This is a genomic window from Gluconobacter albidus (assembly GCF_002723915.1).
Taxonomy (GTDB): domain Bacteria; phylum Pseudomonadota; class Alphaproteobacteria; order Acetobacterales; family Acetobacteraceae; genus Gluconobacter; species Gluconobacter albidus.
Map to the genome: position 1 here is coordinate 1 of NZ_BEWL01000013.1, position 57,671 is coordinate 57,671.

Annotated in this window: 42 protein-coding genes and 1 riboswitch (1 of these 43 running past the window's edge); of the genes, 25 read left to right on the forward strand and 17 right to left on the reverse strand. The window is 57.8% G+C overall.

Translation table 11 applies throughout. The features are described 5' to 3' along the window. Positions 1 to 76 precede the first annotated feature (76 nt). The gene (locus tag GAL01_RS15760; RefSeq protein ID WP_165919968.1) at positions 77 to 244 is read right to left on the reverse strand and encodes a hypothetical protein; all 168 of its coding nucleotides are present in this window, start codon (positions 242 to 244) and stop codon (positions 77 to 79) included. A 354-nt stretch (positions 245 to 598) separates the two neighbouring features. Between GAL01_RS15760 and GAL01_RS13160 the strand changes: the two genes are divergently transcribed. Continuing rightward, positions 599 to 2,224 (forward strand): inorganic phosphate transporter, encoded by a 1,626-nt coding sequence (locus tag GAL01_RS13160; RefSeq protein ID WP_062027517.1) that lies wholly within the window; start codon positions 599 to 601, stop codon positions 2,222 to 2,224. A gap of 50 nt (positions 2,225 to 2,274) precedes the next feature. Here the strand turns inward: GAL01_RS13160 and GAL01_RS13165 are convergent, their stop codons facing one another. Continuing rightward, complete coding sequence (locus GAL01_RS13165) at positions 2,275 to 3,540, reverse strand: glycerate kinase type-2 family protein (protein WP_062027515.1); 1,266 nt, start codon at positions 3,538 to 3,540, stop codon at positions 2,275 to 2,277. 375 nt (positions 3,541 to 3,915) lie between these two features. Between GAL01_RS13165 and GAL01_RS13170 the strand changes: the two genes are divergently transcribed. Beyond that, the gene (locus GAL01_RS13170; RefSeq protein WP_062027513.1) at positions 3,916 to 4,122 is read left to right on the forward strand and encodes a cold-shock protein; all 207 of its coding nucleotides are present in this window, start codon (positions 3,916 to 3,918) and stop codon (positions 4,120 to 4,122) included. 54 nt (positions 4,123 to 4,176) lie between these two features. Here the strand turns inward: GAL01_RS13170 and GAL01_RS13175 are convergent, their stop codons facing one another. Next, positions 4,177 to 5,073 carry a LysR substrate-binding domain-containing protein gene (locus GAL01_RS13175; RefSeq protein WP_062027512.1) on the reverse strand — a complete coding sequence of 299 codons (897 nt, stop codon included), beginning with the start codon at positions 5,071 to 5,073 and terminating at the stop codon, positions 4,177 to 4,179. Positions 5,074 to 5,182: 109 nt separating this feature from the next. Here GAL01_RS13175 and GAL01_RS13180 point away from each other — a divergent pair, with 109 nt between their 5' ends. After that, positions 5,183 to 6,229, forward strand: a complete 1,047-nt coding sequence (locus GAL01_RS13180) for a YeiH family protein (protein ID WP_062027510.1) — start codon at positions 5,183 to 5,185, stop codon at positions 6,227 to 6,229. A 7-nt stretch (positions 6,230 to 6,236) separates the two neighbouring features. Here GAL01_RS13180 and GAL01_RS13185 read toward each other — a convergent pair whose 3' ends face one another. Continuing rightward, positions 6,237 to 7,304, reverse strand: coding sequence for a saccharopine dehydrogenase family protein (locus GAL01_RS13185; protein ID WP_062027524.1), 1,068 nt, complete (start codon positions 7,302 to 7,304; stop codon positions 6,237 to 6,239). A 120-nt stretch (positions 7,305 to 7,424) separates the two neighbouring features. On the opposite strand from GAL01_RS13185, the gene GAL01_RS13190 reads away from it, so the two are divergent. Beyond that, positions 7,425 to 7,853 (forward strand): Lrp/AsnC family transcriptional regulator, encoded by a 429-nt coding sequence (locus tag GAL01_RS13190; protein WP_062027508.1) that lies wholly within the window; start codon positions 7,425 to 7,427, stop codon positions 7,851 to 7,853. 4 nt (positions 7,854 to 7,857) lie between these two features. Here the strand turns inward: GAL01_RS13190 and GAL01_RS13195 are convergent, their stop codons facing one another. Next, positions 7,858 to 9,213, reverse strand: coding sequence for a carbohydrate porin (locus GAL01_RS13195; RefSeq protein WP_249208412.1), 1,356 nt, complete (start codon positions 9,211 to 9,213; stop codon positions 7,858 to 7,860). 379 nt (positions 9,214 to 9,592) lie between these two features. On the opposite strand from GAL01_RS13195, the gene GAL01_RS13200 reads away from it, so the two are divergent. From GAL01_RS13200 to GAL01_RS13210, 3 genes are read left to right on the forward strand one after another with little or no spacing between them, the layout of a single operon-like run. Next, positions 9,593 to 10,573, forward strand: a complete 981-nt coding sequence (locus GAL01_RS13200) for an ABC transporter ATP-binding protein (RefSeq protein ID WP_062027506.1) — start codon at positions 9,593 to 9,595, stop codon at positions 10,571 to 10,573. Next, positions 10,570 to 11,394 carry an ABC transporter permease gene (locus tag GAL01_RS13205; protein ID WP_062027504.1) on the forward strand — a complete coding sequence of 275 codons (825 nt, stop codon included), beginning with the start codon at positions 10,570 to 10,572 and terminating at the stop codon, positions 11,392 to 11,394. The genes GAL01_RS13200 and GAL01_RS13205 overlap by 4 nt, the downstream gene beginning before the upstream one ends. A 4-nt stretch (positions 11,395 to 11,398) precedes the next feature. After that, entirely contained in the window at positions 11,399 to 12,220 is an 822-nt protein-coding gene (locus GAL01_RS13210) for an ABC transporter permease (protein ID WP_062027521.1), read from the forward strand. 9 nt (positions 12,221 to 12,229) lie between these two features. On the opposite strand, the gene hpxZ is transcribed toward GAL01_RS13210, so the two are convergent. After that, a complete protein-coding gene (gene hpxZ / locus GAL01_RS13215; protein ID WP_062027519.1) occupies positions 12,230 to 12,631 on the reverse strand; it encodes an oxalurate catabolism protein HpxZ in 402 nt (133 codons plus the stop codon). Positions 12,632 to 12,908: 277 nt separating this feature from the next. Here hpxZ and GAL01_RS13220 point away from each other — a divergent pair, with 277 nt between their 5' ends. From GAL01_RS13220 to GAL01_RS13250, 7 genes are all read left to right on the forward strand, one after another. Then, entirely contained in the window at positions 12,909 to 16,133 is a 3,225-nt protein-coding gene (locus GAL01_RS13220; RefSeq protein ID WP_099253336.1) for an efflux RND transporter permease subunit, read from the forward strand. Beyond that, positions 16,133 to 17,317, forward strand: a complete 1,185-nt coding sequence (locus GAL01_RS13225) for an efflux RND transporter periplasmic adaptor subunit (RefSeq protein ID WP_062028920.1) — start codon at positions 16,133 to 16,135, stop codon at positions 17,315 to 17,317. Before GAL01_RS13220 ends, GAL01_RS13225 begins: the two co-directional genes overlap by 1 nt. A 1-nt stretch (position 17,318) precedes the next feature. Then, the gene (locus GAL01_RS13230; RefSeq protein ID WP_062028918.1) at positions 17,319 to 18,893 is read left to right on the forward strand and encodes an efflux transporter outer membrane subunit; all 1,575 of its coding nucleotides are present in this window, start codon (positions 17,319 to 17,321) and stop codon (positions 18,891 to 18,893) included. A 144-nt stretch (positions 18,894 to 19,037) separates the two neighbouring features. Next, positions 19,038 to 19,370: a hypothetical protein gene (locus GAL01_RS13235; RefSeq protein WP_062028915.1), complete on the forward strand. Its 333-nt coding sequence runs from the start codon at positions 19,038 to 19,040 to the stop codon at positions 19,368 to 19,370. A gap of 56 nt (positions 19,371 to 19,426) precedes the next feature. Further along, a complete protein-coding gene (locus GAL01_RS13240) occupies positions 19,427 to 19,807 on the forward strand; it encodes a VOC family protein (protein ID WP_062028910.1) in 381 nt (126 codons plus the stop codon). A gap of 93 nt (positions 19,808 to 19,900) precedes the next feature. Beyond that, positions 19,901 to 20,911 carry an MYG1 family protein gene (locus GAL01_RS13245; RefSeq protein WP_062028908.1) on the forward strand — a complete coding sequence of 337 codons (1,011 nt, stop codon included), beginning with the start codon at positions 19,901 to 19,903 and terminating at the stop codon, positions 20,909 to 20,911. A gap of 166 nt (positions 20,912 to 21,077) precedes the next feature. Then, positions 21,078 to 22,670, forward strand: coding sequence for a phospholipase C (locus tag GAL01_RS13250; protein WP_231865276.1), 1,593 nt, complete (start codon positions 21,078 to 21,080; stop codon positions 22,668 to 22,670). Between the two features lie 84 nt (positions 22,671 to 22,754). Here the strand turns inward: GAL01_RS13250 and GAL01_RS13255 are convergent, their stop codons facing one another. The 4 genes from GAL01_RS13255 to GAL01_RS16080 form a co-directional block, all read right to left on the reverse strand. Then, positions 22,755 to 24,107: an inorganic phosphate transporter gene (locus GAL01_RS13255; protein WP_062028903.1), complete on the reverse strand. Its 1,353-nt coding sequence runs from the start codon at positions 24,105 to 24,107 to the stop codon at positions 22,755 to 22,757. Positions 24,108 to 24,264: 157 nt separating this feature from the next. Then, positions 24,265 to 25,131, reverse strand: a complete 867-nt coding sequence (locus GAL01_RS13260; protein ID WP_062028901.1) for a DNA/RNA non-specific endonuclease — start codon at positions 25,129 to 25,131, stop codon at positions 24,265 to 24,267. Positions 25,132 to 25,220: 89 nt separating this feature from the next. Next, a complete protein-coding gene (locus tag GAL01_RS13265) occupies positions 25,221 to 32,291 on the reverse strand; it encodes a GH36-type glycosyl hydrolase domain-containing protein (RefSeq protein WP_231865274.1) in 7,071 nt (2,356 codons plus the stop codon). Positions 32,292 to 32,357: 66 nt separating this feature from the next. Continuing rightward, the gene (locus tag GAL01_RS16080; protein WP_231865272.1) at positions 32,358 to 33,656 is read right to left on the reverse strand and encodes a hypothetical protein; all 1,299 of its coding nucleotides are present in this window, start codon (positions 33,654 to 33,656) and stop codon (positions 32,358 to 32,360) included. A 390-nt stretch (positions 33,657 to 34,046) separates the two neighbouring features. On the opposite strand from GAL01_RS16080, the gene GAL01_RS13270 reads away from it, so the two are divergent. After that, positions 34,047 to 35,387 (forward strand): superinfection immunity protein, encoded by a 1,341-nt coding sequence (locus GAL01_RS13270; protein WP_062028899.1) that lies wholly within the window; start codon positions 34,047 to 34,049, stop codon positions 35,385 to 35,387. A 15-nt stretch (positions 35,388 to 35,402) separates the two neighbouring features. Here GAL01_RS13270 and GAL01_RS13275 read toward each other — a convergent pair whose 3' ends face one another. Further along, positions 35,403 to 36,701 (reverse strand): voltage-gated chloride channel family protein, encoded by a 1,299-nt coding sequence (locus tag GAL01_RS13275; protein ID WP_062028897.1) that lies wholly within the window; start codon positions 36,699 to 36,701, stop codon positions 35,403 to 35,405. 36 nt (positions 36,702 to 36,737) lie between these two features. Next, positions 36,738 to 36,816, reverse strand: a riboswitch (Fluoride riboswitch). A gap of 173 nt (positions 36,817 to 36,989) precedes the next feature. Between GAL01_RS13275 and GAL01_RS13280 the strand changes: the two genes are divergently transcribed. The 6 genes from GAL01_RS13280 (at position 36,990) to GAL01_RS13305 (ending at position 47,279) form a co-directional block, all read left to right on the forward strand. Further along, the gene (locus GAL01_RS13280) at positions 36,990 to 39,626 is read left to right on the forward strand and encodes a M1 family metallopeptidase (protein ID WP_231865271.1); all 2,637 of its coding nucleotides are present in this window, start codon (positions 36,990 to 36,992) and stop codon (positions 39,624 to 39,626) included. 105 nt (positions 39,627 to 39,731) lie between these two features. Next, positions 39,732 to 41,372, forward strand: coding sequence for an ABC-F family ATP-binding cassette domain-containing protein (locus GAL01_RS13285; RefSeq protein ID WP_062028892.1), 1,641 nt, complete (start codon positions 39,732 to 39,734; stop codon positions 41,370 to 41,372). A gap of 330 nt (positions 41,373 to 41,702) precedes the next feature. Beyond that, positions 41,703 to 42,443: a YoaK family protein gene (locus GAL01_RS13290; RefSeq protein WP_062028890.1), complete on the forward strand. Its 741-nt coding sequence runs from the start codon at positions 41,703 to 41,705 to the stop codon at positions 42,441 to 42,443. 48 nt (positions 42,444 to 42,491) lie between these two features. Next, positions 42,492 to 43,625, forward strand: coding sequence for a cupin domain-containing protein (locus tag GAL01_RS13295; RefSeq protein WP_062028887.1), 1,134 nt, complete (start codon positions 42,492 to 42,494; stop codon positions 43,623 to 43,625). A gap of 399 nt (positions 43,626 to 44,024) precedes the next feature. After that, positions 44,025 to 45,866, forward strand: coding sequence for a hypothetical protein (locus GAL01_RS13300; protein ID WP_062028932.1), 1,842 nt, complete (start codon positions 44,025 to 44,027; stop codon positions 45,864 to 45,866). Between the two features lie 120 nt (positions 45,867 to 45,986). Further along, complete coding sequence (locus GAL01_RS13305) at positions 45,987 to 47,279, forward strand: MFS transporter (protein WP_062028930.1); 1,293 nt, start codon at positions 45,987 to 45,989, stop codon at positions 47,277 to 47,279. Between the two features lie 64 nt (positions 47,280 to 47,343). On the opposite strand, the gene GAL01_RS13310 is transcribed toward GAL01_RS13305, so the two are convergent. Together GAL01_RS13310 and GAL01_RS13315 are read right to left on the reverse strand one after the other, a co-directional pair. Next, positions 47,344 to 47,955, reverse strand: a complete 612-nt coding sequence (locus tag GAL01_RS13310) for a YceI family protein (protein ID WP_062028885.1) — start codon at positions 47,953 to 47,955, stop codon at positions 47,344 to 47,346. A 37-nt stretch (positions 47,956 to 47,992) separates the two neighbouring features. Next, the gene (locus tag GAL01_RS13315; RefSeq protein ID WP_062028928.1) at positions 47,993 to 48,805 is read right to left on the reverse strand and encodes a DODA-type extradiol aromatic ring-opening family dioxygenase; all 813 of its coding nucleotides are present in this window, start codon (positions 48,803 to 48,805) and stop codon (positions 47,993 to 47,995) included. 106 nt (positions 48,806 to 48,911) lie between these two features. On the opposite strand from GAL01_RS13315, the gene GAL01_RS13320 reads away from it, so the two are divergent. After that, a complete protein-coding gene (locus GAL01_RS13320; RefSeq protein ID WP_062028882.1) occupies positions 48,912 to 49,823 on the forward strand; it encodes a LysR family transcriptional regulator in 912 nt (303 codons plus the stop codon). Between the two features lie 19 nt (positions 49,824 to 49,842). On the opposite strand, the gene GAL01_RS13325 is transcribed toward GAL01_RS13320, so the two are convergent. From GAL01_RS13325 to GAL01_RS13335, 3 genes are all read right to left on the reverse strand, one after another. Next, the gene (locus GAL01_RS13325) at positions 49,843 to 51,531 is read right to left on the reverse strand and encodes a M28 family metallopeptidase (protein ID WP_062028926.1); all 1,689 of its coding nucleotides are present in this window, start codon (positions 51,529 to 51,531) and stop codon (positions 49,843 to 49,845) included. 14 nt (positions 51,532 to 51,545) lie between these two features. Further along, entirely contained in the window at positions 51,546 to 53,105 is a 1,560-nt protein-coding gene (locus GAL01_RS16085) for a hypothetical protein (protein ID WP_231865270.1), read from the reverse strand. A 69-nt stretch (positions 53,106 to 53,174) separates the two neighbouring features. Next, positions 53,175 to 55,301: a M3 family metallopeptidase gene (locus GAL01_RS13335; RefSeq protein WP_062028922.1), complete on the reverse strand. Its 2,127-nt coding sequence runs from the start codon at positions 55,299 to 55,301 to the stop codon at positions 53,175 to 53,177. 214 nt (positions 55,302 to 55,515) lie between these two features. Here GAL01_RS13335 and GAL01_RS13340 point away from each other — a divergent pair, with 214 nt between their 5' ends. The 3 genes from GAL01_RS13340 to GAL01_RS13350 all read left to right on the forward strand — a co-directional run bounded on the left by GAL01_RS13340 (position 55,516) and on the right by GAL01_RS13350 (position 57,266). After that, the gene (locus GAL01_RS13340; RefSeq protein WP_062028881.1) at positions 55,516 to 55,851 is read left to right on the forward strand and encodes a hypothetical protein; all 336 of its coding nucleotides are present in this window, start codon (positions 55,516 to 55,518) and stop codon (positions 55,849 to 55,851) included. A gap of 77 nt (positions 55,852 to 55,928) precedes the next feature. Then, on the forward strand, positions 55,929 to 56,432 hold the full coding sequence (locus GAL01_RS13345) for a hypothetical protein (RefSeq protein ID WP_062028879.1): 504 nt from the start codon (positions 55,929 to 55,931) through the stop codon (positions 56,430 to 56,432). Positions 56,433 to 56,516: 84 nt separating this feature from the next. After that, positions 56,517 to 57,266: a C1 family peptidase gene (locus GAL01_RS13350; protein WP_062028877.1), complete on the forward strand. Its 750-nt coding sequence runs from the start codon at positions 56,517 to 56,519 to the stop codon at positions 57,264 to 57,266. Positions 57,267 to 57,292: 26 nt separating this feature from the next. Here the strand turns inward: GAL01_RS13350 and GAL01_RS13355 are convergent, their stop codons facing one another. Continuing rightward, on the reverse strand, positions 57,293 to 57,671 hold the final stretch of the coding sequence (locus GAL01_RS13355) for a serine hydrolase domain-containing protein (protein ID WP_062028875.1). 806 nt of this gene lie beyond the right edge of the window; only the last 379 of its 1,185 coding nucleotides appear in the window; its start codon lies off the right edge, out of view — the gene reads right to left on this strand; its stop codon occupies positions 57,293 to 57,295.

Consider the following 57,671-nt stretch of genomic DNA (forward strand, 5'->3'; position numbering starts at 1 on the left):
GACACTTCGCAGAACCGGTTCACCCCCCGTTTTTACAATTTAATAAAGGTTTCACCACGCGCACCCGTGGCGAGGATCAGTTCCCAAGCGAGCGGTCAACAGAGCGTCCTGCGCGCTCGACCGGCCCCTTCGGCGGATCAACAGTATCGCGAACCTTCTCGCCAAACGTCCGATGATGCTCGCAAGCCGTCAGCGTAACGCACGACACAGAAAGAGCAAGAAGAAGCAGGATTGATTTTCGCATGGGAGTGTTCCTTCAAAAAACGTTTCGACACGGTAAAACGCCGCAGGCTTTCTCCGGTTTCTTTCAGAAATCCGAAACGATTTTCAGTCTGTACCCGGACAGGCCTGCCCTTTCATCATGCCGCCCACCAAAAAAAATACAGTCATTCCCGAAATAAAATTCCCATCCACTCCAATCGGAGCCAGTAAATTAAAAATCACTATGTTCACAATATGAAACTATATTTTCCGAATTAAAATAACCCCGCAGATTTTGAAGGCATATCGACTGTCGCAAAACAGTCATGTTTCAATGGTCGCATCCCTTTGCGGGCTGCCATAAATTGAAAAAAGGTAAACAACCCATGGATCGGTGATGTCTGAAACGACGATAGGTTCCCGCGCGGAAATCCAGTCCTCTTCGCGCCCCGACATGAGCGGAGGCAACAAGCCTCTTCATGTTATCCTCTTTTTCGCAGTCCTGATCGGCGCACTGGGCTTCGCCGCATTCAGTATCCTTCGGGACATGCATTCGGTCGGCGAAGGGGCCCTCGCAACGGGAACCTTCGTGATGCTCGGCATCGCGCTGATCATTGCTCTGGCTTTCGAGTTCGTTAACGGCTTCCACGACACGGCCAACGCCGTCGCAACCGTCATCTATACCCGCAGCCTGCCACCGCTGATTGCCGTCATCTGGTCCGGATTCTGGAATTTTCTTGGGGTTGCGCTCTCAACTGGCGCAGTCGCCTACAGCATCGTCACACTTCTGCCGGTGGAACTGATCCTGCAGGCCGGAAGTGGCGCGGGCTACGCCATGATTTTCGCCCTTCTGATCGCTGCCATCGTGTGGAACCTCGTGACATGGGCATTCGGCATCCCCAATAGTTCGTCCCATGCCCTCGTGGGGTCGATCATGGGCGTCGGCCTGGCCAACCAGCTGATGTCGCCGACCGGAGCTGCGACCCAGGGTGTTGACTGGAGCCAGGTCGGAAAGGTGTTCTCCGCCCTGCTGTTCAGCCCCATCTGCGGGTTCGTCATGGCCGGACTTCTGCTGCTCGTCATGAAGCTGCTGATCCGCAACAAGGCACTCTATCAGGCCCCCAAGGGCGATACCCCGCCGCCTCTGTGGATCCGCGCGCTGCTGATCTTTACCTGCACCGGCGTGTCGTTCTCGCACGGCGGCAATGACGGGCAGAAAGGCATGGGCCTGATCATGCTGATCCTGATCGGCGCCGCTCCCACCGCCTATGCCCTGAACCGCGCCATGCCGGAAAGCGCCATGCCGGCCTTTTTCCAGACCTCCGCGGAAGCCGAAAAGATCTTCCTGAGCCATACTCCGGACCCTTCCACCACCCTGACGGCAGAAAACGCCCGCGAAATCGTGGGCGCCGGCCTGCGCGCCAAGTCCGTGGCCTCTCCGCAGACTTATGATGCGCTGGCCGTTCTCAGCAACGACATCTCCACCTCGGTCAAAACCTATGGTTCTATGAAGGCCGTCCCTGCCGCGGCCGCGCCAAACGTCCGTACGGACATGTATCTGGTCGCAGACGCCATCCGCGTCATGGGAGAAGCAAAGGACTTCACACCGGTGGAAAAGGATGCGCTGAAATCCTTCCAGTCAGAACTCTATCACGGCACACGTTTCATTCCGCTTTGGGTCAAGATTTCCGTCGCCATTGCGCTGGGTCTTGGAACAATGGTCGGATGGAAGCGCATTGTGGTGACGGTCGGTGAAAAGATCGGCAAGACCCACATGACCTATGCCGAAGGAGCCTCGGCTGAACTCGTGGCGATGACGACCATTGGTCTGGCCGAAAGATACGGCCTCCCCGTCTCGACGACGCACATCCTGTCGAGCGGCGTGGCTAGAACAATGGCGGCCAACGGATCAGGTATTCAGATCTCAACCCTCCTCTCCATGGCTCTGGCATGGGTCACCACCCTGCCCGCCGCCATGGCAATCGCAGGCATCCTGTATGTCCTGTTCCGCCAGATTTTCTGAAGAAACCCTGACGCCCTGTACGGAAACCAGATCCGTACAGGGCTTCCGTCCTATTCCTGACGTATCAGGATCGCCCTGAAATCATTGACGTTCGTCCCGGTCGGACCGGGCACAAACAGGTCACCCAAAGCCTCGAACGCGGTATAGGCGTCATTTTCCATCAGAAGATCAATGGGACGGATCCCTCTCTCCCGCAAACGCTCCATGCTGGCCCCATCGGCGAACGCTCCCGCATTGTCTTCTGACCCGTCAATGCCATCGGTATCCGCCGCCAGAGCCACAAACGGGAAGCCCTCCGCCGCAAGCGCAAAAGCCAGGAGAAACTCTGTGTTCCGGCCGCCCCGCCCCTGCCCGCGCATCGTTACCGTGGTTTCACCGCCCGACAGGAGCACGACCGGCCGCCGGAAAGGCCGATCTCTCAGAACGATTTCCCGAACCAGAGCGGCATGAACCTTTCCGACATCTCTGGCTTCCCCTTCAATCGCATCGGACAGGATCACAGGCTGAATTCCAGCCTGCCGCGCCTTTTCCGCCGCAGCTTCCAGAGACAGATGCGCGGAGGCGATCACGCGGACAGTGTTCCCGCTGAACACCGGATCAGTTGCCAGTGGTGCCTGGCCTTCCTCCCCATCGAGCCATAAGCGGACCTTCGCCGGAAGCTGTATTTTCCAGCTTTTCACAAGGCGCCGGGCGTCTTCGCGGGTTCCCATGTCCGGCACGGTAGGCCCTGAAGCCACCTGTGCCGGATCATCGAACGGAACGTCGGACACCACGAGAGACACCACCTTCGCCGGACTGGCCGCCGCTGCAAGACGGCCGCCCTTGATACCGGATACCTGCTTGCGGATGCTGTTCATAACCGAAATCGGCGCCCCTGATGCCAGCAGCACACGATTGAGTTCAGCCTCATCCGCAAGTGTCAGTTCCGCTGACGGAGAGGGCAAGAGGGCAGATCCGCCGCCACAGATCAGCGCCACCACAAGATCATCCGGCCCAAGTCCTCTCACGGCGTCAAACAGTGCGTCTGTTGCCCTCAGGCCAGCCTCGTCTGGCACGGGGTGCGACGCCTCCAGCACACGAATGAACTGCGTTGGACACACATTGCCGTAACGGGTGACCACCACACCGCTCAGAGGCCCCGTCCAGACACGCTCAAAAGCCGCCGCAAGCTGGGCAGCCCCTTTTCCCGCACCGATAACGACCGTTCGTCCTTTAGGGGGATCGGGAAGATACGCCCCCAGAATGCGATCGGGTTCTGCGGCTCCAACGGCGGCCTCGAAAAGTCCCGTCAGAAACGTGCGATCCTGAAACATCATTGTCAGTTCCTGTCTGTCCTCTTGCACGTGAGGTTTCGCCCACTGGCCTGGTCACACTCAATTTCCATGATTCCAGTAAAACTTCGGTGGAATCCGTAATTTTCAGAGGGGCTCATATTTCACACCGAGAATGAAATCACGATTATCTGAAAATAAATTCACAGGAGAACCATCTTCGATATTACCCGACGTCACAGTTTGAATTTCTTTCCAGAGATTTTTTTCTTGCATTATGACGAAATATGCCGTCTACATTGATCCGGCAGGTGCTCTTAAGCGAGTTTTCGGCGCGTGTTGCGCCATTCGTTCTCCTTAAGTGTTATGATTTCGTGTGTATCTTGTACACGACTGCTATTGTTAAAAAGGAGCCTCGTTATGGCAACAGGCACCGTAAAATGGTTTAACTCCACCAAGGGCTTTGGCTTCATCCAGCCTGACAACGGTGGACAGGACGCGTTCGTTCATATCTCTGAACTCGAGCGCGCCGGAATGCACACCCTCAACGAAGGTCAGCACGTCTCTTACGAGCTCGAAGCTGGTCGCAACGGCAAAACCTCAGCAGTGAGCATCAAGGCAATCTGATTGCCCCGATGTACATTCTGATGTGCAGAAAGCCGCCTTTACGGGCGGCTTTTTTCATGTCTGCACACCTCGGGAAACTGCGGTAAATTCGCTCATACCAAGCAGGGCCGTGGCAGCCGGGCTCTGATAACGCTCCTTGTGACGCAGACCATAGAAAAAACGACTTTCAGGGACCTGAAGTACGGCATGCAACGTGCCTGCGCGCAACGCCGGACCAACAACCAGAGACGACAATGCGCCGATTCCGGCCCCCGCTTCTACGGCCGTCCGCACACCCTCATTTGAAGGCAGAACCAGACTGATATTCAGATCTTCGATGCCGATATCATATTTTCCCAGATAGTGCTCCAGCGCTGAGCGTGTCCCGGAGCCCGCCTCTCGCATGACCCAATCCTGTTGACGTAACCAGACGGCGTCGATCCGGGGTGGAATCAGGGAACTTGCCTGCACGAGAATCATATGGTCCTTGCCGACCGGCCATTGCGCCAATGCGGTGTCATCGACAACGGCTTCCACAATCCCGACCTCGGCCTCGCCCTCCCTGACCATTCGGGCCGCTTCTTCCGTATTGCTGATCGCCAGCTCGACCTCGATGTCTGGATACCTCTTCCGGAAGGCGACAAGGATCGCGGGCAACCAGTATGCGGCAATGGTCTGACTGGCGACCGCCTTCAGCGTCCCCCGCCTCAAACCGCTGATATCCTTCAGAATATTCTCAGCTGCCGTTGCCTGCGCCACCACCGCCCGTGCCTCCGGCAGAAACAGCCGTCCGGCATCCGTCAGACCGATCCCCCGCCCAACCCGATGGAAAAGCTTGATCCCATAACGCGCTTCCAGCGCCGCAATAGCGGCCGAAACTGCGGACTGGGTCACGTTCATCGCCCGGCTTGCGGCTGTGACGTGCTCCCGTTCTGCAACGGCGATGAAGAGACGAAGCTGGTCGAGTGTCATGCCGTCTTTCTAACAGAATCCATCTAATTTTCCGATTGGAATCAAAAAAGTTATTCGTTGGAATGATATATCGGCCTCAGCCTAGATATCTCCGGCAAGGGAGATCATCATGCACATATCCTGCTTCAGAAACCGGCCTGCTTTCAGATTGCCCGAAATTTTGGTCACAAAATTTCCCGGCATCGCTCTTTGCGCGAGCACGGCCCTGCTGGCTTTTGAAGCAGAAAAAATCGAACGCGCATTCCTTCAGAAATCATGGCTTGAAATGCTTAATCTGGCCCTTGTCATCGGGATCTGCCTCCGAATGGTCTCCAGTCGAAGCCGCGTTTTCGATCCAGGGATCAGGTTCTGCTCAAAATCCCTTCTGGATGTGGCAATCGTTCTTCTTGGAACCGGATTTAGCATGACTGGAATTGTCTCGGCAGGCCCCGGAATTCTCGTCTGTGTTTTCGGAATAGTCGCTTTCAGCCTTGCCCTGACCATACTGATCGGACGCCTCACCGGCCTGTCCCACTCACAGACCCTCCTCGTGGCCTGCGGCAATTCGATCTGCGGAAACTCCGCCATCATGGCCGTCGCACCCGTCATTCATGCCCGTGAAGAAGATATTGGCGCCGCTCTTGCCTTCACCGCCACAGGCGGTCTTGCCATTGTTCTGGGCCTGCCACTTCTTCTGCCATTCCTGCATCTGTCCGATATCGCGGAAGGCAGCGTTGCCGGACTGACCGTCTATGCCGTCCCACAGGTCATGGCGGCAGCGTCACCATTCGGGACCGCTGCCCTGCATACCGGAACACTGGTCAAGCTCATGCGTGTCCTGACGCTGGGACCCGTGTGCATTGTCCTGTCGCTTCTGTACCCCCGCAAAAACCGTCAGACAGAAACGCATCAAACGTCACGTCGGCTTATCCCGTGGTACATCACGGGATTTATGCTGATGATAACTTGCCGGTCTTTCAACATAATCCCTGAAGCGCTTCTTCCCGTCCTCAACACCCTCGCCACGACCCTGACCGTCATGGCGATGGCCGCATTGGGAATGAGCATTGATATCCGCTCCGTCTTCAAGGCCAGCGGGCCATTGATGCTCACGGTCGCCCTGTCTCTGGCCGGCCTCGTCAGCGCCAGTCTGGCGCTGATGAAGATCGTGACCTGACACAATCCTACTGGTAGATTTTCCCGTACCGGTTGGCCAGATAATCAGCCAAGGGAATATCTTCCTGCCGGACAAAACCCTGAGTCGGAATTTTTCCTTCCGCCAGCAGATCTAGAACGGCACAGATGGACCCGGCCGTCGTAAGCTGGATCGCCGTGCGGAACCCTCCCATGAAATCCTGCGCCTCAATGGAACGGGCCACAGTTTCCTGCTGGAGCTTTCCGTTCTTCAGACCTGTCACGATGACGGAAAGCACAACCAGATCCTGTGCAGTCCCCGGAATGGCATGCGTGAAAATATCCTGAAGGATATGCCGCCGCTCCGACAGACGCAGATCCGACAGCAGAACCTTCATGATATCCCGATGGCCCGGATAGCGCATGGTGCGATAATTGAGTTCCCGAACCTTGCCCTCATAGGTCTCGCACAGAGACCCGAGCCCGCCTGACGTGTTGAAGGCTTCATAGGTCACGCCATCAACACCCAGCGTCTCGACCCCGTCCATAGCAGGAACCACAACCCGCCGCCCGTCTACGATCGCCTCGCACGGCTCGATATATTCGTTGATCAGACCTTCCGTGCTCCAGGTCAGGTTATAACCCAGCGCGTTGGACGGAAACCGCGGCAGCGCCCCGACCCGCAACCGGATTGTCTCCACCTCATCGAAATGCTGCGCCAGATCATGTGCAGCAATGGAAACAAAGCCCGGCGCCAGACCACATTGCGGAATGAATGCGCTGGACGCCCCTTCGGCCAGCGCCCGCACATCTTTCGTGGAGGCCACGTCCTCCGTCAGATCGAGGTAATGCGTGCCGGCCGCCGCAGCTGCTTTTGCAATATTCCGCGTCAGATGAAAGGGGAGTGCCGACAGTACGGCGAACTGACCGTCCAGCAGCGCCGGATCCAGCCCTTTTGCGATGTCCACTGTCCTGCGCCTGATGCCTTCCGGCAAACTCAGTCCCTGAAGATGATCAGCATGGCAGTCCAGCAGCGTGACGCCATAGCCTCCGTGATGGAGGAGTTCCGCAATGGCTGAACCGATCTTTCCCGCGCCTGCAACCGTAACCTGCTTCATAATCATATCCTGTTCCGGAAGTGTTATGACAGCATCACGATCAGGGCAGACGGATCTCAAGCGGCATCCCGACGATGAAATACAGTTTCCATCGGCAGATTGCCGGTTATAACTGGCAGAATGACGGATTCACTAGATCAGGCCCTGCTCGACATCCTGCGTCGCAATGCGCGCACGCCCACAGCTGCGCTGGCGCGCAGGCTGGGGATTTCACGCACTACCCTTCAGGGACGCATGGAACGCCTGGAGCGGCAGGGCCATATCCGTGGCTATACGCTTGTGGAAAATACTGACGACGACCTGCTGCGTGCACATGTCTCGATCGTCATCACGCCCCGTCACAGCCAGAAGGTGGAGCGCGACCTAAAAACGCTACCCGAACTCCGCGAATTACACGCAGTCAGCGGCGCCTCGGATCTGATCGCCCTGCTCGGCGCCGCAACGACGGAGGGCATCAACCGTGCCATTGACGACATCGGCCAGATGGAAGGCGTAGAGAGGACGGTGTCCGCCATCATCCTCTCCACACGCTTCCGTAAAGGGAACTGATCCCTCAGAGAGCGGCGTTGAACACCAGTCCCAGAACCGCAGCATCCTTGTAGCGGGTGGTTCCGCCAAGACGGTTGAAATACTGAAAGTCCGGCTGAAGCGTCAGACCATTCATGATGTGATAGCTGTAGAAGAATTCGTAAATGTTCTCATGGGACTGAATGCCGTGCGGAACACCGAAATTGGTGGATTGGAACGGCAGCCCATTATCAAACGACGCTTCCTGCTGAAGGGTCGCAGCCCGGCTGAAGTTCATCCACTGATACGCAATACCCCACGTATCCAGCGGACGCCCCCAAAGCTTTCCGGTATCAAGCAGAGAGCCGACCAGATGATGGTTCATCGCCGAGGTCTGGCCAGAGGCATAGGAATAGTATCCTGCCAGCATGAGGCCGTTCATCGGGCCATCCCCATGCCGGATCAGCATCTGATCCATCAGCACCCAGACGGACGTCTGACCACTCTGATAGCGCGGACTCCGGCCACTCAACACCCAGGCCTGCCCAGAGCCGTCATCATACAGATCGTGATAGCGCGAATTGTCGTACATGGCGCCAACCTTGTAATGGCCGATCAGCTTGTCCTTGCCGAACTCCGGAATCCAGCCCAGTTCAACCTCGGTAGAAAGCTTTCCAAGCCCGCTCTGCGCCCAGGACCAGCCGGAAATACCGCCATTATAGGAATGGGGAGACACGGCAAACAGCCCGCCCATCAGATAGAGATGCGGGTTCGGCATCAGACGCAGAACCGTGCCCATATTGCCCGACGGCCAGTCACGTCCGCCATTGAGGTACTTGGTCGGCGTCACGTTTCCGCACATGGAAACGTTCGTGAAGCTGCAAAGCCAGGGGGAGTTGTTGAAGAACGTCCCCGTCGGGATCCACCCTGCCGCCAGATCCACCTTCCGGTTGAACCACGCTTTTTCCGCATAAGCCCAGACGAGATGCGCCACGACATTGCCACGCGCACCATAGATCTGTTGGGCCTGCGTGACATTATCCCCGATATCACCGCTCAGGTTCCGGCCATGCCCGTTGACCATGAGCGTATGCAGCCACAGATCCTTCGACCAGTCGCCACCCAGAATCTGGTGCCAGTCCAGATCAACCGTCACGCCGACCTGCCCGGCATTCGTCTCGGTCTGGTGACGACCACCCGTCACATTGCCCATAAGACTTTCATACACATCCACCGCAACATAGATGCCATGCTTCTGGAGCCAGGGCTGTACCCCTCCCCAGGTCCCGAACATATGGGTCGTGCCGTAGGGCGCACCAAAGGACGGTGGTCCATAAGGAGACTGGAGAAAACCCGGAATGGTCGTGGACAGCGGAGGAACCGGCTGCGTCTCTGACCCCATGGGGGCAGGATTCGTCAGATCTTCCGAACTGGCCTTGCTCTTGCTGCTCTGCGCCTCAGCAGTACCAGACCCCATCGTCAGCACCCCCAGCCCGCAGGCGAAAGCGAACGACAGAGCGGAACCGGACCGACGATAAGCCGTACCAGCAGAAACCAACGTCAGGAATTTACTCACATGCCTCAAACCGACATCCCCTTACAGAGCCAAAAAATGCGAAAGACAGGGATGCCATGATCGGCACCCTTAAGTAAAATTCACTTTACAGAAAGAGCTTTGTTGCAGGAAGGTACAAAACAGTGAGACAATTGAAACAATAAGACTTTATTTTATGAAATAAGATCACGTTTGTTTTCGTTACCCCTCCCATCTCGGAATCCTCATGCAGCATCCCTTCCCCGTTCCAGATGCCATTACCGTCAAAAACCTCCGGAAAACCTATACAGTCCGCGAAGGTGGAAGCTGGCGCGGGAAGACGCGCGAGATCGTGGCGCTGGACGGAATTTCCTTTTCCGTTCCCAAAGGCCAGATCGCCGGTTTCATCGGTCCGAACGGCGCGGGAAAATCGACGGCCATCAAAATCCTGTCCGGAATCCTGCGCCCCACCTCTGGCGAAGTGCAGGTCAACGGCCTTGTGCCCTGGACCAGCCGCGTCGCTCACGTGGCACGGATCGGGGTCGTCTTCGGTCAGCGCACCCAGCTCTGGTGGGATCTGTCGGTCGGTGAAGGTCTGGCGCTCCTGCGCGACATTTACGGCGTCGAGCCCGAACGCTTCGCCCGCAACCGCGCCCGTCTGGCCGATGCGCTTGATCTGGGCGAGATCATGGACCAGTCCGTCCGTCAGCTTTCGCTCGGACAGAGAATGCGCGCCGAAATCGCCGCTTCCCTCATCCACGACCCCGACATTTTGATTCTCGATGAGCCCACCATCGGTCTGGACGCACCGTCCAAGCTCGCCGTCCGGGCATTTGTCCATGAACTCTGCCGGGACCACGGCACGACCGTCCTGCTCACCACCCACGACATGCATGATATCGAGGCGCTGGCCGAACGCGTGATCGTCATCGGGCATGGCCGCATCCTCGCGGACAGCCCGTTCGAGGATCTGCGCATGACAACCCTGTCCGAACGCATTCTCGAACTGGATTTTCACGGTACGCCACCCGAACTGGCGCTCCCGGCCGGAGCCGTCGAAACCGCCCGCGCGCCACACAGCCTCACCATCACGTTCGATCCGCGCCAGATTCCGGCCCCCGCCCTTGTCGCCCATGTGGGACATCTGCCCGGACTGGACGATCTGAGGATCAGCCGCCCCTCAATCGACGAGATCATCACACGCTTTTATGCGGACCACGCCGCATGACGCTCCGCCCCTATCTCACGGCCTTCGGGCTGCAATGGAAGATCGGTCTGCGATACCGTATCGCGGTCGTGGCCGGACTGGTGGCGCAGATGTGGTTCGGCGCCGTGACATTGATGGCCTATGCCTCTGTTTACCACGCAGCCCCCGACGTCCAGGCCCCGCTCTCGCTGCGACAGGCCATGACCTACACCTGGATTCAGCAGTCCCTCTTCACGCTTTTACCGCTGGGCTGCCTGCCCGCTGTCGGAGACGCCGCCAAAACAGGCGCGATCGTCTATGATCTGCTGCGCCCGGTCGATATGTGGCACTGGTGGCTGTCGGCCACTCTGGCGCGTCTGCTGGGCAATGCCGTACCCCGTGCAGTCCTGCTGGCCTGCGTGGCGGGTCCACTGGCCATGCTGGTCGGTCTCGGCGCATGGAGCCTCGCGCCACCAGCGGATCTGACAGCAGCAGTTCTGTCGCTGCTCTCCATCACGCTCGGCGCACTGCTCTCGGCCACCATCGTCATGTGGTGGAATATCCTGACGGCCCGCACGCTTTCGCCTCTCGGCAGCTACGCCGTCGGCACGCCGCTGGCCGTACTGCTGTCGGGAATGCTCCTGCCGCTGCCGCTCTATCCCGACTGGATCCGTCCCTTCCTGCTCGCACAACCCTTTGCCGGAATTACCGACATTCCCATCCGGATCTATCTGGGCACACCCATTCCGGGCGGCGTCGCAACCGGACTGGGTCTTCAGCTTTTCTGGCTGACCACCCTGACCCTGCTCGGACGCCTGTGGATGCGCCAGACAGTCAACCGGCTGGAGGTGCAGGGTGCCTGAAACGATGCCATCTCCGACCCGCACGCTCAGCGCCCTTGGTCTCTACCGCCGCATGGCGGGCGCTTCGATCGTCGCACAACTCCGCTACCCCGGCACATTCGCCATTCAGGCCATCGGGAATTTCGTCACGACCCTGCTCGGCTTCTTCGGCATCTGGAGCCTCTTTCGCCGCTTCGGCAGTATCGCAGGCTGGGATATCGGTACGGTCGCCGTTCTTTATGGCCTTGTGAACGTGGCCTTTGCGGTGGCTGAAACCTTGGGACGCGGCTTCGAGGTCTTTGGTGGCGAATATGTCCGTACAGGTAGCTTCGACCGCCTGCTCCTGCGGCCACGCTCGACCCTGCTTCTGCTTCTGGGCCACGAACTGCGCCTGCGCCCCATTGGACGTTTCCTTCAGGGCGCGTTCGTTCTCATCGCGGGATTATGGCTTGCGCCTCATGTCCAGTGGAGCGCCGTTCTGGTTCTGCCACTCGCCATCGCAGGCGGAGCAGCCATGTTCCTTGGCGTCCTGATCGGACAGGCCGCGCTGTGCTTCATCACGGTCGAGGGGCTGGAAGTCGTGAACGTCCTGACTTACGGCGGCGTCGAGGCTGGACAGTATCCGCTGACCATGTTCGGACGCTGGCTCCGGCGGTTCATCACTTTTGTCCTACCGCTCGCTGCCGTCTGCTACTATCCCGCCCTGTTCAGCCTCAACCATCCCGACCCGCTGGGCATGCCGACATGGGTCGGCAGCCTCTCGCCACTGGCAGGTTTTGCCTTTCTGGGCGTCATGGTCCTGATCTGGCACCGGGCCGTTGCCGGATATGTTTCCAGCGGAAGCTGACGACGGGGTTTAAGACCCGGCCCCCATCAGCGACACATGTGCGGCAATAATCTTCCATCCATCCGGCGTGCGGAACCAGGTCTGGCTCTGACGCCCGATCTTCTCAGCCCCGATGCGCCGGAACTCCAGATCCACCGTCGCCACATCCTGCCCGACAGCCGTAACGACACGCCGCAGAACCTCCCGCGGCGGCGATCCTCCCGTCCGCGCCCGGCGGAAGGCCTGGATTTCTTCGAACCCGTAAAGGTTCTCCCTCACACCGTAACGAACCGTTTCCGCGCCGTCGTAAAAAAGAGCATCCAGTTCATGCAGGATGTTCTCGCCCAGCGCCTTTTCATAGCGGTCGGACATCGCAGTCACGTCTGCAAGAACCTGAGGATCATTCAGCGAGGGAAAAGGATTCAGCGTCATCATTCGTCTCCGGCAAGACTTTCGGGAAGGGCTTTCACTTACGAAAAAGACATAGCATTCTTCAAAAAATCACCATCTCGTGAATTTTCGAAACGTAACGAGATCTGTACCATTTTTCGTAAATACTGATTCCTCTCCCCAAATCATAAAAAAAAATTAATGGATTTTGAAAAGTAAAAAAAACTCCATAAACCACGATTTAAAAGACGTTGTATTTCATCCCACCTATTGTCCCGGTTTCCCTTCCTTGCTCAAAATCTGTTGGGAACCGAGCTGAATGAATGCCATCGTCGTCACCGCGCTAAGGCGACCGCTCACCTTTGTCGTCCTGTCGATCATGATCGTGCTGCTTGGCGTGATGTCGATCTTCAAGACGCCAACCGATGTTTTTCCAAACATCAAGGTTCCGGTAGTCGCGGCAATCTGGACTTACCCGGGACTTCTGCCCCAGGAATTTGCCGGTCGTATCACCTATAACTTCGAACTGGCCGTTACCACGACCGTTCAGAACATCGAGCACATGGAGTCCAGCTCCTATTACGGCCGCTCGATCGTCAATATCTATTTCCAGCCCGGAACATCGGTCGGTACCGCCGAAGCCGAAGTATCGGCCATCGCACAGACCGTGCTGCTCGGGCTCCCGCCCAAAGTCCCGGCGCCGATGATCGTGGCCCTGAACCCGTCACAGGTTCCGGTCATTGCCCTTCAGATGACGTCTGACAAACAGACGCCCTCCGATCTCTTCAAGCTCGGTGTCATTCGGGTTCGTCCGCTCCTTGCCACGGTTCCCGGCGCCATCGTCGCCCATCCTTACGGCGGCATGGACAGCTTCGTCATGGTCTCCCTGGACCAGAAGCAGCTTCAGGCCCACCACCTCTCCGCCGCAGACGTTCAGGCAGCCCTGACCGCCCAGAACATCGTTCTGCCGGCAGGCGATCAGAAGATCGACGCAACGGACTGGATGGTCCAGACCAACGCCGCCCCGGAATCCATGGACGATATCGCCAATATTCCGGTCAAGCGGGTTGGCAATGCGGTCATTTATGTGCGCGATGTGGCGTCAGTCTATCGCGGCGGCCATCCTCAGACGAACCTCGTTCTGGTCAAAGGCCGCCAGGGCGTCGAGATGATCACCCAGAAGGGCGGTACGGCCTCCACGCTCGATGTGGTCGCGGCCACCAAGGCCCTGCTCCCGCGCCTGAAAGCAATCCTGCCTCCTGACGTCCATATCTCCATCCTGTCCGACGCCTCCATCATGGTGAAGGATCAGATCAAGGATGTGGTTCAGGAAATGATCACCGCGTCGTTCCTGACCGGTATCGTGGTTCTGCTCTTCCTCGGCTCCTGGCGCTCCACGGTCATCATCGCGACCTCAATTCCGCTCGCCATCCTGTGCTCGATCATAGCCCTTGGATGGGCCGGCCAGTCGATCAACGTCATGACGCTCGGTGGTCTGGCCCTTGCAGTCGGCATCCTCGTCGATGATGCCACGGTGATGATCGAGAACATCGACGTTCACCTCGAAATGGGCAAGGATCTCGAAACCGCCATTATTGATGCGGCAAACCAGATCGTCATCGCGACTTTCGTCTCCACGACCTGCATCTGCATCGTCTGGCTGCCGCTGTTCGAACTGGATGGCGTCGCAGGCTACCTCTTTATGCCGATGGCGCTTGCCATCATGTTCGCGATGATCGCGTCCTTCATCCTGTCACGGACCCTCGTTCCGACCATGGCGAAGTACCTTCTCGCAGGCCATGTGCATCACCCCGTCGGCGCACCTGGCCCCGATGAAGACCCGCACGGTATCCATGACTCTGCGATCGACATCCCGAACCCGCATGCGACCCAGCGTCCGCCATCGGGCTTCTTCAGCCGCTTCCAGAAAGGTTTCGAAGCACGTTTCACCAGCTTCCGTGAAGGATACAACACGATCCTCACACGCTGCGTGGCACGCCGTGGCGCCTTTGTCGGCATCTTCATGGTGCTCTCCATTGCGTCCATGGGGCTCTATTTCGTCGCAGGGCGGGACTTCTTCCCCGAAGTGAAATCCGATGCCCTTCAGATGCACATGCGCGCCCCGCTCGGAACGCGTATTGAAGTTGCAGGCCGCATCGCCGCCCTCGTGGATGACCGCATCAACCAACTTCTGCCGGGCAAAATCGAGAACATCATCTCGAACTGCGGCCTTCCCGAAGGACCGCATAACCAGGCCTTCATCCCGACCCCGTCCATCGGGACCCAGGACTGCGACCTGACGATCGCACTGAAGAACGCTGAATCCCCCGTCTGGGATTACCGTGCCCTCCTGCGCAAAGATCTTTCCAAGCGCTTCCCGGGAACGGTCTTCACCTTCCAGCCTGCGGATCTGACGAACAAGATCCTGAACTTCGGTTCCGCCGCCCCCATCGACATCCAGCTCTCTGGCCCGGATGCCATGGAAAACTACAACTACGCCAAGCACCTGATCGGGCTGATCCGCCAGATCCCGGGCACGGCAGACGTGAACATCCAGCAGACGATGTCCACACCAACGCTGATGGTGAATGGCAACCGAACCTTCAGTCAGGCAACTGGCGTGACGGAAGCCGATCTTGCAACCAACGAACTGCTGACGCTTGCCGGCTCCGGCGTCGTCGATCCGCAGTTCTGGCTCGACCCTGTCGACAACGTCACCTTCCCGCTCAACGTCTACACGTCACAGGACCAGCTCACCCATCTCAACGACCTGCTGACCATTCCGGTGGACAAGGGAGACGGCGATCCCAACGACAAGACCCAGCTTCTGGGCGCGATTGCCAATGTCGTGGCAGCCGGCACCCCAGGCGAAGTCTCGCACTACAACTCGATGTCCGAAATCGACATCTATGTGAACATCGAAGGCACCGATATGGGCTCCGTGCTGGACCAGGTGCGTCAGGTCGTCGCCCACGACGATCATAACAAACCGACCTCCGCCGAAGTCGATATCCACGGTCAGGCCACAACGATGGCAAGCGCCTACAAGCAGCTCATCATCGGTCTCGCGATCTCGATCGTCCTGATCTATCTGCTGATCGTGGTGAACTTCCAGTCCTGGCTGGATCCGTTCATCATCATCACAGCCCTTCCGGGCGCACTCGGCGGCATCGCATGGGCCCTGTTCCTCACACAGACACGCCTGTCCGTCCCGGCCCTGACAGGCGCAATCATGTGCATGGGCACCGCAACCGCGAACTCGATCCTCGTGGTGTCCTTTGCCCGTGAGCGCCTCGAAATCCACGGCGATGCGCTTAAAGCCGCTATCGAAGCCGGTTATGGCCGCATCCGCCCGGTCATCATGACCGCTCTGGCCATGGTCGTGGGCATGATCCCGATGGCGACATCGAACTCGACCAACGCGCCTCTCGGCCGCGCCGTAATTGGTGGCCTGATCGTCGCAACGATCTCGACCCTCCTCTTTGTTCCCTGCGTCTACGCAATCCTCCACAACCGCACATCGCGTCAGAAGGAAATCGCCTGATGGCTACCTCCCCCAAACTCATCGCCGCTGCGGGAGGGTGCCTCCTCGCGCTCTATGTCGGCTATATCGTCGTGGACCGCATTCATGTCTCTACCGCCCTCGCGGCCGAGACCAGGGAAAATGCTCTTCCCGACGTTGCCGTCGTCAAGCCGATCCAGTCACCCAAGAAGGTCGCCCTGACGCTGCCTGGCAATATCGACGCCTGGTATCAGGCGCCGATCTATCCGCAGGTCTCGGGCTACGTGAAGATGTGGTACAAGGACTACGGTGCCCGCGTGAAACAGGGCGACGTTCTGGCCGAGATCAACGCCCCGGCGCTGGACGCACAATACGCACAGGCGAAAGCCGACCTTGCGTCGATCATGGCCAAATACAACCTGTCCAATGTCACGCTCCAGCGCTGGCAGGCCATGGGTCGCTCACAGTCCGTCTCGGGGCAGTCCGTCTCAGTCGCACAGGCTGACCAGCAGTCCGCCAAGGCGCAGGTCGAAGCCGCCGAGCGGAACGTTGCGCATTTCGAGGCGCTCGAACGCTTCAAGACGATCGTCGCCCCCTTCGATGGCATCGTAACCTCCCGTGACATCAATGTCGGCGACTACGTCCATGACGGTGGTGGCAACCTCAACGCTGCGGGTGCGGCCTCCGAACTCTTCACCGTCGCAGACGTGCACAAGCTACGCCTGTTCGTTTCTGTGCCTGAAGTCTTCCAGTATGTCCTCAAACCGGACATCACGGCCGAAGTCACCGTCCCACAGTTCAAAGACCGCAAGTTCACGGCGAACTTTCTGACGACGGCGCGCGGCTATGATCCGAACACCCGGACCTCCACCACGGAATTCGAGATGGACAACCCGAACGAAGTCCTGTGGCCCGGCACCTTTGCTTCGGTGGAACTCAAGGCAAACAACGAGAATGCCCATCTCTACGAAGTGCCCACGAGTGCTCTGGTCTTTCAGGAGAAGGGCATGCAGCTCGCCGTGGTCCGGGACGACAACACGGTCCATTTCCAGAACGTGACGGTCGGACGCATGGCCGATACGGCAACGGAAATTCAGGCTGGCATCGGCCCGAACGACCGCGTGATTGCCAACCCTCCAGCGGACGTACTCGAAGGCGACAAGGTTAACGTGACGGTACCGCAGCGCGGCTACAACCAGTCCGGCTTTGGAAAAGAGAACGAGTAAGATGATCCCATCCTTCTCCCGCCTCCGCCGCACCGGTCTGGTCTGCGGCACCGCCCTGTCGCTGCTCGGCCTGTCCGCATGTGATCTGGCGCCGGGCTACAAGGCCCCCAATCTTGTCGTCCCTGCTTCATGGCAGGGACAGGCGCCGTTCGCCGTGGCCATACCCGCAGATACAGCACTGCCCACCAACTGGTGGACCATGTTTCAGGACCCGCTGCTGAACGATCTCGAAGCCCGCGCCACCTCGGATAACGGCGACATCCAGGCCGCCGCCGAACGCTTCATTCAGGCGCGCGCCCTCGTCGTGGCCGCGCGTTCAGAACTGCTCCCGCATGTCAGCCTCGAAGCCGGTGCCTCGGACAACAAGCAGTCCGCTGACCGCCTGTTCCGCAACGGTGCAACCCTGACCCAGACCGAAGAGGAATACGGCGGTCTGGCATCGTGGGAACCTGACTTCTGGTCGTCCATCCGCAACCGAGTCCGCGAACAGAAACAGTTCGCCCAGCAGCGTGCGGCCGATTTCGCGATGGCCCGCCTGAGCACGCAGGCCGAGCTTGCGCGCGACTACATCCAGCTTCGCGGCTATGACGCGCAGGATGCGATCTATGCGCAGTCCATCGGCTATTATGAGCGTGCCGTTCATATCACCGAAAATCAGGTCCAGAACCAGGCTGCTCCCCGCCTCGATCTGGCACGGGCACAGGCGCAGCTCTACACCACACAGGCGGCGCGTCTGGACATTCAGGCCGCAAGGCAGGTTACGGAACATGCCATCGCAGTGCTGACCAACAGTTCACCGTCAAGCTTCCACATCCCGGCCAGTCCGCAGTTTCATTTTGTTCAGCCGACGATCCCTACGGACGTTCCCTCCACCCTGCTCCAGCGTCGTCCGGATATCGCATCATCCGAGCGCGAAATGGCACAGGCCAATCGTGAAATCGGCATCGCACGTGCGGCTTTCTATCCGCATATCGCCCTGCGCCTGAATGGTGGGTTCTCCGCCAATGGCTTCGATCTGGCCAATCTGGCCAACTCGCTGTGGACCTATGGCGCGACGCTCGACATGCCGCTCTTTGATGGCGGACTTCGCCGGGCGGAACTTCAGAGAACATGGTCGGCCTATCGTGAAACGCGTGACGACTATCGTATGAAAGTTCTGTCGGCCTTCCGCGAAGTGGAAGACGGGCTGTCCCTGACCGAACGTCTGACCAAGGAAAACGCGGCGCTGGAACAGGCTGTCAAAGCCAATCTCGCCACGCAGAACATGACCATGACGCTCTATCAGGGCGGCGTCGGAACCTATCTTGAGGCCATTTTCAGTCAGGAAAACACGCTGGAAAGCCGCATCCACCAGGTCGAGATCGCAACCCGTCTGTACCACGCGGACGTGGACCTGATCCGCAGCCTTGGCGGCGGCTGGACCATCCGCGACCTGCCCACAATGGACCAGACCCTGTCCATTACGCCGTTGCAGTACAACAACCTGCACCATCCCAAACCCGTCGGGGACGTCACGACGTCACAGCATCCCGAACAGTTCGAGAACCTGACGACTGGCCTGCCAGCGACACGGTGAACGAATATTTTTGCCCTGACCGATGTCAAACCGGTCAGGGCAAAACAGGGCATTGACCTTTCCGCAAGGAGCGCTCCAATAAGCACCCAGGTTCTACCGGGCCTATGCTTTACCCCGTTCCCTGCCACGAGTAGGCTCTGCTTCATGCGTTACGTCATTCTTTCCAGTTTTCTTCTGCTTGCGTCCTGTTCTTCTGCCCCGTGGGTCACAGGACATACCGACAGTAAATGCATCCGCGAACAGATGGTGAGTGGGGCCACTGGCAATGCCCGCCCCTTCGCAGCGGCCGCAGGCTTCTGTGCCGCCGCCATCCGCAGGGAAAACCAGGGACATGGGCGCCCGCTGGACGTGCGTGACGACATGACCCTTCAGGCCATGGCGGAAAACCCGGATTACAATACCGCCGGACTTGCATTCGTGCCGCGCGATTCCAAGACGAAAATTCCCGGCGGCATCCGCAACATCAATATCGACTGATCCGTCGCGGAAACAGTTTCGTATTCCCGCAGCCCCTCACAAAGGAAGGTCTTTTCATGTTCAGCCACATCATGCTGGGTAGCAACGACATTGCCCGTTCCAAAGCATTCTATGATGCAACGCTTGGTGTCATCGGCTGTACGGCCGCCGAACCCGACGCCAAGGGTCGGCTTGTCTATGCCCATTCCGGCGGTCGTCTGATCATCACGAAGCCCCTGAACGGCGAACCTGCCACTGGTGCGAATGGCGGGACTGTCGGGATTGCCATGAGCAGCCCCGAACAGGCGGACGCCTGGCACAAAGCCGGCGTTGAAAACGGTGGCGAGGCCATCGAAAACCCGCCCGGCATCCGCCATACCGGAATGGGCGACCTCTACCTGGCCTATCTGCGCGATCCGGACGGCAACAAGCTCTGCGCCCTGCACCGGGTCGGCTGAGAAACCAATCCCGGCAGCGAGGTTGTCTGCCGGGCTGGCCTGCGGCATGAAAGGGGCCAACACGTCCCTTTTCCCTGTCGGCAGGTTCCCAAGATGTCTAACCATACCCCCATTGGTCTCGAAAACGGCTCTGCGCCCGTCACGGCACTCACCCATTCGGGTAATTTTCATGTCGATGAGACCATGGGTTATGTCATCCTGCACTATGCCCTTGCGCCGCAGGGGGATCTTCGTGCGCGTGTTCTCGAAGAAAAATCCGCCGACCGCCTGACCTTCATCCGGACGCGCAATCCGGATATCATCAAGTCGGCCGATATCGTTTTCGACGTCGGTGGCCTCTACGATCCGCCGCATGGCCGTTACGACCACCACATGAAAGACAAGCCCCTTCGTGAAGACGGCACGCCTTACAGCGCAGCTGGTCTCCTGTGGAAGGATTATGGTCACGCGGCCATTCGCAACATCCTGAACACGGCGGCCGACGACGCCACCGTGGATCTGATCTGGCAGAGCCTCGACAAGTCCCTGATCCTGCCGATCGACCAGGATGACAATGGTGTGGTCAAGATGGGCAAGCTCTCGCTGGCGGACATCGTCTCGGCGTGCAGCCCGCCATGGGATACGGCTGAGCTTTACGGACGCCAGGAAGCCCGCGCACGGGAATCCCTCGGTTTCGCCAATGCCGCCACAGCGGTCGCCTCGCATCTGATCAATGTCGTGGACCGCATCCGTGCCAGCCTCAAAGCGACGAACCGCGTGATCGCGGCGTATGAGAGCGCCGAAGACAAGCGCATTCTCGTCATGGAAACGGGCATGCCGACGGAAAAGGTCATTTTCGAGCATGACCTGCCGGTGGTGTATGTCGTCTCTCCGGCAGGGCCGGAGCAGTGGAACGTCAAGGCCGTTCCGCCTGTGCGTGGCGATTTCGGGCAGCGCGTCTCTCTGCCGGAAGCCTGGGGCGGCTTGGAGCGGGACAGGCTGGCTTCCGTCTCTGGCGTTTCCGACGCCGTATTTGCCCATCCTGCCCGCTTCATCTGTGGTGCAACGAGCCGCGAAGGGGCCATCCGCATGGCCCAGCTGGCTCTGCAGATCGCCGGGGTCTGAGACGAAACGTCTTAGCTCAGGGCCTTGATCTTCAAATAAATTTCTTCATTGGAAGTCGGTGTTGCCGCTAGGAAAGCTCCGAATTCCGGATTTTTCAGCGGCGGACCACTCTTTGATGACGAACCTCCCTTTGCGTCTTCCTGTTGCGGCGATCGGTCTGTGCCTGATGTGGCCTCTCGCCGCTCACGCAGCCGACACGACCCCTCCGACCAGAACCCCGATCAAACATCTGGTGGTGATCTATCAGGAGAATGTCTCGTTCGATCACTATTTCGGAACATATCCGAAAGCTGCCAACCTCGCCGGCGAGCCCGAATTCCATCCGTCAGCAGACACACCGCGTGTCGATACGCTCGCTACGGCAGACCTGCTGAGGCACAATCCCAACACGATCCTGGCCAATGGCCGGGACGCCTCCCTGCCCTTCCGGCTGGATCGCACACAGGCCGCCACCGCCGACCAGAACCATGGCTACACGGCAGAACAGCGGGCCTATGACCACGGAAGGTCCGACCTGTTCCCACGCTACACCGGACGAGCACTGCCCGGCGGCGTCGGTGCGTTTGGCACCAGAGGAGAGGTCATGGGCTATTTCGACGGCAACACCGTCACGTCGCTATGGCGCTATGCACAACGTTTCGCCATGAGCGATGCGACCTATACGGACACATACGGCCCCTCCACGCCCGGCGCGCTGGAAGTGGTGTCCGGCCAGACCAACGGTCTGCAGATCAAAACCACGACCCAGAAGCCTTCAACACTGCATGCCGCATCGCCTTATGTCGGAGACGGACAGGGCGGTTGGACCATGATCAATGACATTGATCCCGCAGACGACGTCTGCTCCACGCCCAACAATCAGGTGCGGATGACCGGGCCGAATATCGGGGATCTGCTCAACAGACATGGGATCACCTGGGGTGGCTTCATGGGGGGATTCAACCTTTCAATCCACAATCCCGATGGCTCGACAGGATGCCAGCGCCAGACGCTCTCCCCGACCGTCAGCCAGACCGTGGCGGACTACATCCCCCATCACAACTGGTTCCAGTATTACGCCAGCACGGCCAACCCGACCCATGCACGGCCGTCTTCCACAGCCGCCATCGGACGCAGCCTGCGCCCGGACAACGGCCAGCCGGACCCCGCCAACCACGAATACGATCTTCAGGACTTCTTTGTTGCGACAAAAGCAGGAAACCTCCCCGCCGTTTCTTTTGTAAAAATGCCCGCCTGGCAGGACGCCCATGCGGGGTATTCGGACCCGCTGGATGAACAGAAGGGCGTAGTTGAACTCGTCAATTTTATCCAGACCCGCCCGGAATGGCGCGATACCGCCATTTTCATCGCTTATGACGATTCAGACGGGTGGTACGATCACGCCTTCGTCCCTCCCCGTCATGGGTCCGCCGATCCCGAAGTCGATCAGCTGGACGGACCGGGACATTGCGGAACCGCAGCGCGTCCGAAAGGTGTGGGCGGCGCTGAAGTGAACGGCCGGTGCGGACCGGGGACACGGATCCCCCTTCTGGTGCTGTCACCCTGGGCACGGACGAATTATGTCAGCCATGTTTTCCTGACCCAGTCCTCCATCCCCCGCTTCATCGAAGACAACTGGCTTCAGGGCGACAGACTGGGCAAAGGCTCTTTCGATGCGGATGCCAATTCTCTCGAGGACCTGTTCGATTTCAGTCACGCACCCAGACCGGAGCCCCTGTTTCTCGATGCCGGAACGGGTGCTGTAAAACAGCACTCCTGAAACGACAAAGGGACGCGATGACACCGCGTCCCTTTGTCGTCACGGCCTGAGCATGAACACGCTCCGGCCTCTGATAAAGATGTCTCAGGCGAGAAGGTAGAATACCGTCGCCGCAACACAGACCGTCACAGGCAGCGTCAGCAGCCAGGCCATCACGATCTTGCTCAGCATCTTTTTGTTAATGCCAGAGCCCGCAGCCACCATCGTTCCGGCCACGCCGGATGTGATGATATGCGTCGTGGAAACCGGAAGGCCAGTATAACCTGCCGTCATAATGAGGCCCGCCCCCACGACTTCCGAAGCCGCACCCTGTGCCGGTGTCAGATGCGTCGTTCCAATACCTTCCCCCAGCGTCCGGACGATGCGCTTGTAGCCGACCATCGTTCCGATGCCGAGGCAGAGCGCACTCAGAAGACGTACCCAGCCGGGAGCGTATTCAACAGTCGGCCGCAGTTCGGATGCAAGGCGGGAAGCCTGCTTTTTCTCGGCATCGGAAGCAGCGGGATTTGCGGCAACAGACCGCAGACCGGACAGAACCTGATACACATCGCCACGCAGTTCAGCCGGTACCTCTGAAGGGCCGTCCGTCTGCGAAAGGCGGTTGATTGATGCGATGGCATCTTCCTTGAAGGAATACCGGTCATACTGCGTCACCAGCGGGAGCGCCTGCTGTGCGTCCTGACGGATCTGCTGAATGCTGACAGGAGCGGCCGGGTTCAGTGCGAAAGTCGCGGGCATGATGCCGATAATCGTCAGCATGATCAGGCCGATGCTCTTCTGACCGTCGTTGCTGCCATGCGAGAAGCTGACGAGCGTGCAGGTCAGAACCAGAACACCACGTACGATCGGGTTCGGTTTCTGTTCGGGTGTCGGCGCCTTATACATTTCCGGCATCTTCACGAGCGAACGGATGAGGAAATACAGCAAAAGCGCGCCTACAAAACCCAACAGAGGCGACACGGCCAGGGCACGGAGCACTTTCCAGATCTGGCTCCAGTCCACGCTGTGCCCCAGTTCACGGGCATGAACGAAGGAGTCACCAATGGCAATGCCGACCAGCGAGCCGATAACGCAATGGGAGGAAGAGTTCGGGATCCCGAACCACCATGTCATCAGGTTCCAGGCAAGAGCCGTGCCGAAAAGAGCAACCAGCATAGGAACAGCCGGATTACCGCTCGGCGGCGAAAGCACATCCGGCGGAAGAAGTTCCACCAGCGCGTAAGCGACGGAAATGCCGCCCAGAATTACGCCCAGAAGATTCATCAATCCGGACCAGACGACCGCGACGGTCGGCTTCAGCGAATTGGTATAGATGACAGTTGCAACAGCATTGGCCGTGTCATGAAAGCCATTGGCAAATTCAAACACACAGACCAGAACGAAGCAGAGGCATAACGCGACAAGCGATACAGCCGAGGAGGGGTCAAAATGAAACATAAATCCCGAATTCCGTTATTCTGCCTCCTGCCTTAATCCATTTAATAAATTTTTAGTTATGACGTTTCTGCTTTTCATAAAACTTTCACAGTAACAGCATAAGACACATAAAGTATAAGATGCGCCATCAGCCTTCTATCGGCCTGTATCGCATTCCTCAGGGCACAAGTGCTTTTATGAGCGCCTTGAGAGCCTTCTGTGCGGCTTTGGAGCCCCATTCCCGCAACAGTTCACGAGCCTGTGGCTGTTTCGAAAGCGCTTCAGGCGTTTCCCTGATTGGTGGCATGGCACTCACATGATCCTTGATGCTGGACGGAAGTGCCGGGAAAGGATCAATATTTACCAACTGCGTCAGCAGCGCCACGCTCGTAATGCGACAGGTCGGACGATGTGTATTCAGACACACATACGCCCCTGTGCCGTTGACTGCGGGATCATAAATAGCCTTCCAAGTCACCGCAGGAACCGGAATACGGCCCTTCCCGATCGTCCGGACGTCATCCGGATCGTAACCCGGCCCGGTTACGACGAAGATTTCGCCTTCCTGACGCGCCCAGCCCCTGACAGCACTTTCCACACCTTCCCACGGACCACGATTCAACTCCGCTGTCTGAGGGATAATGTTGGACAGCAGGAATGACTCCTGCTGCGCCCTCAGGCCCGCCTCGTCTCCGCTGGGCGTCATATGTCCCCGGTCATAACCCGATGCCCTGTAATCGTTCAGAGTAGCCTGCATACGGAAAGGAAGACGCCCATCAGCGGAAAAACTCCCCTGCCGGCGCGTCCGGTCTGCAATTTCCAGGTTTTCTTCCGTCAGGTCCTCGGCAGACCAGAGTGGGCCTTTACTCGCTTCCGAGACAAGAACGGCATAACCGGAATTACAGAGCTGAACCGTGCCGATCCGCGCGGTTTCCCGCAGGATCGCGGGGGGCTGGCCCTCCGCAAAAAGGGCTGGACATGTCTCCGCCAGAGCCGAGGTGGAAAAGATCAGGGCCAATACAGGAAAATACAGAAAATATTTCAACAGCGTCTCGCACGCCCGGTCTCACGGGGTCAGTTCCGGGAGCGCCCGGTGTTAATGGATCAGGACACTCCGCGCAACTGACTGATTTTTCAATTTCTTTTCATGACAGCCTTGATCAGGTGCACCGCTCCGTCATCCTTCAGCACAACCGGCGCTTCATTTTCGAGGTGGCTTCCGTTTTCCCAGACGTCCACCACGCCCCGGCTGATCTGATCCGGATTTCTCACCTCAACCCGGTAGGTCGCTGTTTTCCAGCGGAGCACCACGTCAAACCCCGGCCATTCCGGCGGAATGCAGGGCGAGAGAAACAGTTCGCCGTCCTCGATCCGCACACCCAGCAGGACCTCAGTACCAACACGCTGCATCCATCCTGCCGAACCCGTATACCAGGACCAACCGCCACGCCCGACATGGGGTGCTGCGGAATAGACATCCGCCGCCACCACATAAGGCTCCAGCCTGTACCGCCCGGCAGCAGCTTCGTTCCGGGCATGATGAACGGGGTTGATGGTGGCAAACATTGCATGGGCCGCAGCTCCGTCCCCCAGCAGGGCCGTCGCCAGGACGGTCCAGAGAGCAGCATGGGTATACTGACCGCCATTTTCCCGAACGCCGGGCGGGTAGCCGCGAATATAGCCCGGGTCAGGCTCGGATTTATCAAAGGGCGGCGTCAGGACCATGATAATGCCGTCGTCAAGCCGCACGAGCTGCTCCCGCACTGCCTGCATGGCCAGGCGGGCGCGCTCAGGATCTCCAATCCCGGAAATCACGGCCCAGGACTGCGCGATCGCATCAATCCGCCCTTCCCTGTTGAGATGACTGCCCAGCGGCGACCCGTCATCAAAATAGGCTCGGCAGTACCACTCCCCGTCCCAGGCATTTTCAAGTCCTGCCTTGAGATCCGTAAGCGCACGGTGCCACTTCTCAAGACGGGCCTGGTCGCCCCGCGCCTCCGCATGAGGGATAAACGCCTTCAACGCCGAGGACAGGAACCAACCAAGCCAAACGCTTTCTCCCCGACCGGCCTCGCCGACGCGGTTCATCCCGTCATTCCAGTCGCCAGTCCCCATGAGCGGCAGGCCATGAGCCCCCCATGTTAGACTATGGTCGAGCGCTAAAGCACAGTGTTCGTAAAGCGAAGCGCGCTGTTCCGTCATTGAGGGCTGAAGGAAGCGTTCATGCTCGTCATTCGCCAGCACGGGCGCGTCAAGGAAGGACAATTCCTCATCCAGAACGCTCCGATCCCCACTGACACGCACATACTGCGCCACTGTAAACGCTAGCCATGCGCAGTCATCGGAAATGCGCGTCCGCACGCCATTGCCCTTCTGGGGCAGCCACCAGTGCTGGACATCGCCTTCCACGAACTGCCGCGACGCCGCGCGCAGCAGATGCTCGCGGACCAGTGCAGGCGCGGAGGTTACAAGCGACATCCCGTCCTGAAGCTGGTCGCGGAACCCGTACGCACCGCTGGCCTGATAGAATCCGGCCCTCGACCAGATGCGGCTCGACAGGGACTGATACAGGAGCCACCCATTGAGCATGATGTCCATCGACCGGTCCGGAGTGCGAACCTGAAGGGCTTCCGTAACAGAACGCCAGCCCTGTTTCACGTCCTCCAGAACAACATCGAGATCCGCGGCCCGGTATTGCGCAATCAATTTCCGGGCGTGCTCGACATTCTGTCCCTGCCCCAGAAGGAAGACGATTTCCGTCTCTTCACCCGGCGCCAGACTGAGGACCGTCTGCAAGGCCGCGCAGGGATCGACACCTGCGCCGACAAAACCCGCAAGATCACCACCCCGAACAATCGCCCGAGGCGCGGACAGGCTCCCGTAACGTCCCAGAAATGCCGTCCGGTCATCCATACCCGAAACCGGATGCCCGCCGAAATCCGCAAATGCCACACGATCGCCGAACGTATCTCCCCATACATTCCGGGCGAATACGGCACCCGTTTCAGTATCGGTTTCCGAGAACACAAAGGGCACCGCAGACATCCGGGAGCGCCCGAGAACCCATTCCACATAGGCTGTCGCACGCAAAGTCCGTGTGCGGGAGGTCTGGTTCACCAGACGCAGCCTTGAAATCCTGATCGGATCTTCCTGTGGCACATACTGCACCAGTGTACTGGCAATCCCGTCCGCAACCCGCTCGAACCGACTGTAACCGCGCCCGTGATACGCAACATGGACCGCCGTTTCGTCAGAACAGACCGCCGCCAGGGGCGACCAGAAAAACCGGCTCTCCTCATCGCACAGATAAAAAGCCTCTCCCGGCGGATTGCTGACCGGGTCGTTGCTCCAGGGCGTGAGCTGGTTCTCACGGCTGTTTTCAGACCATGTATAGCTGCTGCCTTCCGCTGAGACCTGAAACCCGAAATGTGGATTTGAGATCACGTTGATCCACGGCGCCGGCGTGGTGCGGCGTCCCCGCAGAATCACGGCATATTCCGTCCCATCTGCCGTGAATCCTCCATACCCGTTTGAAAGTTCGAGTTCCGGAAGGGCTGGCGCCTCTCCGCTCGCCCGGTAAGGACGGAAAACCTCCTCTTTCCTCAAAGCGGCCCTGTCCTGCCGGATCGTCTCCGCGCGGGTGATCTGATATTGCAGGCTTCCGCCCTTTCCGGGGAGCACCACGCGCGCAGCAGAAAACAGAAGTTCCTTCACGACCCCCGACATCAGGCTGCCCCGCAGCAGATGGACACCTCCGGCACCGCCCCCTACCGAGGACGATCTGACGAGCGTTTCAAGCGCCTGCTGAAGATCCTGCGCATAGGACGTCGGATGTTCGTTCAGGATGACCACATCCACGGCCAGCGCCTTGATCCGGAAATATTCCTGTGCCCTGAGCACCGTGCGGGCAAGCTCGAAGTCCTCGCTTTCACTCACGACAAGCAGCAGGATCGGCAGATCGCCCGACAGGCCCTGCCCCCACAGATCGGTCTGGCGCCCCGCCCCGCGCCTGATCCGCTCAGGAGAGGCCCGCAGTGTCGGACCGGCATAAAGCAGGAACCCCGCCAGCTTCTGGAACAGATCCGCCTGAGTGGGGCGGATGTCGAGATGCCGCAGCTGAATCTGTGCATGCGTCCAGGCCAGCGTCAGCGCGCGGTCGAGATCCGCCGCATCCTGATGCCGCTCGATGCTGTCCATCAGAGCGGCCCGGGTCGAGGCCACGATCGTCCAGAACGACACCCGTCGGGTGGCCCGTGGCGGGACCGCCAGTCTGCACCGCACGGCAAAAGCTGCATCCAGCACCGTCCCTGTACTACCCGAAAGCTCAGAAGCTCCCTGCAACGCGAGGGGCGCCTGAAGATCACGGCCCCGCCCCACAAATCGTGCGCGGTCCGTCTCGATGGAGAGGGGACCGCCTCCGACCACCAGACAGGCAGCCCAGATTTCCTGCTCCCCCGGGCTGCGACGTCGGCGCGTGGCGATGAGGGCGCGCTGCGACGGGAGATATTCCGTCTGTACGAACATGCGGGCAAAAGCGGGATGGGCAAGGTCCGTCTCTGGCGGGCACAGCGCCAGCTCGACATAGGACGTCACTTCGATCTCAGCAGTCGCCAGACCCGTATTTCTGACGGAAATCCGGCGAAGTTCAGCATCGTCCTCCGCAGAGACCAGCACATCCATCGTCGTCGTCAGTTCGCCATCCTGCCGCAGATAGGTGGCGCGGTCCTCACGGAACTCGACACTGCACTGATCCGCCGGAACCCCGCAGGGCTGAAAACCGGCGGACCACACACGGCCGCGTCCGATATCCCGCAGATAAACATACGATCCCCAGTTATCGAGCGTCCCGTCCTCACGCCAGCGCGTCACCGCCTGCCCGTTCCAGCGGCTGTAGCCCGACCCTGCGGCGGTCAGCATGACGCTGTAGCGGCCATTGGAGAGAAGATGCGTGACGGGAGGAGCATCCACATCCAGCGCGATCTGACGCCCTCCGGGAGCCTGTCCCGTAGAAGCTGGTGGCGGGAGCAGTTTTTCTTCCTTCAGAGGGCGCGTTATGGCTCCGCCGATCGGCGCGCGCTCCTGAAGCAGAAGCTCGGCAGCGCCCATCATGGGTTCCGCATGAAACCGTCTGCGCATGATCCCATCCAGAATGGTATCTGCGAAAGCCAGAATGGACATACCCTGATGATGCGCCATGTAGGAGCGGATGATCGCAGGATTTTCCCCCGGCCGCAGGCGCTCTTTCGTGTAGTCCAGGGCCTCGTAAAAGCCGAATGCTCCCTGTGCGCCGAGTGCCTCCAGACGGGCAAAATTCGCCACGGCCTTGCGGGCATTCACCATGGCGGCCAGCGCCGTCGCATAAGGCGCGATTACGAGGTTCTGAGCAAGGCCCCGCTTCATTCCCAGACCCGGGACGCCGAAATTGGAGTACTGGTAATTATAGTCCAGATCCCGGGCATTATAGGCTGATTCCGAGATGCCCCAGGGCGTTTCACGCGCCTGCCCATATTCGACCTGACGTCTGACGATCTGTCGGCTGGTTCCTTCCAGCAGACTGTCGAACGGCGCCGCCATAACCAAAGATGGCATCAGATATTCGAACATGGAACCTGACCACGATACGAGCGCCTCACCACGCGCCACAGCAGCGACAGGCCGCCCCAGCCGGAACCAGTCCCGGGCAGGAACATCGCCTTTCGCAATTGCAAAAAATGAGGCGAGGCGCGCTTCAGATGCCAGAAGATCGTAGCAGTTATCGTCCAGAACGCCGTCATTGACGACATACCCAATCGAAAGCAGACCGCGCTCACGGTTACGCAGGAAGCCGAATTCCATATCAAGCGCCATGGTCCGGGCCTGTTCTGCCAGTTCCTTCAGCAGTCTGGCTGTCTGCAGTCCGGCAGCGCCGTCTCTCTGGTCGCTGCGAATGGCATTCTGGGCAGCCTGCAGCCAGAACAGGACACTTTCCGCTCCTCCTGCCGGAACGCTATCCCTGTCACTGACTTTCCGTGCTCTCGTTCCGTTCAGGGACTGCACGGCCTCACCGGCACGGGCAACGAGAGCCATCAGTCTTTGCTCGACAAAAATCTGCCCGGCAGCATTCTCCAGCAATTCATGCAACAGCGACCGGATATCCTGCGCGATGCTGACCGAGCGAAAAGCGTCGCCAGCTGCGGTCAGGTCTGCCTGCGCCAGAGCCAGCGCATCCTGCACGCCCCGTCTCCAGCCGTCAGGCGAACGGCCCTTGTGTTCCCATTCCATAAAGGTCCGGCCCAGCGCAATCAGATGCCCTGCCAGATTGCCGCTATCGACGGTCGAGACATACACCGGTGTGAGAACGGACAGGTCTTCCGTGCTGTACCAGTTGTAGAAATGTCCCCGGTAGCGTGGCAGCCGGGCCATCGTCGCGAGCGTTTCCTGTACCCGCTCCACAGCCTCAGCCATACCGATCCAGCCAAAATCATGCGCGGCGACAACGCACAGGAGATACAGCCCCATATTTGTAGGCGACGTTCTGCGCGCCAGGAGGGCGGCGGGCTCTTCCTGAAAGTTGTCAGGCGGCAGGAAATGATCCGATTCCGTGACGAAGGTTTCGAAATATTTCCATGTCCTTCTTCCCTGAAGGCGCAGGACCATTGTTTCGTCCACTGTTGCCTCAAGTCTGCGCGCGGAAACACTGTATTGGCTCGCCTTCCACGCGAAGACCGGCGACAGCACCCAGACACATGCAAAGGGCAGCATCACAAGCCACACCAGAGGCGCCATCAGAGACATCAGAGCAAATGCGAAAGCACCGAGGAGGATGGCCCCTCCCATCTGACGTACGTATCCCATCAGACTTTCACGCGGCGCCTCGGCGGCCTGCGCCGCTGTCACCCATTGCAGGAGATGCCTGCGGGTAACGAACACTCTCGCAAACGTGCGGACGATTGCATCGCCCATCAGGCAGGCCTGATCGGCCAGAAACACCAGACAGAGCGCGGTCGTCAGAACTGTCCGTTTCAGATCCGTTCCGAGCAGGGCAAGGTAACTGTCAAGCGTCTCCCCCTGCCGGAAGCGAAACGCGTCAATCAGTAGAGGAAGAACGGCTGGAATGGCGACGGTTGCAACAATACATGCCGTCCAGACAAAGGCATCATGCCCTCCCAGCATCCATCCTGCGAACAATGCCGCCACAGCCATGGGTGCGGACAGACTGCGCCGCAGGTTATCCAGCATTTTCCAGCGCGCAATGCCTGTCATGGGTGTCGAGCGTATGCCGATCGTCGGCAAACGTCCCATCCATGAAAAAATCCATGGCAGAAGCTGCCAGTCCCCTCGCGCCCATCTGTGCAGGCGGGATGCCGAAACGAGATAATCCGTCGGGAATTCCTCGATGACTTCGATATCGGTCACAAGTCCGGCACGGGCGAAAACACCTTCGAACAGATCGTGACTCAGCAGCGTTCCTTCAGGTACACGACCGGCCAGCGCAGCCTCGAAGGCATCAATGTCGTAAATTCCCTTGCCGGCAAACGATCCTTCGGAAAACATGTCCTGATACAGGTCCGAAACAGCGGCCGTGTAGGGCTCGATACCATTCGGGCTGGAAAAGACGCGCTGAAACAGCGTACTACTCCGCGTCTTGGGCAGAGAGGGCGTCACGCGCGGCTGGAGGATCCCATAGCCTTCCACGACGGCACCACGTCCTGGATCGAAGCTCGCCCTGTTCAGGGGATGGGCCAGTTTACCGACCAGGCGCCGTACCACTTCGTAAGGCAGCCGCGTGTCGCTATCGAGCGTCACGACATATCGTACGCCTTCTGGAATCCGCTGCCCCGGAAGCAGCATGAAGCTCGTGTCTTGTGCTCCGCGCAGAAGGCGGTTCAACTCATGCAGCTTGCCGCGCTTGCGCTCCCAGCCGATCCACTTCCCTTCACCTTCCGACCATTTCCGGCGGCGATGCAGCAGCAGGAAACGCTCCGAAGCCCCATCAGCCGCTCCATCAGTTCGCCCGTACATACGGTTCAGCCGCGCAATGCCCTGCACGGCCTGCTCCAGCAGGTCCTCGTCTCCCGCACGATGTTCGGAAGACCAGTCCGTCCAGTCCGTCAGCAGCGCAAAACTGATATCCCCGTCCCGGCTGGCGAGATAATGTTTTTCAAGCCGGTCAACCATTTCTCCAACGGCCTGACGATGCGTCAACAGGGTCGGCACTACGACCATCGTCCGCAGATCCGTTGGAATGCCCTGCTTGAGTTCCAGCGACGGAAGTTCCGAAACCGTAATGGCCTACATCAGAAAACGGTTCATTCCGGAAACCACGGCATCAGAGGCCGGAATAAATCCCAGAACAAGCAGCAGCAGAAACGCACGGCCCGGCAAATAGCCGTTCATGAGCGACAGAAACCCTGACAGCAGAAGCAGCGTCAGCAGCGTTACGGCAATACTGTATCCGGTAATGCCAAGCTGTCGGCAGATCCTCCCGACCTGGACCCGCAAGGGTGCGCGAAAGCGCAGCTCTTTCTCCAGAGTCGGGCGTCCTTCCGCAATCAGATAATATCCGGGGTCCGCGCGCCGCGGTTCTGCAGACTGCTCAATCCGTGCGTTCTGTGCTTTTGCGACCGCCAGACTGGCAATGTCGCATTCTGAAAACTGCGATCCTTTCGCAAGCTTTTCGACAGCCCGGCAGTACAGATGGCGGGTTGTCAGATCCATCCCGGAAAATTCGCCATGGGCCGCCAGCGTCCTGCTGACGAGGCTGACATCCTCGACCAGATCGTTCCAGTCCGTCGTCGTCATCAGCCTGATACTGTTGATGATGTTGCGGATTGTCGCGTTCAGGGCCCCCTGTTCCTGCATCTCCTCATGAACGATCGTTTCGAGATCCGTTCCTTTTTCCTGAAGCACCCCATCAAGCCACAGAAAAGCGGGGTCTTTCTGTGGATCATGCCCGCGCAGGCGATGGGCAAACTGAACGAGAAAAGCGCGGGAGAGCATGGGGGTCTCGACCCTGGCGAGAACCTGCATGGTCTGTGGACCATTGGCACCCCCGTTTTCCGTCAGTGCATCAACAAGAGTGTCGGCCTTCTCCCGTGCCTTCAGATCATCACTGATCTTTTGTGAAATGCGCCGCAGATTTTCGATCAGGACGATGCGCATATTGATCGGGACCGCCCAGAGTTCCCGGATCAGAAGAGGCTGGGTCTGCTGATAGGTCTCGAGAAACTCCCGGATCGTTTCCGTGCTGATATGACTGTCAGTATGCGCCACCAGCGCCCAGGCGATTTCAAACACGCGAGGCAGGCCGGAAAATGCACCATCCACCAGTTTTGGAAGATCACGGTAATATCCGACAGGCAGTTCGACCTTGATGGTCTGGATCTGCATATCCATCAGATAATAGTTGTCGATCAGCCATTCAGCGGCTGGCGTCAGTTGCTTTCCCTGCTCCGAGGCGTGGGACAGAACGATATTGATATCCTGCAACACCCGCGCGTTGTCGTTCAGACGGGCAATCAGCGGGCTGCCATGAGTGCCAAAAATTGTCCGGGCATGGGAAACTGCCAGACTGCGAGCATGCGCACGCATCCGGTCCAGTCCAAACAGATCTGCCCGAATGGGGTTTTCATCCGCCCAGCAGCTTCGCGAATGTGCTCCCACTGCCGACGCCCCCGGGAAACGGGAGGAGGCTGATGTGACTGCCCCCAGCAACCTGAGTATTTCTGTTCTGATCGACATCTTTACCGCCTCCCTTCCGGAATGGAGAACCATCCAGACGCCCTAAACCGGATTCAGAAGGCTATTTTCAGCAACAGGTTCTTGTTATTTCTTTTGTGACTGATCACGTTTCCTTGCTGTTGAGAGAATATCTGCGAAAAACTGCAACTGTTTGAGAACGTTACTGGCAATACTTCAGGACTGTCTGGCTGAGGGGATAACCAAACATTGCACAATACGACAAGGAAACGACCTGCCACCATGACCGTCCGCCTGTTCGCAAGCGCCCTGATGGGGGCCGCCTTAACCGGAATTTTACCCCGAGCGGAAGCTGCGCCACCTGCGCTCCCTCCCCTTGCGCATGCCGAACTGGAAAAGGGAGCTCACGCTGCCCTTTCCACGCACGGAATTGTCGCAGAGCTGGATGTCAGACATACGACACGATGCACTGTGCCGATCGTCTGGACCGATGCGGATTCCAGCCCGACATCTCCCTGCAGCATGGCATTCCTGACCCTGCGCACGCCCGGCAACACACAGACTCATGCATCTTCTTTTCCCCTGACGCCCTACGGGACGGAAGATGACGGCATGGCGCAACTCAGGATGTCCTTCCGGCAGCTCGACGCGTCTTCACCGTTTCCCCAAGTCATGGTCTCCGCCTATACGGGGGGCGCGCATTGCTGCTCTCTCACCTCCATTTTTGATCTGCGTTCCAACGGACACTGGCAGCATCTCGAACTGGGGGGGATGGACGGCGATGGCGAACCGGAGGTCGTGGATCTTGTGGGAAATGGACAGCAGGAAATCCTGACTTCCGACCAGTCCTTTCTCTATGCTTTTGCATCCCATGCCGGCTCGGAAGCGCCTGTTGTAATTTCGCGCTATCACGATGGTATTCTGGAAAACGTGACGCGTGATCCCGTTTATCGGGACTATCTGGCAAAAGATCTTGCAGACAGGCGCCGTAACTGGACCCGCTCCGGCCGTTTCGAGCCTAACGGCTTTCTGGCCTATGAGGTCGCGACCATGGCCAATCTGGGCAAATTCCCTGAAGGCTGGCGCGATATGCTGGCTCATGCACAATTCACGAAAGAATCTGGATTTGGTCTTTCCCTTTGTGACCTCAAACCCGCCGCAGAAAAACAGAACGGTCATGGCTGTTCGATCAAAGAAAAAGAGCTGCTTCCGTTTCCAGAGGCCCTTTCGGCGTTTCTTGTCCAGAGCGGCTACATAACGCCGGAACAGGCTGCTTCGGTCAGAAAATCTCAGGACCCGAGCACTGCTTCTCAGGCGCAAGCGTTACCTCCCACAGTCCCCGACACAGGGAATCCGACGTCTTCATCATCCGCACTGGCTCGACCACCAGAAACGGACACGGCTTTCTCTCCCTCGGTCAGATCCACGAAATCCAGTGTGCTGCTCCCTGTTCTCGCAGGTCTTGGTCTGGCTTTTTATTTTCTTCCAATGCTGATCGCCTACAGACGCGATACTGTCGATCAGCGAAAAATTGCTATAATAACGGTCCTGCTGGGCTGGACGATCATCGGATGGATCGCAGCCCTTGTCATGGCCCTCACGCAGCGCTCACGGAAAGTATAGACCCGCAGACCACAATCAGTTTCTGATCCTGCTCCGTGCCTCCCGCAGCGTCATGGTCCCGACCCGCTGCGAGAGGTAAATCCCGGTTTTGCCCGAACAGACGCAGGCCACGAAACATCCGATCGCGAAATAGACGATATCCCCGGCACCAAACAGCTCCACGCCCATGAGGGTACAGGCCAAAGGCGTGTTTGCAGCTCCGGCAAAGACCGACACAAAGCCCACGGCAGCGAACAGGTCCACCGGCACATGCAGTGCATGGGCCAGAACATTGCCCGCCGCAGCCCCCAGAAAGAACAACGGCGTCACCTCCCCGCCCTTGAAGCCGCTCGCCAGAACGACGACCGTAAACACCAGCTTCCAGAGCCAGGACCACGGATAGAATGCAGGTCCGAAAAAACTGACAATGGACGCTCCGCCGGGTTCTGCCGGAAAAACCCCCAACCCAAGATAATCCCTGTTTCCAACGATTATGACCAGAAGAATGGTCGCAATCCCGCCAATGGCTGGTCGCAGCCATGTTCTCGGACAGACTGTTTTCATCACTGCTGCCAGACGGTGCACACTTTCGGCAAAGATCCAGCTCAGCAGACCAAAAACCACTGCCGCACCGGCAACCTTCGCAGCCAGCACGGGATTGACATGCCATAGCGTGCCGTCGGCCATCACTGTTCCCTGAAACATCAGGGGATAAAAAACATGGTGCACACCCCAGGCGCGACAAGACCAGTCTGCAATAATGGATGCCGTAGCCGCGGGCAGAAGGAAGCGGTAGTCAAGCCGACCGAGTGTCAGAACTTCAAGAGCGAAAACCGCTCCTGCAACTGGGGTTCCGAATACGGAACCAAAGCCGGCAGCAATGCCGCAGGTGAGCAGGGCACAGGTTTCTGAAGGACGAAGCCCAAACAGTCGCGCAGTCGCACTGGCCAGACTGCCTCCAACCTGTATGGCTGTCCCTTCCCGCCCAACAGAGGCTCCGAAAAGATGGCTCACAACAGTAGCAATGAGCACGAAAGGCGCCATCCGAAGTTGAACTCCGGCGCCCGGCTCGTGGATTTCATCCACGATCAGGTTCGCCCCACCCTCCACATCACGTCCGAACCAGAAATACCACAGTCCGACAGCCACGCCCGCCAGAGGCAGCCCGAACAGCAGGCCCGGGTGAGCGATCCTGCAGGCAGTGACAACATCCAGAAGCCACAGAAACAGAGCGCAGACACTGCCGATGCAGACTGACAGCATCACTAGGACAGCGAGCATCCGGCAGTAGCCGAGAACACTGGAAAAACGGAATTGATTTTGAACGTCGTTCATGGTGGACGCAGGTCTCCTGTCTTGTCCCCGAAGGGCATTAAAACAGGAATCATCAGCTTCCGGATGAAGCGGTTCGACCACAGATGGTCAGGCAGAATCCATTGCCTTCAGACAGGCAAAAAAGCCCTTCAGCGCCCGATCTGTCAAGAGATACAGCCTCCAGGCAGATGACAAGGTTTTAAGGGGATGCCACTTTCCAGCATGACAGGTGTATGCCACCGTGACTGTAACAAAAACGGGCGGCCCCGATCCGTCCTTCCATCCGGCTGATTTAGGGAGCTGCATATCATGCGTCGCCTTCTGGTTCTCACGACCCTTCTTGCAGGACTGCCCTTTGCGCTTCCGGCGCAGGCCGAAGGAACCTTTTCCTTCGCCACAACACCGGGACAGCTTCCCAAAACCGTTGTGCCGACGGATTACGTCATCGACCTGACAACCGACATGGAACATCTGACCCTTCAGGGTGATGAAATCATCCGGATCGAAGTTCAGACTCCGACTGCCGATATCACGCTCAATCAGGCGGGTCTCAAGCTCGCGAGCGCCCTGCTCGACAACTCCCAGAAAGCCGTCATCCATCAGGATGACGCCGCGGAAACGGTCACACTGCATTTCCCGGCCCCCGTTCCGGCAGGGATGCACACTCTGGCGATCAAGTATTCCGGGCCGATCCTCAAAACGCCCAACGGCATCTACGTCGACGACTACACGGACCCCAAGGGCAAGCCGCAGCGGATGCTGGTTACGCAGTTCGAAGTCGCGGATGCGCGCCGGATGTTCCCAGGCTGGGACGAGCCGGCCTTCAAGGCGACCTACCAGCTAAACGTGACGCTTCCTTTTGAATACGCAGCCGTGAGCAACATGCCGATCATCGGCACGACACAGCAGGATGAGAAGACAAAACGCGTCTCCTTCACCCCGACGCCGCGCATGTCGAGCTATCTTCTGGCGCTGGTGGCGGGCGACATGGCCTCCGTCGATGGCAAGGCAGATGGCACCCCTCTCCGCGTTTTCGCACCGAGCGGCCTTGAGAACCAGGGCACCTATGCCTTGGGAGCTGCCGAAAAGATCCTGCCCTATTACAACGACTATTTCGGTATCAAGTACCCGCTGCCGAAAATGGACATGCTGGCCATCCCGGGCAATTATCAGGCAGGCGCGATGGAGAACTGGGGCGCGCTGACCTATATTGATAACGTCCTTCTGTTCGATCCGAAGAACAGCACGCCCCGCACCCGCGAACTGATCTACGAAGTTGTCGCGCATGAAATGGCGCATCAGTGGTCCGGCGATCTGGTGACCATGGGCTGGTGGGACAATATCTGGCTGAACGAAGGCTTTGCATCCTGGATGGAAATCAAGGCGACGGACAAGATGAACCCGGAGTGGGACATCTGGCCGCGTCAGCATGAAACCCGCGAAAGCACGATGGCGACGGATGCCCTGTCCACCACCCATCCGATCCAGCAGACCATTCACAATGTGAGCGAAGCCAATTCGGCGTTTGACGGTATCAGCTACGGCAAGGGTGAACTTGTCATCCGCATGATGGAAGGCTGGCTGGGCGAAGACCATTTCCGTGACGGAATGCGCGCCTACATGAAGGCCCATGCCTTTGGCAGCGCCACCAGTCAGGATCTGTGGAATGCACTGTCAAAGGCCTCAGGGCAGGATGTCGGCAGGGTGGCACGCAGCTTTACCGAACAGCCCGGCATCCCGCAGATCAATGTTGCGGCGGTCTGCCAGAACGGCCAGACGACATACACTCTCACGCAGAGCCGTTTCACGATCCACGACCCGAATGCGAAAGCCCTGACCTGGAACATTCCCGTCGTTGCGGGCGGTCCGGGACTTGAAACCAGAAAGCTCGTCCTCGGCGCAGAGCCCGTGACTTTCACGCTGCCCCGCTGCGATGCCCCCCTCAAGCTTGATCTGGGCGAGAGCGGCTATTACCGCGTGCATTACGACGACACCGCCTTCGCGCCAATTGCCGCTTCAATTTCGAAATTTGCACCCGTGGACCGCGCCAATATCCTTGGCGATCAGTTCGCCCAGTTCCGTGCCGGCCATGGAAACCTGTCGTCCTATTTTGACCTCGTGGACCGCCTGACAGCCGCGCATGAGCACGACATCGCCACGCTTGAGGAAATCATCGGCAAACTGGAAACGCTTGACACCTATGAAATCGGCAGCCCGGACCGCGCCGCATTCCAGGCCTATGCCCGCAGCCGTCTGGCCCCTGTTCTGAAGCGTCTGGGCTGGGACCAGAAGCCGCATGAAAGCGTGCTGGACACGATGCTGCGCCCGTCCGTGATTTCTGCTTTGGGAGATTTCAACGATCCGGCCGTTCTTGCAGAAGCAAAGCGTCGTTTCGCAGCATGGCTGAAGAACCCGGCTTCCCTGCGCCCCGATCTGGTGGGAACGGTCTCGGCACTGGCAATGAAAAATGCCGACGCCGCGACCTACGACATCATGGCCAAGAAAGTCCGTGACACGCAGGCCACGGAGCTCAAACTCCGCCTGTTTCAGGCTCTCGCCAACGCCACGGCCCCTGATCTGATCCGCCGCAACGTCGAACTGGCCTATAGTGGGGCCATTCCGAACGGTCGTATTTCAATGGCCCTGTCGTCAATCGCATCCGCCAGCGAAAATCCGGATCTCGTCTGGAAGCTCGTCCGCCAGCACGAAGCCGAAATCCGCACACATCTCGCGCCTTGGTCACAGGACGGGTTCCTTCCTGCCATTGCGGCTCATTCCAATAGCCCGGACATCCTCGCCGAGCTTCAGAAAGACCCGTCTTCCACCATGACGACCGGTGCGAAAATCGCGACGGCCCATGCGGTCAACGCCGTTTCCGCCCGCAAGGAAGCCGTTCAGGCCGCCCAGAGCCAGATCCACGACTGGCTCGCCTCTCACACCCGCTAACCGGCTAAACGAGGCGGAAAAGATCCGCCTCGTCCCTGTCCGGGGCGGGAAAACTGCTATAGACGTGGCTCTCCTGTTTTACCCGCCACCGGACCATTCTGCCCCATGCTTCAGATCGAAAACCTTGTCTTCAACGCCTGGGGACGACAGTTCTTCAATCGTGCAAGTGCGAATCTTCCCAATCCCTCCAAGGTTTCGCTGGTTGGCAGAAACGGCGTCGGAAAATCCACGCTTTTCAAACTGATCAAGGGTGAGCTCCAGCCGGATTCCGGTGATATCGTCATCCCCCGCGCGGCCCGTGTTGCGACTGTGGATCAGGAACACCCTGCCACTCCCATCAGCCTGATTGATACGATCCTCGCAGCCGATACGGAACGCGCAGCCCTCATGGCCGAACTGGAAACGGCTGATCCGGAGCGGATGGGCGATATCTGGATGCGCCTGATCGAAATCGACGCGGACAGCGCCCCCTCCCGCGCGGCGGAGATCCTGAATGGTCTGGGCTTCTCCACGGCAGATCTCGACCGTCCAATGGCAGAGTTTTCCGGTGGCTGGCGGATGCGCGTGGCCCTGGCTGCCGCGCTGTTTGCCGAGCCCGACCTGCTGCTGCTCGATGAGCCGACGAACTATCTCGATCTCGAAGGCGCCCTGTGGCTGGAAGCGCGCCTCGCACGCTATCCCCATTCCGCTCTTATCATCAGCCATGACCGCGAACTGCTAAACAATTCCGTCGATTTCACGCTGCACGTCACGGAAGGCAAGCTGGAACTCTACACGGGCGGATATGACGATTTCGAGCGTCAGCGAGCCGAGAAAATCCGCCTGCAAAGCGCCACCCGCGCCAAGCAGGAAGCCGAGCGCGCACATCTCCAGTCCTTCGTGGACCGGTTCAAGGCCTCCGCCGCCAAAGCCGCGCAGGCCCAGAGTCGCGTCAAGCGCCTTGCCAAGCTGGCCCCGATCGAAACGACGATTGAAGCCTCCGTCTCACCATTTCTTCTCCCTTCTCCTGCCCGTCCACTCGCTCCCCCACTGATCCGGCTGGAAAACGTCGAAGTGGGCTACGCAGACGATCCGGCCATTCTGCGCGACCTGAACCTCAGACTGGACGTGGACGACCGTATCGGCCTGCTGGGCGTCAACGGCGCCGGCAAATCCACTTTCGCGAAAATGATCGCAGGCGCTCTCGAAGTCCGTTCAGGAGACGTCTCCCGTTCCCCCCGTATTGAAGTCGGCTGGTTCCATCAGCACCAGATCGAGGCACTCGATCCGGAGCAGACTCCGCTTGATATCATGCGCGAGGCGCGTCCGGTGGACAGTGACCAGTCCCACCGCTCCCGTCTTGCACAGTTCGGCATTCATTTCGAAAAACAGGGCACCAAGGTCGAAGCCCTCTCAGGCGGTGAGCGTGCCCGCCTGCTGCTGAACATGGTGGCCATGGCTGCACCGCACCTGCTGATCCTTGATGAGCCAACCAACCATCTGGACATCGACAGCCGCCGCGCCCTCCTAGATGCACTGAACAATTACGAAGGGGCAGTCATTCTCATCACTCATGACCGTTCGCTCATGGAACTCGTCGCGGACCGTCTCTGGCTGGCTGCGGACAACCAGATCGTGCCTTTCGACGGCGATATGGACGATTACGCAAAGTTCGTCATTGAACGCGCCAAGGGTGGAACATCTGCTCCATCTCAGAAAGCAGCCAAAGAAAAACGCTCAAAGAACAAGAAAAACAAGAACAAATAACGACTTTATTACACAAATTTAGAAATATTTTTCAAATCTCCAAAAAGCAAAGTTGATGACCGCAGCCTGCTGAAGGTCATCAACTTTGTCGATCATACTGATGATTTTTGAACATGGGGATCGGACTCACCCTGATCGTTCCAGCCTCTTATCAAGTCCTGATATAAATCAAATCAAAATATTAGACACACCAGAAGAAACTTATCAGTGTTGATAACGTTTTCCAAAAATCATAATAAGGAATATGCATAATATTTATGATAATTAATAGTTTTTTAACTTAACATTACAAACAGACGTATTTTCTTTTTATTTTAAAAAGGAGTTAAAATGATAGATTTACATAATAAAACTCCTGATCAGAAAAATATATTTCCTCTTATGGAGGAGAGAAAGATTGGTTTCAGTCTCGCATTCTGTGCAGGGCTGATGAACGCATGGACCTTCTTTCATGCCCAAACCTTCGCCACCGTCCAATCCGGTAATGTCATACAGGTTGGTTATCGCCTGGTGCAGGGAGACTGGGTCGCATTCTGGTTTGCCTTTAGCTCCATTATCGCATTCGGCTTGGGATCTGCCTTATGCGGTGTACTGATGACGGTTCTTATGAGAGAGGGACGAAATTTCTCGAATATTGTCTTATGGTCTGAATGTATTTTACTATTTATTATTACAGTTTTTTCATTTTCAAACACAGTCCCATTAGCTTTCTTAGCTGTAGCTGTCAGTTTCGTTGCAGGAATGCAGGGGAACGCATTCCACAAAGACCACGGAATGCTTTACGGAAATGTTGCCGTTACTTTTGTTGTGCAAATGGCTTTTAATTTTATGGCTCAAAGTTTTTTCAAAAAAAATGGAATTAATGGAGAGTCCAATTTGATGTGGGCAGGAATATTTTTCTTTGTTCTGTTTGGTTTTGCCAGTGGCGGCGCTCTTGGATTTTTTTGTGATAAATATATAGGCAATAATACATCATTGATAATAACCATTACTTCTCTTGTGTTAATTACTATTTTTTCAAATAAAACAAATTTAAATACGGATCCGAGAACTGGCGCCACATTTGTCTAAATAAATATATCATTTTTTTAACATTCTTTCAAATCAAGGTTCTTACAGATGGAAAATTTGAAACAGCCAATTCTGGGCTCTAAGGGAGCTGATATTGTTGGCCCCCGAAATCCGGAAATTGAACTGCAGAACCCGGATATTTTTCTTCCCCCGACGACAGATAAGGGCGGGATCCCCAATCTGAAATTTCCTTTTGCGATGGCGCATAACCGTCTTGAAGATGGTGGATGGGCACGGGAAGTGACCTGTCGCGAAATGGGAGCGCTGAAAGAACTCGCAATCGTCAATATGCGTCTCCCCCCTGGGGTCGTGCGTGAAATGCATTGGCACAAAGAAGCAGAATGGGCTTACGTTCTCAAAGGGAAAGTTCGCTTCTATCTGATGGATGATCAACGTCAGACACTGATCGAAGACCTCGAGCCGGGTGATCTGTGGTTTGCACCAGCCGGCTTTCCACATGCCATTCAAGGGCTGGAAGAAGGTACCGAGTTTGTACTTGTCTTCAACGATGGTAACTTTTCGGAAAATCAGACACTCTTGGTAACCGAATTATTTGCTCATATCCCTCGTGAAGTTCTTGCGAAAAATTTTGGTGTTCCGGAAGCTGCATTTGCCAATATACCGGCGCACGAGAAGTATATTTTCCGTCAGCCCGTTCCCCCGCCGCTGGAGCAGGTCCGTCAGGATCTGGGTGCCGTAACTTTTACAGACAAATATGTTTTCCGTGCTTCCGCAACACCGCCTACCTCCTATCCGGGAGGAGCCACGCAGGTTATTGACTCGCGCAATTTTAGCGTAACAACACTGGCTGCCTTGATTATTGATCTAGAGCCCGGTGGAATGCGCGAAGTTCACTGGCACCCTGATGCGGATGAACTACAATATTACATCTCCGGAAAAGCTCGAATGACTGTGTTTGATGCTGTCGATAACGCAAGAACATTTGATTTTGTTCCGGGAGATGTTGGTTATGTGCCAAGAACTCTAGCCCATTATATTGAAAATATTGGCGATGAGCCTGTCAAGGTTATCAACGTTTTCCATACGGGCCAATATAAGGATATTTCACTCAACAACTGGCTGGCGCTCACACCTGCTCATCTGGTCAAAGGGCACCTTGAAGTTGATGATCAATTTGTCAGCCACCTCAGGACTACACGGCAACCCGTTGTCAAAAAATAGGCTGTTATTTTCTGTTCTTTTTCAAAATCCTTCCTGAAAACTCACTGATGAGCGTTTCGGCGTAGCATGTCTCATCTCATGGTGATGTAAATCACGGCATCTGCAACGTCGACACGCTGCTCACGTCCCGGCACGCGCAGACCCACCAGCCAGGGTCTCCGCAGGCCATACTGAAGAGCAAGCCATAAAACGGTCCATAATTTCCAAAAAATATTGATATATTGACCCAAATCAATATTTAAACTTCCACAACCGCGTAAGTATTCTTTGCGATGGTCTCCGCCGATAGCTCTTGCGAGGAGCGGACGCTAGGGCGCGGTTGAATTTAGGAAAGGACCGAGTGTGTCTCCTTTTGGTGGCCTGAGGATCGTAGGGCAACACCTGCCCAGACGGTGCAGACTGCTATTGGGTGCCGTCATTTTTATCGGGAGTCCTGCGACGGCACTTGCCCAAAGCGCTGATGATCAGGAACTGGCTGCCATCAAAGCCGAAATGCGTATGTTGGAAGGCCGGTTGCAGGCTATTGAGGAGCGTCGACACGCCAAAGCCCCTTCACGCACGGCACATTCCGGCACCACAAAAACACCTCCCGCAGCCCACACAGCAACAGCGGGGAGGATCGAAGAAGCCCGCGTAGGGGGGGCACGTACCGCTCCAACACCCGGGATCATGCCAGTTTCGACAGCAGGTTTCGCTCCATCTGGTGTGACGGCAGGTGCCACTGCGCCGGCTGTTGCGTCTGCCCCTGCCGTCACACATCAGACACCTTCTCCCCTGTTCCAGTGGCTGGGAAACCAGCATAATGAAGCCCACAGGACGTCAATCGATCTGACATCATCAAGCCCGCTCGCGATTACACAGACGGAAGTGGATCATCTTCCCCCTGTGTTCCAGATTGGCAATCTGACCGTTCGCCTCGGCGGCTTCATTGACTTCTCCAATATCTGGAGGAGTTCAAACCTGACCAGCGGCCCGGCGACGGCGTGGAACAATTTTCCTTATGCCAACAGCCCCAATCACGGACTGAGCGAAGAGCGTTTCTCGGCGCAGCTCACACGTTTTTCCACACTCCTGGAAGCAAATCCAACCAAAGCCGTCCGCCTTCAGGCCTATGTTGAAGCAGATTTCGGTGGTTCCGGAGGTACGACGAACAGTGTGCAGATCAACGGTTATACACCCAGGCTGCGTCAGGGCTATTTCACCTTCACCCAGAAAGACTGGGGCTTGCACGTCCTCATGGGACAGGCATGGAGCCTGACGACAAACTACGCCAAGGGTGTCATTCCCCGTCAGGAACAGCTTCCGGCCGTTACGGATAACAACCAGATCCCGGGCATCACCTTCACCCGTGTTCCCCAGATCCGGATCGCCAAGGACTGGGATAAGAAGTACTGGCTGGCGCTGTCCATTGAAGACCCGCAGGCAACCGTGGCTTTTTCAGACTCCCTCAGTTCAGGCGGCATCCTTCCCGCAAGCTATGGTCGCGTGGCCGGACCGCGCGTCTTCTACTCCAATGCAGGCGGTGTACTGCTGAATCCCAATACGCAGTACAGCTACAACCCTGCGCCTGACATCGTTCTCAAGACGGCTGTCGATACGTCTTTCGGGCATTACGAAGTCTTTGGTCTGGCCCGCTGGTTCCGAGGACTGATTCAGCCTGCAGGCGAGAATCATACCCATAAAAACACCCAGTTCGGCGGCGGCGTCGGTGCAGGCATGACCGTACCGCTCGGGACGGACAAGCTACAGTTGACCGGTAACGTACTGGCAGGTCAGGGCGTGGGACGTTACGGACCAACCCTCATTCCCGATACGACATTCGATCAAAATGGAAATCCCAGCCCTGTCCCAGAAATCATGGGGTCGCTTGGACTTGTGGGCCATCCAGCACGCTCCGTTCTGCTCTACACCTATGGGGGCGTGGAAAGCGCGGGCCGTCGGACCTATCTCGGCGCGGACGGACTTCAGCACGGTTATGGCGCGACGGATCTGAACCTGTCCGGCTGTGAATACGAATTCGGAACATGTTCCGCCCAGACAAAAACGCTGGCTTCCCTGACAACGGGCGGCTGGTGGCATTTTCTGGACGGCCATTACGGCAGTGTCATGGGCGGGCTTCAGTACACCTATATCCGGAAGTTCGCCTTCAAGGGTAATGACGGTGCAGGCCATGCTGTCGATCCTACAACCTATGGCCATACGGTGTATGTGACATTCCGATATTACCCGTTCCAGCAATGATGTCTGGAGAAATACTCTTACCCCCCGAAACAGAATTTCGCTTTCCAGCTCAAGACTTTGCGCCCCTCACGGTCATGGTTTCCGGTCTGATTGACCATCCATGACATCCTGGAGAATTTCATGTCTGGCACAACATCTCAGGCGCCTCCCCGGCCTCTGAATCCGGCTCCGGCACAACCGCAGAAACTTCAGCCGCTTTATGTGCTGTCATGGTTCCTGTGCGCGCTGTTTTACTTCTATCAATATGCCATCCGCTCCGCTCCCGGGATCATGCAGGATGAACTGACGCAGGCCTGGGGCAACAGCCATCTCGGTTTGATGATTGCATCTTATTATATTGTCTACGCGCTGATGGCTTTGGCTGTAGGTGTGCTGCTGGACCGGTATGGCGCGCATGCAATCATGCCGATGTTCATTGCCGTAACCGGCGTCGGATGCCTGATTTTCGGTCAGGGCAGTCTGGTCGCCGGGATTGGTGGTTACATCATTCAGGGCATTGGCGCGATCTGTGCTTTTGTGGGCGCTTCTTACGTTGCCGCGCGTTATCTTCCAGCCCGGACACTGGCGCTTTTCGTGGGTTTAACCCAGTGCATGGGCATGGCAGGAGCCGCATTTGGCTCCAAGCCGACCCGCATCCTGATTGATCCGCACGGCTCGTTCCACATTCCCTGGCAGTCTGTCTGGCTGGGCTTCGGCGCTATCGGCCTTCTGCTTGCTGTTGCCGTCTTTTTCGTCATGCCGCGCGATACGGGAGACAGCGACCATCATCATGGCGACATGTCCGTTGCCAACCTGATGCGCCCGTTCAAAATCATTTTCTCCAATCCGCAGAGCTGGATCGCAGGACTTGCCGGTGGTCTGCTGTTCGTCCCGACAACGATTGGCGCACTGGGTTGGGGGGCGCTGATGCTGAGCAAGGGCGAGCATACGACAATGGGTTTTGCGGCCACGGACGTCTCGATGGTCCCCATCGGGTGGGTCATTGGCTGCCCGCTTCTGGGCTGGATTTCCGACAAGATCGGTCGCCGCAAACCTGTTCTGATCGGCGGCGCGGTGGTTCTGCTGGCGGCCTCGCTCTGTGCCCTTTATGTCCCGGTCGGGGTGCTGCCGCACTATTCCGTAGCGCTGGTCATGGGGATTGCGTCAGGTGCTGCCATGATCCCGTTCTCTTCGATGAAGGAAGTCAATCCGCCAGAGGTCAAGGGAACGGCCGCAGGCGTCATGAACTTCCTTGTTTTCGGGACGACCGGGATCATGTCCCCGCTCGTTTCCGCCCTGATGGGCAAGACTGCGCCGGAAACGATGGAGCAGTTCCATACGGCCTTCCTGCCCCTGGTCATCGGGATCGGAATTGCCATCGGTCTGGGCTTCTGTCTCAAGGAAACTGGCTGGAAAGTGCGCAAGGCATCCTGAGTGTTCCAGACAGACTGAAAAAACGAAAAACGGCCCATCTTCATGGGCCGTTTTTTTATGCGCGTTACTTTCCGGCAGTCTTTTCAAACGCTCCGGCAATCGTCAGCGTCACATCATCGCCGACATAGGGGACATATTTCTTTACCCCAAAATCGCTCCGATGGATTGTTGCCTGTGCCTGAAAACCAACCGTATAGGCTTTGTCCATCGGATTGACGCCGGCTCCCACGAAATGGACGTGCAGAACTTCCGGATGCGTCACGCCATGCAGCGTCAGATTCCCGGTAACCAGCGCTTCATCCGCAGCTGTTTGGCGAACCTGCGTCGAGACGAACGTTGCCTCCGGATATTTCGCAACATCGAACCACTCGCCGTTCTTGAGTTCACCCGTCAGAACCGTGCTGGTGGTCGAGACGCTTGAAACCGGAATGGTCACGTTCAGATGCGAGGCATCGGGATGGGCCGAATCAAGCTGGAGCGTTCCCGTAACGCCAGAGAACTGGCCGGAATAATAGGTGAAACCAAAATGCAGGACGGAAAACCCGATCTGCGTATGGCTGGTCTCGACCGAATAGGCACCTGACGGCACGCTTGCTGGCGTGGCGGCGAAAGCGCTGGAAGACAGAAGTGCCGCGGCGAAGACTGCGCCGGCGTTCTTGAAAAAATATGTGTTCATGGGCTTGCGATCTTTCATATGTGTGAAGGTAAAGGCGTCAGCCAAACCGGAAACCGGAGAGGGCTTTTCCCATGATGACATCGCTATAATCACGATGCCCTGCATCAGTTCCCGCCGCACCGGCGGCAAACATCAACGGCAGGAGATGCTCCGGCTCAGGGTGGCAATCATGTGCGAAAGGAGCACGCTCCCAGTCCACAAGGCGACTTCTGCGAAGGTCGGAAGGCGCTTCAATCGCGTTCTGAAGCCAGGTATCAAACGCGACGGACCGGGCATCTGACACAGCATCCGGCCGCATCAGATAACGCATGTTATGATACGTCATGCCGGTGCCCAGCAGCAGGATGTTTTCGCTCCGCAAAGGCTCCAGAACCTGCCCAAGCTGCAGGACATCCGCTGCGCCCATCGTTCTGGGAAGAGAAATTTCCACAACCGGGACACTGGCGTCGGGAAATGCCAGCATGAACGGAATGAACACCCCATGATCCAGCCCCCGCTCCGGGTCTGCGGCGCAGGAAACACCCGCAGCGCTCAGAAGACCGAGCACCTTCGCTGCGACATCAGGCGCACCCGGCACGGGATATTCAAGCTGATAGGTGTGAGGAGGAAAACCGTAATAGTCATAGATCAGCGACGGATGAGGCGCCGACCCGACACGCATCCCGTCCGTTTCCCAGTGCCCGGACATGACGACAATCGCATCCGGCCGACGGGGAAGCGTTCCACTGACAGAGCGAAGATAGGCTGCCATGCGGTCCCATGTGCTTCCCCATTCCATGAAGAAGCATGGGCCACCGCCATGCGGCAGAAAGAGAACAGGCTGTCGGCTCTCCTGATTTTCCTGCAACATCTTCACAACCTCCCTCTTTATTCGGCAAAACGGATGTTGCCACCCTCTCCGGGAAAGAATAATTCCCTGTTTTGGAAAATGATCTGACACCAGGAGTGTGAGATAAATGCTTGATCGTTTCGCCAGCATGCAGGTGTTTGCAAAGGTTGTGGCTCAGGGAAGCTTTTCCGGAGCTGCCCGCTCGCTTGGCCTTTCGCAGACGATGGTAACGAAACACATCGCGGCTCTGGAAAGCCGGCTGGGCATCTCGCTCTTTCATCGCAGCACCCGCAGGCTCTCGCTGACGGAACCTGGACGTCTGTTGCTGATCCGCGCCCAGAAGATCCTCACGGATCTTGAAGACATGGAGCAGGAAGTCTCGGCCGAAAATCAGGAACCCCGGGGCGTTCTGCGACTGAATGCGCCGGTCTCGTTCGCTATCCGGCATGTCGGCCCGATCATGCCGCAATTCAGCCAGCGCCATCCCCTCGTTACGGTTGAACTCGGACTTGATGACCGCAGGATTGATCCGATCACGGAGGGGTGGGACCTGACCCTTCGTATCGGGCGAATGCCGCCAAGCGCATTACGCTCGCGCCCGCTGGCTCAGATAGATTTCGTGGTCTGTGCCGCACCATCCTATCTCAAACGGCATGGCACGCCTCACACCATCGCCGAACTTCAGGAGCATCAGTGTCTGGGCTACACCCTGGGCCAGGAGATTGGCGCGACCCGCTGGAGTTTTGGCCCCAAAGGCGAACGGACTGTCATGGTCAGCGGGCCGATGAGCGCCAATAATGGCGATATTCTGCGAGAGGCCGCCGTTGCGGGACAGGGGATCATCTATCAGCCGCTTTTCATCGTTTCGGAAGAACTGAAATCCGGCAGGCTGGTGCCTCTGTCACTGGACGTGCCCACGATGACAGGGCCGGAACTGCACGCAGTGTATGCCCCGACACCCCATGTCCCGCTCAAAATCCGGGCGATGATTGATTTTCTGCTGGAACAGTATGGGCCGGTCCCGCCCTGGACACTCTGACGGAACCGGCAAAGACGGGTTAGTGAACAGTCGAAGGCGCGGTTTTCTGACGGATCGCAGCGAATTCAGAACCAGCATTCCACTGCGGCCAGTCATGCGAAAACGCCACGTCATGTCCGACTTTCCAGACGGCCCAGACGTCCTGCGCAGCGCCCCTGACATCCCAGTCCGGGCTCCAGGCGTCGCAGGCCTGATGGTAGCAGGCCATGTAAGCCGTCAGCCATTTACCGCCTGCTTCCGTCCCACCTTTCACGAGATCGAACTTCCCGGCCATGTCCATCACCGCAAGAACCGGCACACCCGCGCGTGCGAACGGCAGATGATCGGCGCGGTAAAACGCCCCGCGTTCTGGCATCGCTTCCGGCTGGGTCGTGCGTCCCTGAAGCGATGCCGCAGCCGCAAACTGGTCCTGCAGGGTGTTCTGCCCTGCGCCGATAATGAAGGCGTTATGCGCAGGGCCGGCCATCTGCAGGACATCCATCGTCAGGTTGGCCGCGGTCTTATCCAGCGGGGCCAACGGATGGGCCACATACCATCCTGAACCCAGCAGGCCCCGCTCCTCGCCCGTCCAGGCGGCGAAACGGACCGTCCGATCGGGTTTCGGTCCTGCCTTGAAAGCCCGGGCAATTTCAAAAAGCGCTGCAATACCGGAGCCATCGTCAATCGCACCACGTCTGATGACCGTATTGCCCTGCGCATCCGTGCTTTTGCCGTAAGCATCCCAGTGGGCGCCGAACATGACCGTCTCATCCGGATATTTCGCACCCGTGATCTTCGCGAGCACGTTCTGGCTCTTGAGGCGGTCAACCGTAACCGGAAGATCGGCCGAGAATGCCGTGTGCTTCAGAGTGACCGGCCGAAAATCCTCCGAGCGTGCCTTGATGCGAAGCGTTTCAAGATCCAGCCCCGCCTGCCGGAACAGTGCATCCGCGGCTTTTCCCTCAAGCCAGCCCTGAACGGGCACGGGGCGGCTTTCGCTGGCCCCATGTTCCACATCATAGGCTTCACCACCCGGCGCGATCACGGTGCTCCACGGATAGGAAGCGCCAGCCGTATCATGGACGATCAAAGCCGCAACGGCACCACGGCGGGCCGCTTCCTCGTATTTATAGGTCCAGCGGCCGTAATACGTCATGGTTTTTCCGCCAAAACGTCCTGAAACGGGCTCGCCGGGGGCGGCATCGAAATCAGGGTCGTTCACGAGGAAAATCGCGACCTTGCCCTTGAGATCCACACCCTTGAAATCATCCCAGTGGCGCTCCGGCGCATGGACACCGTAGCCGACAAAAACCATTGGCGCATTTTTGACGGCCAGCCGATCCTCGGGCAACAGGGTCGAGAGGTAGATATCCTTCATCTGAGCAAGAGAAAGCGTTTTGCCGCCAGTCCGGGCCGCAACAGATCCCGTCGCACCGGTTCTGGTTCGAAGCATGGGGACATCCTGCGTCCATCCGCCATTTTCGCCCGCAGGCTCAAGTCCCAGCGCCTTGTATTGTTCGATCAGCCAGGGAACCGTAACCTTCTCCCCTTCCGTTCCCGGAGCACGGCCTTCAAACCGGTCCGAAGACAAAACCTTCATTGCTTCCGACATCCGCGACGGACTGATATCTGCTGAAGGATCAGCGTATCCCGCGACGGGATTCAGCAGACCAGCCGTCAGCGCGGTGGCAAGAAAGAGAATGCGGCGGGAAAAGGTTTTCTGCTTCATGACAGGCATTACTTTCATTGGGTATTTTGAGACTGTAAGGCCGGGTTCCCGGTCTTGATAATGTCGCGATCCAGCCGGTCACGACGGATATAGACGCTTTTTTCAACCGGATCCCGCTGATAATCATGCGCGAGAACTTTCAGGACGCAGGGCATGTAATCCGTTGCGCTCCATCGTCCCCAGACACGGTAATCATCAAAATATATAACGGGCGGAAGATCAGCGGAGAGATCCACACACAAATCGCGCTTATATCCAAACCATGGGTGGCGGCCATAGTCTGCTTCCCATGGAAGATATTCATGATATTTCCTCATGGAGAGGCGACCTGCATAAATATAAACATCCGGATTATATGGAATAACCAGAATCCTCTCCTTCGGACCGGAGTATTTCTGGATAACTTTAACAAAGCCGACATCCGTATTCTCACGGATTGGATGAAAACCGACCTCCCGCTGCTGCTCACGGTTCATTGCATAGGGGGAAGACGTTGCCTGCCGCAGGCCCGTGACAAACATGATGCAGAATAATGCCGCGATCAGAACGCCTATGGTCTCGCGCGACTGTGCAATCCGCATCACCATGAGAACGCAAAGCGTAAGGGCGCCCATGACGAATGTGCCGTCCTGAAAGCCCATCGCCCCACGCACCTGTGTCATGAGCACAGCACCCAAGAATAACAGGACGGCCAGCCGGTGCCGGGATGTCGCAAACAGAAGGATACCCCCACAATAGAAACAGATCGTAGCCAGAGACTGGACAAGGGCGGCCTGTTGAAGCGACGGTATGAGGCTTCGGGCCAGCGGTCCCGGACCAACGTCGATATAGAGGGCATAATAGAACTGGTTTGCAATGAAGTGATAGGCGATCATCCCCCCCAGATCACCATAAAGCAACATCCAGAACAGACAGACACCAATCGCTACCCCGCCCCCGGCGAGAAGGTGAGGAACAGCCTTTCCGTATCCGGGACGGCGTACAGCCAGAACAGACAAGCCCATCAGGACAACAGTTGGAGCAAAGGAATAGGCTGTCAGAGGCAGAAGAGCGAGACAGGCGCCCCCGCATCGCGCCTGCCATCTTCCAATGTCTTCTCCCAGCAATAGCGGGAGAGCTACCAGCGCCGTTACACAGCCGAGAAGATCCCCGCCAACAGTCCAGTAGCTGTCCATGTTGAAAGCCTGAACCGTCCACTGAGCAGCCATCGCGGCAAGCCACATGCCAACGGCAAGAAACCGGGCAGAATTTTTCTGAAGTACCGGAGAATAGAATACTGCAACGGCAGTTCCTATCGTACAGATAATAGAAACAAGACGCATCAGATACGCGTGACGGAAGTCGGCAAACAGACCGACACTCCAGGACAGAATGAAAATCAGGGGGCCATGAGCGTCAATGTAGTCCCGATACAGGATATCACCTTTCGCTATGGCCAATCCACCCAGCATATGTCCGGACTCATCTCCGAAAGATGGTGCTCCGAGGCCATAGAACGCTTTAAGGCTGAAATACAGTACACCCAGAAATGCCAGAAGCGGACCGCAAGACGACATGACATTCATTCTGCGCATCAATATCGTCTGCTCCTGAGTCCTGTATGAAAAGTCAGGAAGAAGATTGTAATTTCTTCCCGACCGCGATTACTTGCCCGATTCAGACACAAGACCACGATGAACAAGCATCGGGGTGATGTCAGGATCCTTGCCGTAGAAGGCTTTGAACATCGGGCCGTAATCCATCGTATGCCCCTTTGAGAGGATCATGTCGCGAAAGCGCTGTCCATTCTCACGCGTCAGACCGCCGTGATCCTGAAACCAGGCAAACGCGTCCTGATCCAGCATTTCCGTCCACAGATAGGCGTAATAACCAGCGGAATAGCCATTGGACCAGATATGCAGGAAATCGCTGGAACGATAACGCGGGGGAACGGCTGCAACGTCCAGCCCCGTGCCGTTCAGCGCTTCGCTTTCAAATTTATCCACATCCTGACGCGGAGCCGAGACCGGCAGGCCGTGCCATTTCATATCCAGTTCGGCTGCGGCGACGATTTCACCAAGTGCATAGCCCTGATTGAAATGCGCAGCCTTGCGGATTTTCTCAACCAGTGCTGCCGGCATCGGAGCCCCAGTCTTGTAGTGGCGGGCGTAATGCGACAGGACCTTCGGATCCAACGCCCAATTCTCGTTGAACTGGGACGGAAACTCCACGAAATCCCGTGCCACGCTGGTGCCGGAAAGCGACGGATACGTCTGGTCCGCAAACAGGCCGTGCAGGGCATGGCCGAATTCGTGGAACATGGTCGTCACATCATCGGAGGTGATGAGCTGCGGCTGACTTGGAGCGGCCTTGGTGAAGTTGGCAACGTTATAGATGACCGGCTTCGTTCCCAGCAGCTTCGACTGCCCGACAAAGTTGGACATCCAGGCACCGCCCGACTTGTTATCCCGCTTGAAGTAATCGAAATACATCAGACCAAGCGGAGAACCGTCCTTGTCATGAACTTCGAAGACCATGACATCCGGCTGATAAACAGGAATGTCCGTCCGCTGCTGAAATGTAATGCCATAGAGCTGATTGGCAGCGAAGAACACGCCATCTGTCAGGACCGTTTTGAGTTCGAAATACGGTTTGATCTCATCCTGATCGAGATTGTACTTCGCACGGCGTACCTGACCGGAATAATACTCCCAGTCCCAGGGCTTCAGATCAAACCTGCCGCCATCCTTGCGAATGGTCTCCTGAAGAACCGCTGCTTCGCGTTTCTGTTCCGCAGCTGTTGCCGGGACAAGCTGCTGCATGAAGTTTTCAGCGGCTTCCGGCGTCCTGGCCATCTGGTCATACAGGGTATAGGCAGCAAAATTCGGATATCCGAAAAGTGCGGCTTTCTGTGCCCGAAGCTGCGCCAGTTCAGCAATCGTGGCGCGGGTGTCGTTCTCATCTCCCTTTTCCGCCCGCGTCCAGCTCTGGTCAAAAAGGGCCTTTCGCGTATCGCGGTCGGTCAGGGATGAGAGATCAGGCTGCTGCGTCGTGTTCTGAAGCGGGATAACCCACTTGCCCGTGAGTTTGCGCTCCTGCGCAGCCTTGGCGGCGGAGGCGATCGCATTCGCGTCCATACCCGCCAGCGCTTTCTCGTTATCCACGACCAGCGCACCCGCTTTGGCGCTCGCAATCAGCTTCTGCTCATACTGCGTTTCGAGATTGGACAGCCGCGTATTGATCGCACGCAGCTTCGTTTTGTCAGCCGCAGAAAGCTGCGCTCCGGCATGTACGAACTGCTGATAATAAATATCGAGGAGCTGCGCCTGTTCGGGTGTCAGTGTCAGCTTTTCCCGGCGGTCATAAAGCGATTTCACACGCGCAAAGAGCTTTGCGTTGAGATAGACTTCATCTTCATGAGCCGTCAGACGCGGGGCTTCCGCACTCTGCACCTTGTCCAGCGCATCGTTTGTATTGGCCTGATAGACACCATAGAACGTCATCTGCACGCGGTTGAGCGTCTGACCTGCCCGCTCCATTGCTTCAATGGTGTTGTCGAAGGTCGGGGCCGCGCGATTATTGGCAATCGCATTGATCTCGCGCAGATGCTCGGCCATGCCGCGTTCGAACGCCGGGGCGTAGTCGCTGTCCTTGATCTGATCGAAGCGGGGCGCCTGAAAAGGCAGCGTACTTGCCGAAAAAAACGGGTTCGTCGCAGCCGCATGTGCTTCAGCAGAAAGAGAGAAAGCCGAAACCGCAGCAACTGCGGCGAGCCTGAAATTGAAAGCCATGAAATCGCCTGTGACATTCGTGATGGTGTCGAACCGTATGGCCTTCACGACAGATCGTCAAACGCATGCCCCTGCCTTTGGAAAAGGCGCAAAACCAGTCAGTTGGCACTTGACGTCATTTTCTCGTTGGCGCGCGCGAACGCCACTCCCTAGACCGGGAGAGTGTGTTGGCACAGCCGCCTTAGGAGCGGTGTTTTCTTAGTCGGAGGCAACAATGGACTGGACAGCGCTGTTCCAGACAATCCTGCCCTATCTGCCCGCCAGATATGCTGGCGATATCGTTTCAATCGTAACTTTCCTGATCGCTGCGGCCGCCCTGGCTCTTCGCTTCTGGAAACCCCCTGCCAGCACGTCAAAGCTGTTGCCGCTCTTTCAGATCGTCAGCGCCGTGGCGCAGGCCAAAGGCTGGAACACCAGTGCGTATCAGCCGGGGTCGAAAGCAATCATGGTTCCGGTCGGTTCCTCGCGGGCCAATGACTCCGCAAAACTCGGACTGGACGTGGCCTCGACACATCCCAAGGCCGGTGAGGTCCCCAGACGTACCGACTGATTTTCGAATTTTTCCTGCAGATATTTTCATTAATCGCAGCCGCCTTCGGGGCGGTTTTTTTATGTGTGGAGCATTTAATGATTCGTAACCGTCTTATTGCCCTGGGCCTTGGCACCGTTCTTCTCGTTTCCATGAGCGCCTGCACCACGACCGCGAACACGGCCTCGTTCAACACGAGCGCCCTGAGCAACGATGCCGCAGCCATTGCCTACGCGGTTCAGGCGATCGAAAGCATTCCCGAACTCGAAAGCCACCTGTCCGCCAAAGACAAGGCGGAATTCGACAACCTGATCGCCCAGATCAAGAGCGTCTCGGCACAGGTCGCGGCCAATTCGAATGGCACGATCACCATTGCCACCGGCAAGGACTGGGCCAAGAGCCTTGGAACGGATCTTCAGACCCTGCTGGCCATCGCAACGCCCATCGTGAAGGCCTACTCGCCGTCAACCGCAGGCTACATGTCCACGGTTGCTGCCATGATTCCGCTGGTCGAAGCCCTTACTGGCGTAACGGCCGCTCCTTTCGCCGCTCCGGCAGAAACGCCAGAACTGATCCGCGCCCGGATCTATCAGGGCGTCTGAGCCTCAATCCAACAGTCCCGATACGGGAGCGGTTCACCTGAACCGCTCCTCCCAGATGTTTGTGTTTCCCTGCCGGAGTTCCCCATGTCCCGATGCCTTGGCAAGCTTACCCCCAGACATGACCCACGTACCTATCGCCTCGCCCCGATGCTGGCCTCGCGCCTTCCGGCAGTTCCAGCGGAGAAAGACTGGTCCACAGGCGTACCCTACCAGATGTGGGGAAACGACCGCTACGGATGCTGCGCCTTCGCAGCCCAGGCCGCCCTGACAGCGACATGGACCCATGCCGCACAGGCACTGGTCGTGCTGCCCACAAGCATGGTGCTGAACAATTACGCAGCCGTCACCGGTTTTGACCCACAGACAGGTGCACGGGACAACGGGACAGTCCTGCTGGACGAGCTGAATTTCTGGCTGCGCGAGGGCCTTCACCGCCCTGGCCAGACACTGGACTACCTGACCGCCTATGGCACGATCGATCCTCAGGACTGCGATGGCATCCGGCGCGGCATCTGCTATCTGGGCGGCGTACTCGCAGGCGTTCAGGTTCCGCAGGGGTTCATGGATCTGCCCCTGGGCGCAACGTGGGACTGGAACGCCATTTCCAACAGAACCCCGGTGGGTGGTCACGCGATTGCGCTTGTCGGCTACGATCCTGAAGGGCTTTTCTTCAATACATGGGGGACGCGGACCTTCATGCCGTGGGACACGTTCAAGAAGATCGCCGACGAAGCCTACGGTCTGCTGTCGCGCCAGAATTGGCTCTCCATTCCCGGAACATCTCCCAACGGGGAGACGTTCGACACGCTTCTGGCAGAAGTGCGGGGCGTATGAAGAATGGGTGGACCCTACAGGTATTTTTAAACGGGAGCGGAGAGACCAAGCGCCTTTCCCGCGGCCGTGGCAACGTCGTGCCGCAGCTTCACGACGCTATGGCCGCCTGAAGGATGTACCCGGTTCGTCAGGATCAGCACATAGCTGTCACTGTCCGGATCAATCCACAGGGATGTGCCGACGAAACCGGTGTGACCAAAGGAGCGTCGGGAAAATACGTCACCACGAGGGGAGGAATAATGGGTGTCGATATCCCAGCCCAGCCCCCGCAGATCCGTTTTCCCGGTCGGCTGTTGCGGCGTAGTCATAAGTACGAGCGTTTCCTGCCGCAGCGGGAAACGGCTCGGACGTCCTTTCAGCCGATCCAGAAGCGCCTGCGCGTAAAGGGACATATCCTGCGCGTCC

What these genes read in the sequence shown, in the direction of transcription:
- GAL01_RS15760 (WP_165919968.1), bottom strand. Translation starts at nt 244, where the DNA reads ATGCGAAAATCAATCCTGCTTCTTCTTGCTCTTTCTGTGTCGTGCGTT.
- GAL01_RS13185 (WP_062027524.1), bottom strand. Translation starts at nt 7,304, where the DNA reads ATGAAGCAGGTTACGGTTGCAGGCGCGGGAAAGATCGGTTCAGCCATT.
- GAL01_RS13220 (WP_099253336.1), top strand. Translation starts at nt 12,909, where the DNA reads ATGAATGCCATCGTCGTCACCGCGCTAAGGCGACCGCTCACCTTTGTC.
- GAL01_RS13340 (WP_062028881.1), top strand. Translation starts at nt 55,516, where the DNA reads ATGGACTGGACAGCGCTGTTCCAGACAATCCTGCCCTATCTGCCCGCC.
- GAL01_RS13350 (WP_062028877.1), top strand. Translation starts at nt 56,517, where the DNA reads ATGTCCCGATGCCTTGGCAAGCTTACCCCCAGACATGACCCACGTACC.
- GAL01_RS13305 (WP_062028930.1), top strand. Translation starts at nt 45,987, where the DNA reads ATGTCTGGCACAACATCTCAGGCGCCTCCCCGGCCTCTGAATCCGGCT.
- GAL01_RS13245 (WP_062028908.1), top strand. Translation starts at nt 19,901, where the DNA reads ATGTCTAACCATACCCCCATTGGTCTCGAAAACGGCTCTGCGCCCGTC.
- GAL01_RS13205 (WP_062027504.1), top strand. Translation starts at nt 10,570, where the DNA reads ATGACGCTCCGCCCCTATCTCACGGCCTTCGGGCTGCAATGGAAGATC.
- GAL01_RS13250 (WP_231865276.1), top strand. Translation starts at nt 21,078, where the DNA reads ATGTGGCCTCTCGCCGCTCACGCAGCCGACACGACCCCTCCGACCAGA.
- GAL01_RS13265 (WP_231865274.1), bottom strand. Translation starts at nt 32,291, where the DNA reads ATGGTCGTAGTGCCGACCCTGTTGACGCATCGTCAGGCCGTTGGAGAA.
- GAL01_RS13255 (WP_062028903.1), bottom strand. Translation starts at nt 24,107, where the DNA reads ATGTTTCATTTTGACCCCTCCTCGGCTGTATCGCTTGTCGCGTTATGC.
- GAL01_RS13335 (WP_062028922.1), bottom strand. Translation starts at nt 55,301, where the DNA reads ATGGCTTTCAATTTCAGGCTCGCCGCAGTTGCTGCGGTTTCGGCTTTC.
- GAL01_RS13225 (WP_062028920.1), top strand. Translation starts at nt 16,133, where the DNA reads ATGGCTACCTCCCCCAAACTCATCGCCGCTGCGGGAGGGTGCCTCCTC.
- GAL01_RS13180 (WP_062027510.1), top strand. Translation starts at nt 5,183, where the DNA reads ATGCACATATCCTGCTTCAGAAACCGGCCTGCTTTCAGATTGCCCGAA.
- GAL01_RS16080 (WP_231865272.1), bottom strand. Translation starts at nt 33,656, where the DNA reads ATGCGTGCGCATGCTCGCAGTCTGGCAGTTTCCCATGCCCGGACAATT.
- GAL01_RS13165 (WP_062027515.1), bottom strand. Translation starts at nt 3,540, where the DNA reads ATGATGTTTCAGGATCGCACGTTTCTGACGGGACTTTTCGAGGCCGCC.
- GAL01_RS13175 (WP_062027512.1), bottom strand. Translation starts at nt 5,073, where the DNA reads ATGACACTCGACCAGCTTCGTCTCTTCATCGCCGTTGCAGAACGGGAG.
- GAL01_RS13280 (WP_231865271.1), top strand. Translation starts at nt 36,990, where the DNA reads ATGCGTCGCCTTCTGGTTCTCACGACCCTTCTTGCAGGACTGCCCTTT.
- GAL01_RS13315 (WP_062028928.1), bottom strand. Translation starts at nt 48,805, where the DNA reads ATGTTGCAGGAAAATCAGGAGAGCCGACAGCCTGTTCTCTTTCTGCCG.
- GAL01_RS13285 (WP_062028892.1), top strand. Translation starts at nt 39,732, where the DNA reads ATGCTTCAGATCGAAAACCTTGTCTTCAACGCCTGGGGACGACAGTTC.
- GAL01_RS13275 (WP_062028897.1), bottom strand. Translation starts at nt 36,701, where the DNA reads ATGAACGACGTTCAAAATCAATTCCGTTTTTCCAGTGTTCTCGGCTAC.
- GAL01_RS13345 (WP_062028879.1), top strand. Translation starts at nt 55,929, where the DNA reads ATGATTCGTAACCGTCTTATTGCCCTGGGCCTTGGCACCGTTCTTCTC.
- GAL01_RS13310 (WP_062028885.1), bottom strand. Translation starts at nt 47,955, where the DNA reads ATGAACACATATTTTTTCAAGAACGCCGGCGCAGTCTTCGCCGCGGCA.
- GAL01_RS13290 (WP_062028890.1), top strand. Translation starts at nt 41,703, where the DNA reads ATGATAGATTTACATAATAAAACTCCTGATCAGAAAAATATATTTCCT.
- GAL01_RS13200 (WP_062027506.1), top strand. Translation starts at nt 9,593, where the DNA reads ATGCAGCATCCCTTCCCCGTTCCAGATGCCATTACCGTCAAAAACCTC.
- GAL01_RS13160 (WP_062027517.1), top strand. Translation starts at nt 599, where the DNA reads ATGTCTGAAACGACGATAGGTTCCCGCGCGGAAATCCAGTCCTCTTCG.
- GAL01_RS13270 (WP_062028899.1), top strand. Translation starts at nt 34,047, where the DNA reads ATGACCGTCCGCCTGTTCGCAAGCGCCCTGATGGGGGCCGCCTTAACC.
- GAL01_RS13295 (WP_062028887.1), top strand. Translation starts at nt 42,492, where the DNA reads ATGGAAAATTTGAAACAGCCAATTCTGGGCTCTAAGGGAGCTGATATT.
- GAL01_RS13230 (WP_062028918.1), top strand. Translation starts at nt 17,319, where the DNA reads ATGATCCCATCCTTCTCCCGCCTCCGCCGCACCGGTCTGGTCTGCGGC.
- GAL01_RS13325 (WP_062028926.1), bottom strand. Translation starts at nt 51,531, where the DNA reads ATGAAGCAGAAAACCTTTTCCCGCCGCATTCTCTTTCTTGCCACCGCG.
- hpxZ (WP_062027519.1), bottom strand. Translation starts at nt 12,631, where the DNA reads ATGACGCTGAATCCTTTTCCCTCGCTGAATGATCCTCAGGTTCTTGCA.
- GAL01_RS13170 (WP_062027513.1), top strand. Translation starts at nt 3,916, where the DNA reads ATGGCAACAGGCACCGTAAAATGGTTTAACTCCACCAAGGGCTTTGGC.
- GAL01_RS13320 (WP_062028882.1), top strand. Translation starts at nt 48,912, where the DNA reads ATGCTTGATCGTTTCGCCAGCATGCAGGTGTTTGCAAAGGTTGTGGCT.
- GAL01_RS13235 (WP_062028915.1), top strand. Translation starts at nt 19,038, where the DNA reads ATGCGTTACGTCATTCTTTCCAGTTTTCTTCTGCTTGCGTCCTGTTCT.
- GAL01_RS16085 (WP_231865270.1), bottom strand. Translation starts at nt 53,105, where the DNA reads ATGCGCAGAATGAATGTCATGTCGTCTTGCGGTCCGCTTCTGGCATTT.
- GAL01_RS13195 (WP_249208412.1), bottom strand. Translation starts at nt 9,213, where the DNA reads ATGGGGTCAGAGACGCAGCCGGTTCCTCCGCTGTCCACGACCATTCCG.
- GAL01_RS13240 (WP_062028910.1), top strand. Translation starts at nt 19,427, where the DNA reads ATGTTCAGCCACATCATGCTGGGTAGCAACGACATTGCCCGTTCCAAA.
- GAL01_RS13210 (WP_062027521.1), top strand. Translation starts at nt 11,399, where the DNA reads ATGCCATCTCCGACCCGCACGCTCAGCGCCCTTGGTCTCTACCGCCGC.
- GAL01_RS13190 (WP_062027508.1), top strand. Translation starts at nt 7,425, where the DNA reads ATGACGGATTCACTAGATCAGGCCCTGCTCGACATCCTGCGTCGCAAT.